The 53,314-nt window shown below is 72.6% G+C and carries 58 protein-coding genes and 1 pseudogene (1 of these 59 only partly in view); 33 read left to right on the top strand and 26 right to left on the bottom strand.

Features of this window, described 5'->3' with window-relative positions:
• Window positions 1–87 precede the first annotated feature (87 nt).
• Window positions 88–585, bottom strand: coding sequence for an FBP domain-containing protein (locus ABZ459_RS27880; RefSeq protein WP_357976045.1), 498 nt, complete (start codon window positions 583–585; stop codon window positions 88–90).
• A gap of 69 nt (window positions 586–654) precedes the next feature.
• Between ABZ459_RS27880 and ABZ459_RS27875 the strand changes: the two genes are divergently transcribed.
• Window positions 655–1,224 carry a WHG domain-containing protein gene (locus tag ABZ459_RS27875; RefSeq protein ID WP_357976043.1) on the top strand — a complete coding sequence of 190 codons (570 nt, stop codon included), beginning with the start codon at window positions 655–657 and terminating at the stop codon, window positions 1,222–1,224.
• An 8-nt stretch (window positions 1,225–1,232) separates the two neighbouring features.
• On the opposite strand, the gene ABZ459_RS27870 is transcribed toward ABZ459_RS27875, so the two are convergent.
• Window positions 1,233–1,739 carry a ricin-type beta-trefoil lectin domain protein gene (locus tag ABZ459_RS27870; protein WP_357976040.1) on the bottom strand — a complete coding sequence of 169 codons (507 nt, stop codon included), beginning with the start codon at window positions 1,737–1,739 and terminating at the stop codon, window positions 1,233–1,235.
• 107 nt (window positions 1,740–1,846) lie between these two features.
• Between ABZ459_RS27870 and ABZ459_RS27865 the strand changes: the two genes are divergently transcribed.
• Complete coding sequence (locus ABZ459_RS27865; RefSeq protein ID WP_357976037.1) at window positions 1,847–3,319, top strand: pyridoxal-dependent decarboxylase; 1,473 nt, start codon at window positions 1,847–1,849, stop codon at window positions 3,317–3,319.
• 18 nt (window positions 3,320–3,337) lie between these two features.
• Here the strand turns inward: ABZ459_RS27865 and ABZ459_RS27860 are convergent, their stop codons facing one another.
• Complete coding sequence (locus ABZ459_RS27860; RefSeq protein ID WP_357976034.1) at window positions 3,338–4,486, bottom strand: SWIM zinc finger family protein; 1,149 nt, start codon at window positions 4,484–4,486, stop codon at window positions 3,338–3,340.
• Complete coding sequence (locus ABZ459_RS27855; RefSeq protein ID WP_357976031.1) at window positions 4,483–7,206, bottom strand: DEAD/DEAH box helicase; 2,724 nt, start codon at window positions 7,204–7,206, stop codon at window positions 4,483–4,485. Before ABZ459_RS27855 ends, ABZ459_RS27860 begins: the two co-directional genes overlap by 4 nt.
• A gap of 100 nt (window positions 7,207–7,306) precedes the next feature.
• Here ABZ459_RS27855 and ABZ459_RS27850 point away from each other — a divergent pair, with 100 nt between their 5' ends.
• From ABZ459_RS27850 to ABZ459_RS27840, 3 genes are read left to right on the top strand one after another with little or no spacing between them, the layout of a single operon-like run.
• Window positions 7,307–7,924: a DedA family protein gene (locus ABZ459_RS27850; RefSeq protein ID WP_357976028.1), complete on the top strand. Its 618-nt coding sequence runs from the start codon at window positions 7,307–7,309 to the stop codon at window positions 7,922–7,924.
• Complete coding sequence (locus tag ABZ459_RS27845) at window positions 7,908–9,008, top strand: histidine kinase (RefSeq protein WP_357976026.1); 1,101 nt, start codon at window positions 7,908–7,910, stop codon at window positions 9,006–9,008. The genes ABZ459_RS27850 and ABZ459_RS27845 overlap by 17 nt, the downstream gene beginning before the upstream one ends.
• Entirely contained in the window at window positions 8,999–9,643 is a 645-nt protein-coding gene (locus ABZ459_RS27840; RefSeq protein ID WP_357976023.1) for a response regulator transcription factor, read from the top strand. Before ABZ459_RS27845 ends, ABZ459_RS27840 begins: the two co-directional genes overlap by 10 nt.
• Window positions 9,644–9,696: 53 nt before the next feature.
• Here ABZ459_RS27840 and ABZ459_RS27835 read toward each other — a convergent pair whose 3' ends face one another.
• On the bottom strand, window positions 9,697–10,653 hold the full coding sequence (locus tag ABZ459_RS27835; RefSeq protein ID WP_357976020.1) for a chlorophyllase: 957 nt from the start codon (window positions 10,651–10,653) through the stop codon (window positions 9,697–9,699).
• Between the two features lie 161 nt (window positions 10,654–10,814).
• Between ABZ459_RS27835 and ABZ459_RS27830 the strand changes: the two genes are divergently transcribed.
• A complete protein-coding gene (locus ABZ459_RS27830; protein WP_357976017.1) occupies window positions 10,815–11,375 on the top strand; it encodes a helix-turn-helix domain-containing protein in 561 nt (186 codons plus the stop codon).
• Window positions 11,376–11,457: 82 nt separating this feature from the next.
• Complete coding sequence (locus ABZ459_RS27825) at window positions 11,458–12,066, top strand: dihydrofolate reductase family protein (protein WP_357976014.1); 609 nt, start codon at window positions 11,458–11,460, stop codon at window positions 12,064–12,066.
• A 76-nt stretch (window positions 12,067–12,142) separates the two neighbouring features.
• On the opposite strand, the gene ABZ459_RS27820 is transcribed toward ABZ459_RS27825, so the two are convergent.
• Window positions 12,143–12,862 (bottom strand): TetR/AcrR family transcriptional regulator, encoded by a 720-nt coding sequence (locus ABZ459_RS27820; RefSeq protein WP_357976011.1) that lies wholly within the window; start codon window positions 12,860–12,862, stop codon window positions 12,143–12,145.
• A gap of 147 nt (window positions 12,863–13,009) precedes the next feature.
• Between ABZ459_RS27820 and ABZ459_RS27815 the strand changes: the two genes are divergently transcribed.
• From ABZ459_RS27815 to ABZ459_RS27795, 5 genes are all read left to right on the top strand, one after another.
• Entirely contained in the window at window positions 13,010–13,357 is a 348-nt protein-coding gene (locus tag ABZ459_RS27815; protein WP_357976008.1) for a hypothetical protein, read from the top strand.
• A gap of 51 nt (window positions 13,358–13,408) precedes the next feature.
• On the top strand, window positions 13,409–14,008 hold the full coding sequence (locus tag ABZ459_RS27810; protein ID WP_357976005.1) for an SRPBCC family protein: 600 nt from the start codon (window positions 13,409–13,411) through the stop codon (window positions 14,006–14,008).
• Window positions 14,009–14,118: 110 nt separating this feature from the next.
• Window positions 14,119–15,024 carry an RNA polymerase sigma-70 factor gene (locus ABZ459_RS27805; protein ID WP_357976056.1) on the top strand — a complete coding sequence of 302 codons (906 nt, stop codon included), beginning with the start codon at window positions 14,119–14,121 and terminating at the stop codon, window positions 15,022–15,024.
• A gap of 58 nt (window positions 15,025–15,082) precedes the next feature.
• On the top strand, window positions 15,083–15,502 hold the full coding sequence (locus tag ABZ459_RS27800) for an HIT family protein (RefSeq protein WP_357976002.1): 420 nt from the start codon (window positions 15,083–15,085) through the stop codon (window positions 15,500–15,502).
• A 69-nt stretch (window positions 15,503–15,571) separates the two neighbouring features.
• Window positions 15,572–16,009 carry a GNAT family N-acetyltransferase gene (locus ABZ459_RS27795; RefSeq protein ID WP_357975999.1) on the top strand — a complete coding sequence of 146 codons (438 nt, stop codon included), beginning with the start codon at window positions 15,572–15,574 and terminating at the stop codon, window positions 16,007–16,009.
• Between the two features lie 31 nt (window positions 16,010–16,040).
• Here ABZ459_RS27795 and ABZ459_RS27790 read toward each other — a convergent pair whose 3' ends face one another.
• Window positions 16,041–16,865 carry an alpha/beta fold hydrolase gene (locus ABZ459_RS27790; protein WP_357975996.1) on the bottom strand — a complete coding sequence of 275 codons (825 nt, stop codon included), beginning with the start codon at window positions 16,863–16,865 and terminating at the stop codon, window positions 16,041–16,043.
• An 81-nt stretch (window positions 16,866–16,946) separates the two neighbouring features.
• Between ABZ459_RS27790 and ABZ459_RS27785 the strand changes: the two genes are divergently transcribed.
• From ABZ459_RS27785 to ABZ459_RS27775, 3 genes are all read left to right on the top strand, one after another.
• The gene (locus ABZ459_RS27785; RefSeq protein ID WP_357975993.1) at window positions 16,947–17,567 is read left to right on the top strand and encodes a TetR/AcrR family transcriptional regulator; all 621 of its coding nucleotides are present in this window, start codon (window positions 16,947–16,949) and stop codon (window positions 17,565–17,567) included.
• Window positions 17,568–17,966: 399 nt separating this feature from the next.
• Window positions 17,967–18,503 carry a dihydrofolate reductase family protein gene (locus ABZ459_RS27780; protein WP_357975990.1) on the top strand — a complete coding sequence of 179 codons (537 nt, stop codon included), beginning with the start codon at window positions 17,967–17,969 and terminating at the stop codon, window positions 18,501–18,503.
• Window position 18,504: 1 nt separating this feature from the next.
• Entirely contained in the window at window positions 18,505–18,906 is a 402-nt protein-coding gene (locus ABZ459_RS27775) for a hypothetical protein (protein ID WP_357975987.1), read from the top strand.
• A 45-nt stretch (window positions 18,907–18,951) separates the two neighbouring features.
• On the opposite strand, the gene ABZ459_RS27770 is transcribed toward ABZ459_RS27775, so the two are convergent.
• Window positions 18,952–19,419 carry a GNAT family protein gene (locus ABZ459_RS27770; protein WP_357975984.1) on the bottom strand — a complete coding sequence of 156 codons (468 nt, stop codon included), beginning with the start codon at window positions 19,417–19,419 and terminating at the stop codon, window positions 18,952–18,954.
• A 197-nt stretch (window positions 19,420–19,616) separates the two neighbouring features.
• Between ABZ459_RS27770 and ABZ459_RS27765 the strand changes: the two genes are divergently transcribed.
• Window positions 19,617–19,901, top strand: a complete 285-nt coding sequence (locus ABZ459_RS27765) for a hypothetical protein (protein WP_357975982.1) — start codon at window positions 19,617–19,619, stop codon at window positions 19,899–19,901.
• A gap of 149 nt (window positions 19,902–20,050) precedes the next feature.
• Window positions 20,051–20,482: an SRPBCC family protein gene (locus tag ABZ459_RS27760; RefSeq protein WP_357975978.1), complete on the top strand. Its 432-nt coding sequence runs from the start codon at window positions 20,051–20,053 to the stop codon at window positions 20,480–20,482.
• On the opposite strand, the gene ABZ459_RS27755 is transcribed toward ABZ459_RS27760, so the two are convergent.
• Window positions 20,479–21,150: a response regulator transcription factor gene (locus ABZ459_RS27755; RefSeq protein ID WP_357975975.1), complete on the bottom strand. Its 672-nt coding sequence runs from the start codon at window positions 21,148–21,150 to the stop codon at window positions 20,479–20,481. The genes ABZ459_RS27760 and ABZ459_RS27755 overlap by 4 nt on opposite strands.
• Window positions 21,131–22,423: a histidine kinase gene (locus tag ABZ459_RS27750; RefSeq protein WP_357975972.1), complete on the bottom strand. Its 1,293-nt coding sequence runs from the start codon at window positions 22,421–22,423 to the stop codon at window positions 21,131–21,133. Before ABZ459_RS27750 ends, ABZ459_RS27755 begins: the two co-directional genes overlap by 20 nt.
• Window positions 22,424–22,573: 150 nt before the next feature.
• Here ABZ459_RS27750 and ABZ459_RS27745 point away from each other — a divergent pair, with 150 nt between their 5' ends.
• Window positions 22,574–23,593: a hypothetical protein gene (locus ABZ459_RS27745; RefSeq protein ID WP_357975969.1), complete on the top strand. Its 1,020-nt coding sequence runs from the start codon at window positions 22,574–22,576 to the stop codon at window positions 23,591–23,593.
• Window positions 23,594–23,627: 34 nt separating this feature from the next.
• On the opposite strand, the gene ABZ459_RS27740 is transcribed toward ABZ459_RS27745, so the two are convergent.
• On the bottom strand, window positions 23,628–24,326 hold the full coding sequence (locus tag ABZ459_RS27740) for a gamma-glutamyl-gamma-aminobutyrate hydrolase family protein (RefSeq protein ID WP_357975966.1): 699 nt from the start codon (window positions 24,324–24,326) through the stop codon (window positions 23,628–23,630).
• Window positions 24,327–24,397: 71 nt separating this feature from the next.
• On the opposite strand from ABZ459_RS27740, the gene ABZ459_RS27735 reads away from it, so the two are divergent.
• Window positions 24,398–25,261 (top strand): LysR family transcriptional regulator, encoded by an 864-nt coding sequence (locus ABZ459_RS27735; RefSeq protein WP_357975963.1) that lies wholly within the window; start codon window positions 24,398–24,400, stop codon window positions 25,259–25,261.
• A 43-nt stretch (window positions 25,262–25,304) separates the two neighbouring features.
• Here the strand turns inward: ABZ459_RS27735 and ABZ459_RS27730 are convergent, their stop codons facing one another.
• From ABZ459_RS27730 to ABZ459_RS27720, 3 genes are all read right to left on the bottom strand, one after another.
• A complete protein-coding gene (locus ABZ459_RS27730; RefSeq protein ID WP_357975960.1) occupies window positions 25,305–26,636 on the bottom strand; it encodes a serine hydrolase domain-containing protein in 1,332 nt (443 codons plus the stop codon).
• An 80-nt stretch (window positions 26,637–26,716) separates the two neighbouring features.
• The gene (locus ABZ459_RS27725) at window positions 26,717–27,382 is read right to left on the bottom strand and encodes a response regulator transcription factor (protein WP_357975957.1); all 666 of its coding nucleotides are present in this window, start codon (window positions 27,380–27,382) and stop codon (window positions 26,717–26,719) included.
• Window positions 27,379–28,635, bottom strand: coding sequence for a sensor histidine kinase (locus tag ABZ459_RS27720; protein ID WP_357975954.1), 1,257 nt, complete (start codon window positions 28,633–28,635; stop codon window positions 27,379–27,381). The genes ABZ459_RS27725 and ABZ459_RS27720 overlap by 4 nt, the downstream gene beginning before the upstream one ends.
• A gap of 134 nt (window positions 28,636–28,769) precedes the next feature.
• Here ABZ459_RS27720 and ABZ459_RS27715 point away from each other — a divergent pair, with 134 nt between their 5' ends.
• The 3 genes from ABZ459_RS27715 to ABZ459_RS27705 are packed head-to-tail and all read left to right on the top strand — an operon-like array spanning window position 28,770 to window position 31,755.
• Entirely contained in the window at window positions 28,770–29,702 is a 933-nt protein-coding gene (locus ABZ459_RS27715) for an ATP-binding cassette domain-containing protein (protein WP_357975951.1), read from the top strand.
• Window positions 29,699–30,496, top strand: coding sequence for a hypothetical protein (locus ABZ459_RS27710; RefSeq protein WP_357975948.1), 798 nt, complete (start codon window positions 29,699–29,701; stop codon window positions 30,494–30,496). The genes ABZ459_RS27715 and ABZ459_RS27710 overlap by 4 nt, the downstream gene beginning before the upstream one ends.
• A gap of 20 nt (window positions 30,497–30,516) precedes the next feature.
• Window positions 30,517–31,755 carry an alpha/beta hydrolase gene (locus tag ABZ459_RS27705; RefSeq protein WP_357975946.1) on the top strand — a complete coding sequence of 413 codons (1,239 nt, stop codon included), beginning with the start codon at window positions 30,517–30,519 and terminating at the stop codon, window positions 31,753–31,755.
• Window positions 31,756–31,839: 84 nt separating this feature from the next.
• Here ABZ459_RS27705 and ABZ459_RS27700 read toward each other — a convergent pair whose 3' ends face one another.
• From ABZ459_RS27700 to ABZ459_RS27680, 5 genes are all read right to left on the bottom strand, one after another.
• On the bottom strand, window positions 31,840–33,009 hold the full coding sequence (locus ABZ459_RS27700; protein ID WP_357975943.1) for a PHB depolymerase family esterase: 1,170 nt from the start codon (window positions 33,007–33,009) through the stop codon (window positions 31,840–31,842).
• 118 nt (window positions 33,010–33,127) lie between these two features.
• Complete coding sequence (locus ABZ459_RS27695; protein ID WP_357975940.1) at window positions 33,128–33,436, bottom strand: MiAMP1 family antimicrobial peptide; 309 nt, start codon at window positions 33,434–33,436, stop codon at window positions 33,128–33,130.
• A gap of 224 nt (window positions 33,437–33,660) precedes the next feature.
• On the bottom strand, window positions 33,661–34,854 hold the full coding sequence (locus ABZ459_RS27690) for an Ig-like domain-containing protein (RefSeq protein ID WP_357975937.1): 1,194 nt from the start codon (window positions 34,852–34,854) through the stop codon (window positions 33,661–33,663).
• 169 nt (window positions 34,855–35,023) lie between these two features.
• Entirely contained in the window at window positions 35,024–37,237 is a 2,214-nt protein-coding gene (locus ABZ459_RS27685; protein ID WP_357975934.1) for an ATP-dependent RecD-like DNA helicase, read from the bottom strand.
• A gap of 81 nt (window positions 37,238–37,318) precedes the next feature.
• Entirely contained in the window at window positions 37,319–38,317 is a 999-nt protein-coding gene (locus ABZ459_RS27680) for a WYL domain-containing protein (RefSeq protein ID WP_357975931.1), read from the bottom strand.
• Between the two features lie 65 nt (window positions 38,318–38,382).
• On the opposite strand from ABZ459_RS27680, the gene ABZ459_RS27675 reads away from it, so the two are divergent.
• A complete protein-coding gene (locus tag ABZ459_RS27675) occupies window positions 38,383–39,849 on the top strand; it encodes an MFS transporter (protein WP_357975928.1) in 1,467 nt (488 codons plus the stop codon).
• 96 nt (window positions 39,850–39,945) lie between these two features.
• Window positions 39,946–40,443: a GNAT family N-acetyltransferase gene (locus ABZ459_RS27670; protein WP_357975925.1), complete on the top strand. Its 498-nt coding sequence runs from the start codon at window positions 39,946–39,948 to the stop codon at window positions 40,441–40,443.
• 25 nt (window positions 40,444–40,468) lie between these two features.
• On the opposite strand, the gene ABZ459_RS27665 is transcribed toward ABZ459_RS27670, so the two are convergent.
• The gene (locus ABZ459_RS27665; RefSeq protein ID WP_357975922.1) at window positions 40,469–41,422 is read right to left on the bottom strand and encodes a radical SAM protein; all 954 of its coding nucleotides are present in this window, start codon (window positions 41,420–41,422) and stop codon (window positions 40,469–40,471) included.
• A 73-nt stretch (window positions 41,423–41,495) separates the two neighbouring features.
• Between ABZ459_RS27665 and ABZ459_RS27660 the strand changes: the two genes are divergently transcribed.
• The 3 genes from ABZ459_RS27660 to ABZ459_RS27650 are packed head-to-tail and all read left to right on the top strand — an operon-like array spanning window position 41,496 to window position 42,723.
• A complete protein-coding gene (locus tag ABZ459_RS27660) occupies window positions 41,496–41,819 on the top strand; it encodes a multidrug efflux SMR transporter (protein WP_357975919.1) in 324 nt (107 codons plus the stop codon).
• A 53-nt stretch (window positions 41,820–41,872) separates the two neighbouring features.
• The gene (locus ABZ459_RS27655) at window positions 41,873–42,427 is read left to right on the top strand and encodes a GNAT family N-acetyltransferase (RefSeq protein ID WP_357975916.1); all 555 of its coding nucleotides are present in this window, start codon (window positions 41,873–41,875) and stop codon (window positions 42,425–42,427) included.
• Window positions 42,415–42,723, top strand: a complete 309-nt coding sequence (locus ABZ459_RS27650) for a DUF952 domain-containing protein (RefSeq protein ID WP_357975913.1) — start codon at window positions 42,415–42,417, stop codon at window positions 42,721–42,723. The genes ABZ459_RS27655 and ABZ459_RS27650 overlap by 13 nt, the downstream gene beginning before the upstream one ends.
• On the opposite strand, the gene ABZ459_RS27645 is transcribed toward ABZ459_RS27650, so the two are convergent.
• A complete protein-coding gene (locus tag ABZ459_RS27645; protein WP_357975910.1) occupies window positions 42,711–43,028 on the bottom strand; it encodes an STAS domain-containing protein in 318 nt (105 codons plus the stop codon). The genes ABZ459_RS27650 and ABZ459_RS27645 overlap by 13 nt on opposite strands.
• Window positions 43,029–43,358: 330 nt before the next feature.
• A complete protein-coding gene (locus ABZ459_RS27640) occupies window positions 43,359–43,652 on the bottom strand; it encodes a hypothetical protein (protein WP_357975907.1) in 294 nt (97 codons plus the stop codon).
• 617 nt (window positions 43,653–44,269) lie between these two features.
• On the opposite strand from ABZ459_RS27640, the gene ABZ459_RS27635 reads away from it, so the two are divergent.
• The gene (locus tag ABZ459_RS27635) at window positions 44,270–44,842 is read left to right on the top strand and encodes an SGNH/GDSL hydrolase family protein (RefSeq protein ID WP_357975904.1); all 573 of its coding nucleotides are present in this window, start codon (window positions 44,270–44,272) and stop codon (window positions 44,840–44,842) included.
• A gap of 18 nt (window positions 44,843–44,860) precedes the next feature.
• On the opposite strand, the gene ABZ459_RS27630 is transcribed toward ABZ459_RS27635, so the two are convergent.
• On the bottom strand, window positions 44,861–45,376 hold the full coding sequence (locus tag ABZ459_RS27630) for an SET domain-containing protein-lysine N-methyltransferase (protein WP_357975901.1): 516 nt from the start codon (window positions 45,374–45,376) through the stop codon (window positions 44,861–44,863).
• 535 nt (window positions 45,377–45,911) lie between these two features.
• On the bottom strand, window positions 45,912–46,286 hold the full coding sequence (locus ABZ459_RS27625; protein ID WP_357975899.1) for a nuclear transport factor 2 family protein: 375 nt from the start codon (window positions 46,284–46,286) through the stop codon (window positions 45,912–45,914).
• A gap of 285 nt (window positions 46,287–46,571) precedes the next feature.
• Between ABZ459_RS27625 and ABZ459_RS27620 the strand changes: the two genes are divergently transcribed.
• The 5 genes and pseudogenes from ABZ459_RS27620 (at window position 46,572) to ABZ459_RS27600 (ending at window position 52,169) form a co-directional block, all read left to right on the top strand.
• The gene (locus ABZ459_RS27620; protein WP_357975896.1) at window positions 46,572–48,320 is read left to right on the top strand and encodes an enoyl-CoA hydratase-related protein; all 1,749 of its coding nucleotides are present in this window, start codon (window positions 46,572–46,574) and stop codon (window positions 48,318–48,320) included.
• Window positions 48,321–48,336: 16 nt separating this feature from the next.
• Complete coding sequence (locus tag ABZ459_RS27615; protein WP_352326032.1) at window positions 48,337–49,866, top strand: UDP-N-acetylglucosamine 1-carboxyvinyltransferase; 1,530 nt, start codon at window positions 48,337–48,339, stop codon at window positions 49,864–49,866.
• 112 nt (window positions 49,867–49,978) lie between these two features.
• Window positions 49,979–51,007 carry a tyrosine-type recombinase/integrase gene (locus ABZ459_RS27610; protein WP_357975892.1) on the top strand — a complete coding sequence of 343 codons (1,029 nt, stop codon included), beginning with the start codon at window positions 49,979–49,981 and terminating at the stop codon, window positions 51,005–51,007.
• A gap of 156 nt (window positions 51,008–51,163) precedes the next feature.
• Window positions 51,164–51,313: pseudogene (locus ABZ459_RS27605) on the top strand (dienelactone hydrolase family protein); the annotation flags it as partial.
• A 298-nt stretch (window positions 51,314–51,611) separates the two neighbouring features.
• Window positions 51,612–52,169, top strand: coding sequence for a dienelactone hydrolase family protein (locus ABZ459_RS27600; RefSeq protein ID WP_357975889.1), 558 nt, complete (start codon window positions 51,612–51,614; stop codon window positions 52,167–52,169).
• 16 nt (window positions 52,170–52,185) lie between these two features.
• On the opposite strand, the gene ABZ459_RS27595 is transcribed toward ABZ459_RS27600, so the two are convergent.
• Window positions 52,186–52,437, bottom strand: coding sequence for a helix-turn-helix transcriptional regulator (locus ABZ459_RS27595; RefSeq protein WP_357975886.1), 252 nt, complete (start codon window positions 52,435–52,437; stop codon window positions 52,186–52,188).
• Between the two features lie 78 nt (window positions 52,438–52,515).
• On the bottom strand, window positions 52,516–53,314 hold the 3' portion of the coding sequence (locus ABZ459_RS27590; RefSeq protein ID WP_357975884.1) for a lipase. The gene runs 434 nt beyond the window's last position; only the last 799 of its 1,233 coding nucleotides appear in the window; the start codon falls outside the window, past its right edge; the stop codon is at window positions 52,516–52,518.

The raw sequence follows: 53,314 nt of genomic DNA, 5'->3' as shown, positions 1-53,314 counted from the left end.
GATTCAAGATCCAGGCGGCGAGAGTGCTCACTCACCAGCGGCTACCAGGCACCGAGTCTGCCCGATCAGCAGCCACGGTAGCTCCCATTAGGCGGCCACCTTGTCCAGGAAGGCGCGCACGTTGGCGTGCGTGCGGGCGACCTTCTCGGCCGGCGTCAGCGACTCCTCCACGACGCCGGCGCCCGCGGCCTGCTTCCTGCCGCGCAGGTAGAGGGGGCAGGCCAGGTCGGCGCACAGGTACTGCCCGACGGTGTTGCCCTGGCGGCCGGGCTCGCCGGTGCGGCGGGCGGTCATCAGGGCGACGCCGCCGGCGGTGTGCGTGGTCAGGCAGAAGGAGCACATGCTGCGCGAGGTGAAGGACCGCGAGGCGCCGGAGGTGACCCGCAGGGCGACGCCCACCAGGGAGCCGTCGGCCTCGGCCACCAGGTAGGCGCGCTCGGGGGCGCCGGGATCTCGCCAGCTGAGGAAGTCGAGGTCGTCCCAGGGCAGGTCGGCCAGGTCCCTGGGCAGGCCGGCGCGTTTGGCCTCGCCTTTGGAGCAGTTGATGAACGACGTGCGGATGTCGTGTTCGGTCAGGGGTCTCATGGGTGTGGAGGCTAGCTTTTCTTAACGGTAGTATGCAAATACTTAAAGCCTGTAAGAAAGGGTGCTGCCGTGGCCCGCGCGGGAGTGACCGTCGACCGCCTGACCAGGGCGGCCGCGGACCTGGCCGACGAGGTCGGCTTCCAGAACGTGACCGTCTCCGCGCTCGCCCGCGGCTTCGGCGTCAAGCCCGCGGCCCTGTACGCGCACGTCAAGGACATCCAGGAGCTGCGGGTCAGGGTGGCCGAGCTGGCCCTGGGCGAGATGGCCGACCGGGCCGCCGCCGCGCTGGCCGGCCGGTCGGGCAAGGAGGCGCTGGTGCCCTTCGCCGCGGCCTACCGCGGCTACGCCAAGGAGCATCCCGGCCGGTACGCCGCCACCCAGCTGGAGCTGGACTCCGAGTCGCTGGACGTCAGCGCGGGCCGCCGGCACGCGGAGCTGACGCGGGCCGTCCTGCGCGGCTACGACCTGTCCGAGCCCGACCAGACCGACGCGCTGCGCATGCTGAGCAGCACGCTGCACGGCTACGTGACCCTGGAGATGGCCGGCGGGTTCCGCCGCCATCCCCGCGAGGTGGACGCCTCCTGGTCCAGGGCCCTCGACGCCCTGGACGCGGTGCTCAGGAACTGGCCGCCGGCCTGAGCGCGGGGTCAGACCGCCGCCCAGAGCTGGGCCTTGTTGGTCAGCCCCGGCGAGCAGGGGAAGATCTTGACGAAGGTGTCCAGGGTGTCCAGGCAGCTTCCCGGCGCCAGGGCCGAGCGGATCTGGTTGAACCCCGCCCCCTTGACGAACGGCACCCCGCCCAGCGTGAACCAGCGGACGGCGGGGTCGGTGTCGCCGCAGGCCCGTTCCACCACCTGCGCGCCGAACCCGGCCGAGTCGGCCGCCACGCAGAGCCGGGTCAGCGGGTTGCGCAGCACGAACGAGTCGCTCGCCAGCGGGACGATCTCCCACTGCTGTTCGTTGACGTTGTGGCAGGTGAAGCGCTGCAGCCGGGCGCCGGGAACGAAGATGTCGTCCTCTGTCCGGATGTCGAGGCATTTGCTCTGCTCGGCCTCCTTGACGTGGACGGGGGTGGCGGCGTGCGCGGTGGCGGGGACGAGGCCGAGGGCCAGCGCCGCGCCCAGGGCGTACACGATCCGGCGCAGGTGTCGCATGGGGGTCTCCTTGTGGTCGATGGGGTGCCTGTCTTGGAGGGCGTTCCATGACGTTCCACCGGGAGTGCCTGTTGGCCGCGCCGCCGCCGGTGCCGCACAGTGGCCGGGTGAGCGATGTGACGAAGGACCTGGCCCTGTCCGGTGGTGTGGGCGGGGCGGCCGCGCTGGAGCCGCTGCTGCGCGACGTGCTGGCCGCCCTGGCCGAGGGCGCGCGGCGGCGCGGCGGCCCGCTGCCCGCCCGCACGCCCCAGGAGCTGGCCGCCGAGGTGGCGCGGGCGTTCGCGCCGGAGGGCGAGCGGCTGGGGGCGCTGACCGAGCTGCTGGCCTACGGGAGCGCTGATCCGGCCGATCCGTTCTGCGCGGCGCACCTGCACTGCCCGCCGCTGGCCGTGGCGGTGGCGGCCGATCTGGCGGTCTCGGCGCTCAACCCGTCGTTGGACTCCTGGGACCAGGCGCCGGCCGCGACCGCGCTGGAGACGTCGCTGCTGGCGGAGCTGGCCCGGATGGTGGGGTTCGGGGCGGCCGCGGCCGGCGTGCTGACCTCGGGCGGCACCGAGTCCAACCTGATGGGCCTGATGCTGGCCAGGGACCTGGCGGTGGGCCGGTCGGCGGGCGTCCGGGCCGAGTTGTCGGGCCTGCCGGGCGGGGGCCCGCGGCTGCGGATCTTCGCCTCCGAGGCCGCGCACTTCTCCACCCGGCGGGCCGCGGCGCTGCTCGGGCTGGGTGAGGACGCGGTCGTCGCCGTCCCGGTCGACCGGGAGCTGCGGATGGACGCCGGAGCGCTGGCCGGGGCGCTGCGGGCGAGCGCCGGGCGCGGTGAGCTGCCGGTGGCGGTGGTGGCCACGGCGGGCACCACGGACACCGGGGCGATCGACCCGTTGCGCGCGTGCGCGTCGCTGGCCGCCGAGCACGGCGCCTGGCTGCACGTCGATGCCGCCTACGGCGGTGGCGCGCTGCTGTCGGAGCGCCTGGCCCCGCTCCTGGACGGTCTGGCGCTGGCCGACTCGCTGTCGCTGGACTGGCACAAGCTCGGCTGGCAGCCGGCCGCGGCCGGGGTGTTCCTGGTGCGCCGGGCCGAGACGTACGCCTCGCTGGCCCGGCGGGCGGCCTACCTCAACCCGGCCGACGACGAGGAGGCCGGTTACCCGAGCCTGCTGGGGTACTCGCTGCGCACCACGCGCCGGGCCGACGCGTTCAAGATCCTGGTGACGCTGCGCACGCTGGGCCGGGCGGGGCTGGGCCGCCTGGTGGAGGCCTGCCACGACCTGGCCCGGCACGGCGCGGCGGCGGTGCGCGCCCATCGGCGGCTGGAGCTGCACGCCGATCCGGTGCTGACCTCGTTCCTGTTCCGGTACGTGCCGGCGGATCCGGCGCGCTCGGACGAGGTGAACGCGGGGCTGCGGCGCCGGCTGCTGCGCGAGGGCAGGGCGGTGGTGGGCCGGACCGAGCTGCCGGGGGCGGGCCCGGGGCGGGTCCGGCTCAAGCTCACCCTGCTCAACCCGCACGCCACGCCGGGCGACCTGGACCGCCTGCTGGCCGTGGTCGCCGCGGCGGGCGAGGCCGAGGAGTCCGCCCCCTGACCCCCGTGCCCGCCGGGGTCAGGTGAGAAGGCTGGACGGGTCGCGTTCCGGCGGACCGGCCGGCCACCAGTGGCCGTCGTGCTGGGTGAAGGGGTACCAGCGGCCGTCGCGGCCGTAGCGCACCTGGCGGGGGCCGAACGTCCAGCGGTTGCGCCAGGTCTCCAGCTGGGGCGGCGGGTCGCCGTCCCAGCCGGACTCCAGCAGCGCCTGGGCCCTGGCCAGGTCTTGGCGGGCCGGGGTCCAGGGGGTTTCGAGCACGTCGAGCCCGGGGGCGCCGCCGTACCGCCAGGCCTGGACGGCGGCTTCCAGGCCGAGGTCGAGGTCGTGCTCGGCGGCCAGGCGGACGCGGTCCTGGTATTCGGTCAGCGGTTCCAGGCCGCCGTGCAGCAGGATCTGGCGGGCGCGGCCGGCGGCGGAGGCGGCCAGCACGGCCAGGGCGGCCACGTCCACGCCGGGCGCGGGGTCGAGCGCGAGGGGGGTGTAGGCGGCCTCCCGCGGCGGCGGTTCGGGCAGCGGCGGCTCGCCGGCCGCGAACGCCTGCGCGGCGGGCACCCCGCCGGAGGCGTCCTCCTCGGCGGTCCCGCCGCCGGGCGCGCGGGTGGGGGCCGGGACGGGCAGGTCGCGGTTCTGCAGGGCCTCGATCAGTTCCTGTTCGCCGCGTCCGCGCAGCAGCAGCAGGACGAACGGGTCGCCGTCCAGCAGCCAGGACGCCTGGTAGCACAGGGCGGCGGCGTGCTTGCAGGGGTGTCCCCAGTCGGGGCAGGAGCATTCGGGCTCCAGGTCGCCGACGGTGGGCAGCAGCGGCACGGCGGCGTCCTCGGCGGCCTCGACCAGGTCGTGCGGGACGTCGCGGTCGAGCAGCGCGGCGATGTGCCCGGCCTTGGCGGCGACCTGGTCGAGGAAACGTTCCCAGGCGGCGTCGGTGAGCTGTTCGACGCGGACGACGGTGTCGTACTCGTGCTCGGTGACGGCGGCGAGCCGGCCGGGGCTGACGGTGATCGGCCCGACCTGGCCGGTCTTGGCGTAGGCGCGGCCCTTGCGCAGCAGGGTCTGGTCGAGCGAGGTGTCCTCCAGGGCCTTGATCCACGCCTGGCCCCACCAGGTGGTGGCGAAGCGGGCGCCGGCGCGTTGCGGGGGGAAGGCGGCGAATCCGCGTACGGCGGTCATCTGAGCTCCACGAGTGCGGCGAGTTCGGCGTCGGTCAGCTCGGTGAAGGCGGCCTCGCCGGAGGCCAGCACGGCGTCGGCGAGCGAGCGCTTGGCGCCGAGCATGGCGGCGATGCGGTCCTCGATCGTGCCTTCGGCGATGAGACGGTGCACCTGGACGGGCCTGGTCTGGCCGATGCGGTAGGCGCGGTCGGTGGCCTGGTCCTCCACGGCGGGGTTCCACCAGCGGTCGTAGTGGATGACGTGGTCGGCGCGGGTGAGGTTCAGGCCGGTGCCGGCGGCCTTGAGCGAGAGCAGGAAGACGGGGGCGTGGCCGTCCTGGAAGCGGGCGACCATCTCCTCGCGGCGGGCGACCGGGGTGCCGCCGTGCAGGAGCTGGGTGTCGACGCCGCGGCCGAACAGGTGGCGTTCCAGGAGCCTGGCCATGGCGACGTACTGGGTGAACACCAGCACGGCGCCGTCCTCGGCGAGGATCGTGTCGACGAGCTCGTCGAGCAGTTCCAGCTTGCCCGAGCGGCCGGTCAGGCGGGGGGACGACTCGTGCAGGTAGTGGGCGGGGTGGTTGCAGATCTGCTTGAGCCCGGTCAGCAGTTTGACGATCAGGCCGCGCCGGGCCATGCCCTTGGCGTTCTCGATCTGGGTCATGCTCTCGCGGACGACGGCCTCGTACAGGGCGGCCTGTTCGGTGGTGAGGGGGACGGGCCGGTCGGTCTCGGTCTTGGGCGGCAGTTCGGGGGCGATGCCGGGGTCGCTCTTGCGGCGGCGCAGCAGGAACGGCCCGACGAGGCGGGCCAGCCGGGCGGCGGTGTCGGCGTCGCCGGACTCGACCGGTTTGGCCCAGCGGGCCCTGAAGCGGGTCAGGGGGCCGAGCAGGCCGGGGGTGGTCCAGTCGAGGATGGCCCACAGTTCGGACAGGTTGTTCTCCACGGGGGTGCCGGTGAGGGCGACGCGGGCGCCGGCGGGGATCTCGCGCAGCGCCTTGGCCGTGCTGGAGGCGGGGTTCTTGACGTGCTGGGCCTCGTCGGCGACCAGCAGGCCCCAGGGGTGGGCGCCCAACGTGGCGGCGTCCAGGCGCATGGTGCCGTACGTGGTGAGCACGAACCCGTCGTCGGCCAGGGTGCGGGCGGCGCCGTGGTAGCGGCGGACCGGGACGCCGGGCGCGAACTTGGTGATCTCGCGTTCCCAGTTGCCCAGCAGCGAGGCGGGGCAGACCACGAGGGTGGGGCCGGTGCCGGCGCGGTGCAGGTGCAGCGCGATCAGGGTGATGGTCTTGCCCAGGCCCATGTCGTCGGCCAGGCAGCCGCCGAGGCCGAGCGAGGTCATCCTGGCCAGCCAGCGCAGCCCTTGGAGCTGGTAGTCGCGCAGGGTGGCGGCCAGGCCGGGCGGCGGGGGCACGGGTTCAGGGTCGGTGAGCCGGTCGCGCAGGTCGGCGAGCCAGGCGGTGGGTTCGACGGCGACTTGTTCGGGTTCGTCCCCGCCGTCGATCTCGACCGTGCCGGTGAGGGCCGCGCCGAGCGCCTGCAGGCCGGTCAGCGGCTTGAGGTCGCGCTGGCGGGCCTTGCGGGCCAGCGCGGGGTCGATGAGCACCCATTGGTCGCGCAGCCGGACGACGGGCCGGTGGGACTCGGCCAGCAGGTCCATCTCGGCGGCGGTCAGCGGGGCGCCGCCGAGCGCGAGCCGCCAGTTGAAGCTGGTCAGGTGGTGGCCGCCGAGGAAGGAGGGCAGGTCGGAGGGCGCGCTGTCGCGTTCGCCGACGACGGCCTGGGCGCTGAGGCCGCGTACCAGGGAGCGCGGCCAGTGGACCTCGACGCCGGCGGCGGCCAGCCGATCGGCCGCGCCGGCCAGCAGGTCCTCCACGTCGCCGTCGGTGAGGGCGAGCTCGTCGGGGACGGCGTGCTCCAGCAGCCGTTCCAGGCGTGGCCAGGCGCGGGCGGCGCGGCGCACGGCGAGGGTGACCTCGATCCTGGCGCGGGCGCCGAACCCGGGGTCGCGGCCCTGCCACAGGTCGGTGGCGTCCACGACGAGCGAGGGGTCGGCCAGGCCGTGCACCTGGACGACGGCCCGGAATTCGGCCTGGGCCAGGTCGTCGGCCTCCAGCCGGAGCGAGAGCCGCACGCCGGAGTCGAGCCCGGCCGAGACCTCCTCGGCCCAGGGCCGCAGGTGGGGCACCTTGACGGGCTTGACGGCGGCGAAGGCGGTGGTGCCGGTGGCGCGTACGGCTCCGGGCGAGCGCGGCATGGCGTCGGCCACGGCGTCGAGGAAGGCGCGCACGAGGGGCTCGGCGTCGGGCAGCAGCAGGTCGCCCACGGGGATGGCGCGGGCGGCGGCGGGCATCGCAGCGGCCAGCTCGCGCACCCGGCGGGCGTCGGCGGCGTCGAGGGGGCCGGCCCGCCAGGAGTCGTGGCCGTCGGGCGAGACGGCGGGCAGGATGCGGCCGCGGGTGACGAGCTGGAGGGCGACCAGCGCGACGGCGCCCCAGAACCGGGTGGCCGGGTGGGCGGCGGCGTCGGCGCGCGCCCTGGCCAGCACGGCGACGGCGTCGGCGACGGGGATCTCGGTGACGGCCCGCTCGCGCGCGCGAGGGTGTCCGTCGTCGTCCTGTTCGATCACCGTGGCCGAGCCGTCGCCCTGGTCGTCGAGGAAGACCAGGTGGCCGGACCTGGGGGGATCGCCGGGACGGAAGATCGCTGGGTGTTGCGCCAGATCCGGGAGAGCACTCATAGGCCGTACAGTGTACGGTACATCGGGGTGTGGTTTACCACAGAGCACATCGGCCGTCCGCCTCATTACCGCCATAACGGATCATTCGTAGCCTGGGGGCATGACGGATTATTTGATTGCATTGATGGAGAACCTCGGCGCCTTCGGGGCCGGGCTGGCGATCATGCTGGAGAACCTGTTCCCACCGCTGCCCAGCGAGGTCATCCTGCCCCTGTCCGGCTTCACCGCCAGCAGGGGCGAGCTGGACCTGCTGGACGTGCTGGTGTGCACGACGCTCGGCTCGGTCGTCGGGGCGCTGGCCCTGTACGGGGTGGGCGCGCTGCTCGGCCGCGAGCGCACGCTGGCCATCGCCGCCAAGCTGCCGCTGGTCAAGGTGACCGACATCGAGAAGACCGAGGCGTGGTTCCTGCGGCACGGCCGCAAGACCGTGTTCTTCGGCCGGATGATCCCCATCTTCCGCAGCCTGATCTCGGTGCCGGCGGGGGTGGAACGGATGCCGCTGGTGACGTTCACCCTGCTCACGACGGCCGGCAGCGCCATCTGGAACACCATCTTCGTGCTTGCGGGATACTTCCTCGGCGAGAACTGGTCGCTGGTGGAGGCGTACGTGGGGATCGGCACCTACGTGGTGATCGGCCTGGTGGTGCTGGCGATCGCGGTCTTCGTCGCGGTGCGGCTGACGGAACGACGTAAGGGAAGGCATGCGAACCGCCGCTGAGGGGTTGAGGGTGCTGGGCGCGGTGGTCCTGGGCGGTTTCACCGCCGTGGCGGGCGCGGTGTTCCTGCTGCTCACGCTGCCCTTCCTGGGGCGGCCGCGGGTGCGGGCGCGCGCGGCGGGGCTGGCCGCGTTCGAGGCGCGCCGCCTGCGCCTGGACACCGCCGCGCTGGACGCGCTGTCCGGCTGGGACACCCGGCCGGCGCGCTACCTGGCCGCCAGGATCCCGGCCGGGGTGCTGGGCGGGCTGGTGGTGACGCTGCTGGTCCTCGGCGCGCGCACCGCGATCCTGCTGCTGGGGGCGTGGGCCCGTGGCGAGCCGTACGACGGGATGACGCCGACGCCGCCGCTGGTGCTGTACTTCGTGGTGGGCGGCTGCGTGTTGCTGTTCATCGCCGTGTCGGGGCTGGTGGGGGTGCACGCGCTGGAGCGGCGGCTGGCCGGGCGGTTGCTGGGGCCCGACCGTACCGAGGCGCTGGAGCGCCGGATCGCCGAGCTGGCCGAGAGCCGGGCCGGGATCGTGGCCGCGGTCGACTCCGAGCGCCGCCGGATCGAGCGTGACCTGCACGACGGGCTGCAGCAGCGCCTGGTGGCGCTGTCGATGCTCATCGGGCGCTCCCGGCGGGGGCGTCCGGAGCTGCTGGAGCAGGCGCACGAGCAGGCCCAGCAGGCGCTGGCCGAGCTGCGCGAGGTGGCCTGGCGGGTCTACCCGAGCGGGCTGGACTCCCTCGGGCTGGGCGAGGCGCTGGCCGGGGTGGCCGAACGCGCGGGCGTGCCGGTCAAGGTGGTGTGCGACCTGCCGCGCCGGCCGCCGATGGCGGTGGAGACGGCGGCGTACTTCGTGGTGAGCGAGGCGGTGACCAACGCCGCCAAGCACGCGGCCGCCACCATGGTGACGGTCGAGGTCAGACAGGAGGACGACAGGGTGCTCGTACGGGTGAGCGACGACGGCACGGGCGGCGCGCGCCCCTCGGGAGGCGGCCTTTCGGGGCTGGCCCGGCGGGTGGCGGCGCTCGACGGCGCCTTCGAGGTGGTCAGCCCGCCCGGCGGCCCGACGACGGTGACGGCGGGGCTGCCGTGCGGGTGATCCTGGCCGAGGACTCCACGCTGCTGCGTGAGGGTCTGGTACGCCTGCTGGGCGAGGAGGGCCACGAGGTGCCGGCCGCCGTGAGCGACGGCGAGGCCCTGGTGGCGGCGGTGGCCGAGCACGCCCCCGACGTCGTGGTGGTGGACGTGCGCATGCCGCCGACCCACACCGACGAGGGGCTGCGGGCGGCGCTGGAGATCCGGCGGCGCTGGCCGCGGGTCAAGGTGCTGGTGTTGTCACAGTACGTGGAGAAGCGTTACGCCACCGAGCTGATGAGCGCCGACGTCGAGGGCGTGGGCTATCTGCTGAAGGACCGCGTGGCGCAGGTCGGCGACTTCCTGGACGCGCTGGAGCGGGTGGCGGCGGGCGGGGCGGCCTTCGACCCGGAGGTGGTGCGGCAGTTGCTGGCCCGAACCACACAGGTCGATCCGCTGGCCCGGCTGACCGCGCGCGAGCGGGAGGTGCTGGAGCGCATGGCCCAGGGCATGACCAACGCCTCGATCGCCGGGCAGCTGCACGTGTCGCAGAGCGCGGTGGAGAAGCACGTCAACTCGCTGTTCGACAAGCTGGGCCTGTCGCACGCCAGCGGGTACAGCCGCCGGGTGCTGGCCGTCCTGCACTTCCTGAAGTCCTGAGGAGCGGCCGTGCGTCCGCGCGTCTTCCGTCACCAGGACCTGCCGCACCGCGTCTATGACAACCTGCGCGACCGCCGTCCGGCCGGCTGATCGGCCTGCTTGCTGTCGATCCGGGCCAGGGGGCTGGGGGCCGCTTCCAGGGCGGCGCGGGCGGTGGGCCAGGCGGGGTCGCCGGGGTGCAGGGCGGTGCGGAGGTAGGCGGTGGTGAGCTGCTGCAGCAGGGCCAGGCGTTCGGGGCTCTCGTCGGTGGTCTCGGCGACGTGGTGTCCGGCGACGCCGCCGAGGGTGTGCTCGGCGCCGAACATCGTCAGCAGGGTCTTGTCGCCGGGGCTGAGGTGGTAGCCGTCGGTGAACCAGTCGGGTCCCCGTGTCGACAGCGGGGAGTCGTCCTTGTCGCCGGCGACCAGCAGGGCCGGGGTGGTCATGCCGTCGAAGGAGGGGTTCATGAAGGGGAGGTGCTCGGCGGCGAACGGTGACAGGTCCTGGCCGCCGGTGCCGGGCAGGGCGAGCAGCACGCCGGCCGTGACGCGCGGGTCGGACAGGTCCTGTCCTGGCTGGCCGTCGGCGTCCAGGATCCGGGCGCCGAGCAGCATGCTGGCGCTGTGGGCTCCCCAGGAGTGCCCGGCGACGGCGATGCGGCCCTTGTCCAGGCGTCCGGCCAGGCCCGGCAGGGCTGCTTCCAGGACGTCGAGGCCGTCGATGGCGCGCTGGAGGTCCTCGACCCTGATGCGCCAGATGTGCGGGGCGCGGGGGTCGCCGGCGGGCAGGGCGAGGGTGCGGGAGTCGAGGTGGGTGGGCTGCACGACGGCGAAGCCGCGGGCGGCCCAGTGGTCGGCCAGGGGGGCGTAGCCGTCCATGGACCAGCCGTGGCCGTGGGACAGGACGACGACGGGCAGGTGGTCGCCGGTAACGGGGGCCGAGACGCGGACCTGGAGGTCCTGGCCCCGTCCTGGGGCGGGCAGGACGACCGGCCGGACCGACACGACGGGGACGGTGGGCGATGCGGGCATGGTGATGCCTTCCGGGTGGAGTTGCCGCAGGTGGGCGCGGGAGAGGGCAGGGCTTGGCCGCCGGGCCTCGGCTCTGACATGATGTGCAAGCGGGACCGTGTCCCGTTTTCGACGATACGGGACCGTGTCCCGTTTAGCAATCCGACCCCTGGAGGAACGGCGTGGAGGAGTCGCGTCCCAAACGGGCCGACGCGCGGCGCAACGAGGAGAACCTGCTGCGCGCGGCCGCCGCGGTGTTCGTCGCCTCGGGCGTGGAGGCGCCGATCCGCGACATCGCGGCCGAGGCAGGCGTCGGCACCGCCACGATCTACCGCCATTTCCCCACGCGGGCCGACCTCGTCATCGCCGTCTACCGGCACCAGGTGGAGTCCTGCGCCGAGGCCGGTCCGGCCCTGCTGGCCGCCGGCCCGAGCCCGTACGCGGCGCTGCGGCAGTGGATCGGCCAGTTCGTCGACTTCCTGGTCACCAAGCACGGGCTGGCCGCGGTGCTGCAGCCGGACAACACCGGCTTCCAGGCGCTGCACGCCTACTTCCTCGACCGCCTGGTGCCGGTGTGCGCCCACCTGCTGGAGGCCGCGGCGGCCGCCGGCGAGATCCGCGGCGATCTGGACGCCTTCGAGCTCATGCGCGGCGTGGGCAACCTGTGCATCGGGGCCGAGGCCGACCCCCGCTACGACGCCCGCCGCCTGGTCGGGCTGCTCGTCGCCGGGCTGGCCCGGTGAGCGCGGGAGGAAGACCTTAAGAGATCCGTAAGCCGGTCCGGCGAGACTTCAACCACATCCCGAGACGCATGGAGAAATCATCATGAGGAAGATCAGCGCGAACCTGTTCATCTCGCTCGACGGTGTCGTCCAGGACCCGGCGGACTGGCACTTCCCGTACTTCAACGACGAGATGGGCGCGGCGGTGACGGCGCAGATGGCCGACACGCTGCTGCTGGGGCGCGAGACGTACGACAGCTTCGCCGGGGCGTGGCCGGAGCGCGAGGCGGCGGGCGGCGAGGACGCCGACTTCGCCAGGACGATCGGCGACGCGCGCAAGATCGTGGTCTCCCGTCAGCCGCTGGAGTTCACCTGGCGCAACTCCGAGCTGCTGCAGGGCGACCTGGTCAAGGGCGTGACGGCGCTGAAGGCCGAGCCGGGCGGCCCGATCGCGATGAGCGGCTCGGTCTCGGTGGTCCGGCAGCTCCTGGCCGCCGGGCTGCTGGACGAGCTGCACCTGCTGGTGCACCCGATCGCGGTGCGCAAGGGCGAGCGGCTGTTCGACGAGGGCGACAGCTCGATCCCGCTGGAGCTGGTCAGCTCGCAGACGTTCACCACGGGCGTGCTGTACCTGGTCTACCGGCCGGCCGGGGCAGCCGGTGAGGGCTCCTACGACGACGCCAAGACCCACCTGCCCCAGGACGCCCGATAGCGCGCCTTCGACCGGCCCGTTGCGACAGGCCCGGCATCGCCTCCTCCGGCGGGCCGGGCCTGTCGTGCGCGCGGGGTCAGCGGGCCAGCAGGTCGTCCAGCTCGGCGGCGAAGAGCAGGGCGGGGTCGAAGCCCATGCCGGCGAAGTGGCCGGCCAGCTCCAGGGACAGCACGCCGTGGATCCGGGTCCAGAAGCTGAGCGCCTGGTGCAGGACGGCGGGCGGGGCGGGGTGATCGCCGGCCCAGTCGCGGTGGCCGGCCAGGTGGTGGTCGAGCGGGGTTTCGGGGCGCCGGGGCGGGGCGGCGGAGCCGGCGTCGAGCAGGAGGGTCATGATCTGGGCGGAGATGGCGGTGATGTCGTCGGGGGCGTGGTAGCCGGGGACGGGGGTGCCGTAGATGAGCAGGTAGCGCTGGGGGTCGCGCAGGGCCCAGGCGCGTACGGCGTGGGCCAGCCCGGCCAGCCCGGCGCCTTGGTCGTCGCCCCGGTCGTCGCCGCTGCCGGCGCCTCCTTCAGCGGCTTTTCCGCCGCTTTCTTCGCCGCCCTTTTCGGCGGTTGAGCGGAGGGTGTCGGCCAGGCTGCGGTAGGCGTCGCGGATGAGTTCGGTGATCAGCTCGTCGCGGTTGGCGTAGTAGCGGTAGAGCGCGGGGCCGCTCATGCCCATCTGTTTGGCGATCGCGTTGAGGGACAGCGCGGAGGCTCCCGTCGTGGCGATCTGCTGCCAGGCGTGTTCCTTGATCTCGGCGCGGATCTGGGCGCGGTAGCGCTCACGGGGGGTCGCCGTGCCGGTGTCCGCCATGCCTTGCCGCCTTCCGCCGCTACACCCAGGAGATTTAGTTAGAGGCTATCACGAACGTTGTTGACACTCCTTTCCCTGTGCAGTTATAACTTCTAACGAACGCACGAGCTTCTAGCCGTCCGGACCTGTCCAGGTGAAGGGAACGTCATGACCACCACGTACCAACCGTCCACCCGCCCCGGTCGTAGCGCGCCGGTGGCGGTGAGCGTCGCCGCCTGGGCGGTGCCTGTCATGATCGTCGGCCAGTTCGCGTTGCTGGCGATCGTTCCGGTCGCGGTCGTGCTGGTCGGCGCGTTGCGTCACGCCCGTGACCGGCTGGTCCGGTGGGCGGCCGTGCTGGTCGCCCTCGCCTACGCGGTCCCGTTCGCCGTGTGGGTGGCCCGGCCGGACGGCGCGCCGAGCCTGTCGAAGGACATGCACCCCGCCTTCGCCGTGCTGATCGTCGCCGCCTGCGCCGCGCTCGTCGTGGCCGTCGTGCGGGCCGGACGGCGCTGACGGCGTCCCCGGCCGCCCCCCTTTCTTCGATCCCTCAACGAGAGGAACACCATGTTCAGCAACGTCCGCGTCGCCTCGATCCTGATCCCGCTCGCCGTGGCCGGCGTCCTGGCGGGCAACGTCCCGGCCGCCCACGCCACCGCCGGCGCCGCCCAGTGCCGGGGGGAGGGGGTGGACGCCTCCGCCCGCATCCGCTACCGGGCCGACATCGTGATCAAGGCTCCGCTGAGCAGGATCTTCGCTCTGCAGACGCGGGTGGAGCGGTGGCCCGACTGGCAGCAGCCGGTCCTGTCCAGCAAGCGCCTGGACCGCGGCCCGCTGCGCGCCGGCTCGTCGTGGCGGTGGACCACGCCGGCTCCGGCCACCGCCACGACCCCGGCCACCACCATGCACATCACCTCCACCCTCCGGCGCGTCAAGCGTGACGCCTGCCTGCTGTGGAGCGGGCCGGCGGTCGGCACGGGCGTCCGCATCGACCGGGGCGTGCACCTGTGGACGTTCACCGAGGCCAAGGGCGGTGTGCGCGTGCACACCGAGGAGACCTGGACCGGCGCCCAGGTCGAGGCCGACGTGGCCACCTCCACCCAGCTCCTCGGCGCGGGGCTGGAGGCATGGCTGCGCGACCTGAAGGCCGCCGCGGAGTCCCGCTGACCGCGCCGGCCAGATGTGACGGGCGCCACTGTTCCCCGATGTCACGCGACGATGGCGACCGGCGTCTGGTGCGTGTGGCAAGGTCGAGAACCGACAGGCGGGAGCAGATGATGGACACCAGCGCCGAACCGGCGGACCAGGCCGACCAGGCCGACAGCGCGACCCGGACGTTCGTCGAGCATCGCAACCTGCTGTTCACCGTCGCCTACGAGATGCTGGGCTCGGCCGCCGACGCCGAGGACATCCTGCAGGAGACCTGGCTGCGGTGGGCGTCGGTCGAGCTGGAGTCCGTGCGCGACCGGCGCGCCTTCCTGGTCCGCATGGTCACCAGGAAGGCGCTGACGCGGCTGCGCACGATGCGCCGGCGCAAGGAGTCCTACGTGGGCCCGTGGCTGCCCGAGCCGCTGCTGACCTCTCCGGACGTGGCCGAGGACGTCGAGCTGGCCGAGAGCGTCTCGATGGCCATGCTGCTGGTGCTGGAGACGCTCCATCCCACCGAGCGCGCGGTGTTCGTGCTGCGGGAGGTGTTCGGCCTGGAGTACGACGAGATCGGCGAGGCCGTCGGCAAGACCCCGGCCACGGTGCGGCAGATCGCCCACCGCGCCCGGGGGCATGTGGCCGCACGCCGTCCCCGGGCGAGCGTCTCGGCCGAGCAGGCGCGCCAGGCGCTGGCGGCCTTCCAGAGCGCGATCGAGACCGGCGACCTGCAGCGTCTGCTCGACCTGCTGGCCCCCGACGTCGTCCTGCTCACCGACGGCGGCGGCGTGGTGCGGGCGGCGCTCGCGCCGATCGAGGGCGCGGCCACGGTGGCCGGGGTGCTGTCCAGGATCGCCGGCACGGCCCGTCTGCGCCCGGCCCACGTCAACGGCCATCCGGCGCTGCTCGTCGACATCGACGGCGAGATCGACAGCGTCGTGGCGATCCGCCTGGACGGCGGCCTCATCAGCAGCCTGTACGCCGTGCGCAACCCCGGCAAGCTGTCCCGGATGGGACACGAGACCGTCGTGAGCCGCTGACGAGGCCGCGGCGAAATCCGGGTGCGGCAGCCGCCCGTCCTCGCCGATCATGACCGGCATGGAATCGTGTGTCTTCTGCGAGATCGTCGCCGGGCGGGCCGCGGCCAGCGTGGTCCACGGCGACGACGACGTCCTGGCGATCCTCGACCTTCACCCGGCCACGCCCGGTCACGTCCTGGTGATCCCGCGCACGCACGTCGCCGGCCTGGCCGAGGCCGGTGACGCGGTCGGCGGGCCGATCTGGCGGGCGGCGCGGCGGGTGGCGGCCGCGCTGCGGGCCTCGGGGCTGCGTTGCGAGGGGGTGCAGCTGTCGCTGGCCGACGGCGAGGCCGCCGGCCAGGAGGTCTTCCACCTCCACCTGCACGTGATGCCGCGCTTCGCGGGGGACGGCGTGGTGGTCGCCGCCGAGTGGCGGAGCCCCTCGCGCGCCCGGCTCGACCAGGACGCGGCGCTGATCCGCGCCGCGCTGCCCCGCTGACACGGGGGCCGGCCGCGTGGGCGGGCGACAGGCGCCGAGGCGGCCGCGGCATGTTGTTATGCTCCCCGCATGATCCGCGAGGCCCGGCTCGACGACTTCGAGCACATCGTCCGCCTCTACCGGCAGTTGCAGCCCGATGACCCGGATGTCGTGGACGGGTCCGACGCGGCGGCCTTCCGGCAGATCCTCGCATCGCCCGCGCTACGTCTCTTCGTGCTCGAACTGGACGGGGCCGTCGTCGCGACGACCTACCTCAACGTGATCCCCAACCTCACCCGGTCGGCCTCGCCGTACGCCGTGATCGAGAACGTCGTCGTCGAGGCGTCACGGCGGGGCACCGGGCTGGGCAAGCAGATCATGGCCGCCACCCTCCAGGCCGCATGGGACGCCGGCTGTTACAAGGCGATGCTGATGACGGGCTCTCGCCGGCCCGCGACCCACGCCTTCTACCGCGCCTGCGGCTTCTCCGGCGACGCCAAGCACGCGTACGTGGCCCGTCCCTCCTGACGGGCCGCTGCCCGGGGGCGGGGCCCGGCCGTCACAGGGAGCGTTCGAGGAAGCCGAGGACCGTGCGGGCCAGGGTGACGCGGTGGTCCGACAGGGCATGGTCGGTGGGGAAGAGGTGGTCTTCGAGGCGTTCGACGGGGTGTGCCCGGTAGGCGGCGGCCAGGGGCTCGTGGTGCACCTCGTGCGGCGTGACGACGTCGTGGCCGGTGCCGACGAGGAGCACGGGGCGGCCGGCCAGCCGGGGCGCGAGCCGGGCCAGCCGCCAGGCGTCGCCGCCCGCCTCCATCTCGCCGACCAGCGCCTGCCCGCTGGTGCCGCGCAGGGGGGCCAGCTCGCCGTCGAACGCCTTGACGTACCCGGCCCGTACCTCGGCGTCGGCGCGGCACAGCGCGGCGGCCACGCCCAGGTCGAACGCGGCGACGGAGGCGACGGCGGTCACCGACGGGTCCGCCGCGGCCGTCATCAGCGCCGCGAACCCGCCCATGCTGTGGCCGACCAGCGCCAGGCGCCGCGGGTCGAGCCGGTGGGCGGCGGCCAGGCCGGGCAGCGCGGCGACGACGGCGGCGGCGTCCTCCAGCACGTGCCCCCAGGACCAGGTGCCGCCCACGCCCCATGATCCGCGGTAGTGGAACACCAGGCAGGCGTAGCCGGCGCGGCGCAGCGTCTGGGCGAGGTCGAAGTTGCGCTCGTTGCCGGGGAATCCGTGCAGCAGCACGACGACGGGGTGCGGGCCGCGTCCGGCGGGCAGGTGCAGCACGCCGAGCAGGCGCTCGCCGCCGCTGTCGAATGTCACCTGCGGCGTGGTGGCCGGGAAGTCGGGGTCGCGCGGCGGGTCGGCGGCAAGCGGGTCAGACATGGGCGAACTCCCCGAGATCGAACCGATCGGTACGACCCGAGACGTTAGCATCCGATCGAACCGACCGGTACTATCTGGGCCATGCCCGTGGCCAAAGGCTCCACGATCGACCCCGCCCGCACCCGCGCCGCCATCCTGAGCGCCGCCACCGACCTGCTGTACGAGCGCGGGCTCGACGGCATCGGCGTCGCCGGGCTGTGCGCCGGGATCGGGATCTCCAAGGAGACCCTCTATCGCCACTTCGGCACGAAGGAGGGCCTGGTCGAGGCCGTGCTCCGGGAACGCAGTGATCGGGTCGCGCGCTGGCTGGCCGGTTGCGCCGAGGCCGCGGGCGACGATCCGGGCGCCCAGCTGGCCGCGGTGTTCGACGCCCTGCGGCAGTGGTACGACGACCCGGCCTTCCGCGGCTGCGCCCTGCTGAACGCCGCCGCCCAGCACCACGCCGACCCCGTACGGGCCATCACCGCCCGCCACCTGGACCGCTATCTCGAGCTGCTGACCGGCATCGCCGAACGCGCCGGGGCGGCCGATCCCGGGCTGCTGGGGCGGCAGTTGCTGATGCTGGTCGAGGGCGCGACCGTCGTCGCGGCCCACCACGACAGCGCGGCCGCCGCCGACCACGCCCGCCAGGCCGCCCTGACCCTCCTGTCCGCCACCACCTCCCACAAGCCCTCAGCCGCGCAGACCGCGCCGCGCCCGTAGCAGCCCTTCGCCCCCAGGCCGGAATCGGTTCCGCGCGGCCGACCCCAGGGCCGTTCCTCGCGGCCCGGGACACCTGTTCGCCGCCCGAAGAGCCGTCATCACAGGCTCCACGGGCACCCCATCCATGGCGGTGGCGGCATGGCGAGGCGGCTCTCAGGGGCCATCCGTGGGAGGTGGCCACGGCTGACAGGCATCTTCCGCGACCGAACCGCCGTCCGTTGCCGGAGCGGGATGCGCTGCCAAGGTCGCCTCTTTCGAGCAACCGGCCCAAAGGCCCGCGCACCCATCACCGAGCCGTGAGGCGCAGGAACGCGCACCTTGGACAATCAAAGTCGTCTTGACAACTTCATTTGTCGGTGGGACGCTTGAGGCACCTCAGGAACTCAAGGAGCGACAACCATGAGAAAGATCACCGCGGGCCTGTTCATCTCCCTCGACGGCGTCGTCGAGGCCCCCGACACCTGGCACTTCCCGTACTTCAACGACGAGATGGGCCAGTCGGTCGGCGCGCAGATGCAGGCCGCCGACGCCATGCTGCTGGGCCGGCACACCTACGAGGAGTTCGCCGGATACTGGCCGCACCAGGACCCCGAGAAGGAGCCGCTGGCCGAGGCGATGAACTCCTCGGCCAAGTACGTCGTCTCCACCACGCTGACCTCGCCGTCCTGGCAGAACACCGAGGTCGTGAGCCTGGCCGAGCTGGCCGCGTTGCGCGAGCGCCCCGGCGGGAACATCTCCGTCGTCGGCAGCGGCACCCTGGTCGTCTCGCTGCTGCGCGAGGGCCTGCTCGACGAGCTCAACCTGCTGGTCCACCCGATCGTCGTCGGCTCGGGCAAGCGGCTGTTCGACGACGTGCGGGAGCAGATCCCGCTCACCCTGACCACCTCCACCACCTTCAGCACCGGCGTGCTGAACCTGATCTACACGAGGGCATGACATGGCCACCAAGACCGTCGCCGACAAGCTGCTCATCAAGCCGACGACCACCGTGTGGGTCTCCGACCCCGCCCGTCGGCCGCTCCTGGGGCCGCTGCCCGAGGGCGCGCGCGAGGCCGGATCCGTCAAGGAGGCGGACGTCGCGCTGATCTTCGCCTCCGACGCCGCCGCGGCCCGCCGGATCCTGGACGAGCACCGCGACGAGGTCACCGCGCCGCCCGTGGTCTGGGTGGCCTACCCCAAGGGCAACAAGTCCGACATCAACCGTGACACGCTGTGGCCCATCGTCGGCGAGTACGGGCTGCGTCCCAACGGCCAGGTCGCGGTGGACGAGATGTGGTCGGCGCTGCGCTTCCGCGCACTGAAGGACGGCGAGCCCCCCTTCACGGGCGGCCGCGGCTGACCCCGGCACCGCCGAACGGCCCGGTGCTCCCCGCCGCCTGACCGGTCAGGCGGACAGGTCGTCGCCCAGCACCAGCAGCAGATGCTCGTCCTCGCCGTGCCGGACCGTGCCGGCGTGCCGGAACCCGTGGCGTTCCAGCAGCCGCACCGAGCCGGCGTTGCCCGCGAACGGGTCGGCGTACAGGGGCCTGGTCTTCTCCTCCGCCAGGAACAGCCCCAGCGCCGCGGTGCCGACACCACGCCCCCAGAAGGGGCGGCCCAGCCAGTAGCCGACGAAACGCCGCTCGCCCTCCCACCAGGACACGACGTTCCCGGCCACCGCACCCCCGACCGTGACCGCCCGCACCAGAACGGTGGGATCGCCGAGCACCCGGGTGGCCCAGTGGGTCATGAAGGCTCCCCGCTCGCGAGGGGCGAACCTGGACCGCCGGACGGCTTCCTCGTCGTGCTCCTGCTCCAGGAACACCTCCAGATCGGACTCCAGGACGGGCCGCAGCCGCACGTCGTCGCTCATGCCCGCCGAGTGTGCCACCAGGCACCGACAGTTCCGGCGGACGCACCTTCCGCACCGCCGTTTCCCTCACCCACCGTGATCGCAGCCCTACCGTTGGGCTGCTGACCGGGGATTTTACCCGGCCATCGAGCTTCACGGAGAGTGACATGGGGTAGTCACGGTGCAGAGTCGCCCGCTCGGGCAGGGAGGAGGAGCGCATGACAGGCACAGCCGTCAGCGAGCCGGGGGCCGTCGTCGAGGTGCCGACGGCCACGCTCGCCGGCGGCGGCGTCGCGGCTCGGGCCGCGACGGGCACGGGCACGTCCCCGGTCAGGGCCGCGGGCCGCTGCGGTCATCACGGTCACCCCGACGGTCACCCCCATGACGCGGGGCCGGCCGTGATCCGCAGCGCAACCGCGTACCGCCCGGCCGGCCGGGTAAGGCCGTACCTCACCGCGTACGGCCCGGCCGGCCACGGCGGGAGCTCCTCGCCGGGGTCGTGATCCCGATGCCGGTCCCGCCGCCGGGTCTGACTTCCCCAGTCCTCAGCCCGGCGGCGGGACCTTTTCATGCCCGCCGCCAGCCCGTGCCGGGTTCGTCCGGCCGGATCATGAGCACGTATCTCATGTCCTGAAAAAGGAGGAGGCCAGGGATGAGAGCGGTGTACGCGGGTGCGGCGGTGGAGGTGGCCGCGCGGCCGGAAGAGGTGTTCGCGCTGATCACCGACTGGCCGCGGCACCGCGAATGGATGTTCATGACGTCGGCGCGGCAGGTGGGCGAGCGCCGGGTGGAGGCCTACACCGGGGTGCGGCCGGTGGGGTTCCTGGACACGATGACGATCGTGGCCTTCGAGCCGCCGTCGTACGTGCTGATGGAGCACACCGGGCGGCTGGTGCGCGGGCGGGGCGCGATCCGGGTGCGGCCGTGGCGGGGCGGCAGCCGGGTGATCTGGGCCGAGGAGCTGCTGCTGCCGCTGGGCGCGGCGGGCCGGGCGTTGTGGCCGGCGGCGCGCCCGGTCGTGACGGCCCTGGCCCGGCATTCGCTGCGCAGGCTGGCGCGGCTGCTGGAGTCGCCGGCCCGCTAGGTGGCGTCGTGGACGGCCAGGGCCAGCTGCACCCGGTTGTCCAGGCCGGCCTTGGTCAGGATGCGGGAGATGTAGCCCTTGACGGTGCCCACGCTCATGTGCAGCTCACCGGCGATGACCGCGTTGGGCTTGCCCTGCCCGACAGCGAGCGCCACCTCGCGCTCCCGCTCGCTGAGGGCCGACAACACGCGGCGGGCCTCGGCGCGCCGCCGGTCGTCCTCCTCGGGCATCAGGTGGGCGATCAGGCGGCGGGTGACGCTGGGCGACAGGCTGGGCTCGCCGGCCGCCACCCGCCTGACGGCCTCGACGATGCCCTCGGGCGGGGTGTCCTTGAGCAGGAACCCGCCGGCTCCGGCACGCAGCGCCCGGAAGACGTGCTCGTCGGCGTCGAAGGTGGTCAGGATGATGACCTGCGGGGCGCCGGTGCGGGCGCGCAGCCGCCGGGTGGCCTCGATGCCGTCGAGGCCGGCCATGCGGATGTCCATCAGCACCACGTCGGGGGAGTGCTCGCCGACCGCGGCCTGGACCTGCCCGCCGTCGGCCACGGCCCCGACCACGCGCAGGTCGGGTGCGCCTTTGAGCATCAGGGTCAGCCCGGTGCGGACGAGCGCGTCGTCGTCGACGATCAGCACCCGGATCGGGCCGGGCTCACTCCGCGACTCCTCCACGGGGCCATGGTAGCCGTGCGGCCAGCCGGAACCCGCCGTCGCCGGCCGGTCCGCGGTCCAGCCGGCCGCCCGCCAGGGTGACGCGTTCCTCCAGGCCGGCCAGCCCCGCTCCGGCGCCGGTGGCGGCCAGCTCCGCCCGCGGCCCGGCGGGCGGCGGGTTGTGCACCTCGACGGTCAGCTCCTGGCCGGCCGTGCCGCGCACCTCGACGGTGACGGGCCGGCCGGGGGCGTGCTTGCGGGCGTTGGTCAGGCCCTCCTGGACGACGCGGTAGGCGGTGCGCCGGGTCGGCTCGGGCAGGTCGGCGAAGCGTATGCCGTGTTCGCGCAGGTCGACGCTCATCCCGGCTCGCCGCGACTCCGCCACCAGCGGTTCCAGCCCGGCCGGCGGCTGCTCGGCGGACGGCGGCAGGGCGCAGGCGGGCTGGTCGCCGGGGTGCCGGCGCAGCACGCCGATGACGCCGCGCAGCTCCTGCAGGGCCTGGTGGGCGCTGGCGCGGATGACCTCGGCCGCCTCGGCGACCTCGGCCGGCGTGGCGGCGGCGTTGAAGCGGAGCGCGCCGGCGTGCACGGCCAGCAGCGACAGCCGGTGGGCCAGCACGTCGTGCATCTCGCGGGCGATGTCCAGGCGTTCGGCGCGGCGTGCCTCCTGGGCGCGTTGCCGCTGGTCGGCCTCGGCGCGGCGGGCGCGTTCGGCCAGCGAGGCGAGCAGTTGCCGGCGGGTCCTGGCCAGGATGCCCCAGCCGGTGACCGCCCCGCCGAACAGCACCGCGACCAGCGCCCACACCGGGTACGGCGCCAGCCCCGGCGGCCGCAGGGCGAACCTGGTCAGCGAGGCGGCCACCCACGCCGCGCCGACGGCGACGGCCGCGGGCGGACGCCGGTGGAGCGCGACGAGAAGCGTGGCGATCCCGGCCGCGACCGACGCGGCGGCGGCCGGGATCGCCAGCGCGACGGCGACCAGCCCGGCGGCCACCGGACGGCGGCGACACCACCACAGCGCCGCGCACGCCGCCGCGCCGCCGATCACGTCGGCCCACAGGTACCAGCCAGGCGTGCCGGGGACGAGGTCTCCCCACACCACCGAGACGCCGCCGGCCAGGGCGAGCACGACCCCGCCCGCGACCGCGGCCCTCTCCCGCCGCGACCGCCCGCCGGCTCGCCCGTCGTCCTGATCGTCGCCAGGGGTGCCGGCCCACCAGGTCCACCGGGTCCGCCCGGCATGGGCGGCCTGACTCTCCTCGCCCGTCTGCGGGCCGCTCGCCCCGAACACCATGGCCGATCGTAGCCCGCGGCCGCCGCGCCGGGCGGCAACCATGGTCACCGGCCGTGGCAACCAAAGTCGTCACCGGTGCACGACCGCGGTGGCCACGGACCGGCCGCAAGGCAGCAGCGCCGCCCTCGCGCGGGACGGGAGCGTGGGGTCATGGTCTCCCTTCAGGCACGCGGCCGGTGGGCCGCGCTCGTACTGGCCGGGCTCACCCCGGTCGTCGCCGAGCTCACGCTGGGCAATCCGCCGCTGCGCCAGGCGTGGCTGCTGCTGGTGTGGACGCCGATCTACGGCGCGGGCACCGTCCTGATCCGCGAGCTGGTACGTCGTGCCGGTCGCGGGTGGGGGTCGGTGCTGCTGCTGGGGGCGGCGTACGGGATCGTGGAGGAGGGGCTGGCGCTGCAGGCGCTGACCAGCCCCACCCTGTACGGCGCGGCGGGATGGGCGCCGCGCGTCCTGGGCCTCAACAGCGCCTACACCGAGCTGAACATCCCCTACCACGCGGTGTTCAGCGTGGCGCTGCCGATCCTGCTGGCCGACCTGCTGTTCCCGGCGCTGCGCCACCGCCCCTACCTGGGGCGGGCCGGGCTGGTGGCGGCGGGTGTGGTGTTCGTGCTGGGCGCTCTGCTGCTGCGCTGGACGGCCACCTTCATGGACCCCGGCTACCTGGCGCCGTGGCCGGTGCAGGCGGGGTTGCTGCTGGCGGTGGCGGCGCTGGCCGTCCTGGCGTTGCGCGTCGTCCCGCCGTCGTCGGCCGAGGCCCCGCGGGCGGCCGGGGGATCAGCGGGCGTGCCCGCTCCGGCGCTGGTGGCGGTGAGGGCCGGGGTCGTCGCGTTCGGGTATCTGGCGCTGCTGTTCCCCTTCGGCGGGGCCCGGCATCCGGCCTTCACCCAGGGCGGCTGGGTGGCGGCGCCGATGGCGGCCGCGGCGCTGCTGGCTGTGGTGGCCGCGCTGCTGGTACGGCGCTGGGCGGCGCACGAGGGCTGGCGTGACCGGCACAGCCTGGCGCTGGCGGGCGGTGCGCTGATCGGGCACACCGCCTTCGGAGTGCTGGCCAACGGCGAGACGGCCGCCGACCGGGTCTCGCTCACCGTGCTCGGCCTGGTGACGGCCGCCCTCCTGGCGCTGCTGGCCCGCCGCATGCGCCGGCTTTCAGCGCCGGCCCGGACACGCTGACCTTCAGCACCGGCCCGCCGTACGGGCTGACGTTTCAGCGGGCCGCGGCGGCGGGCTGGGCGTGGCGCTGCACGGCGGCGGCGAACGCGGCGATCAGCGGGTGCGGACGCCGTCCGTCGCCGGCCAGCTCCGGCTGGAACAGCGTGCCGACGAAGAACGGGTGGCCGGGCAGCTCGGCCACCCGCACCATGCCGTCCTCGGCATGGCCGGAGAAGACGAGCCCGTGCTCGGCCAGCGTCCCGCGGTAGGCGTCGTTGAGGCCGTAGGAGCAGCTGTAGGCCTCGACGATGGACGTGGTTCCCATGATCTGCTCGATCCGCGAGCCGGGGGCCAGCCGCACCAGCCCCTCGTGCCCGGCCAGCGAGCACGACAGCGGCTCCAGCAGGAACGCCTGGGCGCCGGGGGTGTTCTCGGCGTGGTCGACGTCCAGCCCGCACACGTTGCGGCCGTACTCCAGCAGCATGTGCTGGAAGCCGCCGCAGGTGCCCAGGAACGGGATGCGCCGCTCGCGGGCGGTGCGGGCGGCGTTGACCGCGCCGGCCTCGCTGGCGTACGGGCTGCCGGGCATGATCCAGATGCCGTCGAAGCCGTCGAGGTCGTCGGCCTCGGTGGTGGGGATCCAGTAGGGGTCCAGGGCGATGCCGTCACGTTCGCGCAGCGCCTCGATCAGGCGAGGGACGCGAGCGTGGGACCGGACGCCGGGTGAACGGTCTGCGACCAGGGCGATTCTCATGCCTCCCATCGTGACCTCCACCCGCGCTTAAGCGCCAACGATGATGTCTGCACCTGCTATAAGCATTACTGATGGACCCGAATCTGTTGCGCACGTTCGTGACGGTGGCCCGCCTGCGCTCCTTCTCGGCCGCCGCCCACGAGCTCGGCTACACCCAGTCGGCGATCTCCCAGCAGGTCGCGGCGCTTGAGGCCGATCTGGGGCTGCCGCTGCTCGGCCGCCGCCCGGTGGAGCCGACCCCGGCCGGTGAGCGGCTGCTGGAACACGCGGGGCCGCTGCTGCTGCGCCTGCGGTCGGCGCGCGCCGACGTGTTGCGCGCGGCGGCCCAGCCGGCCCACCGGCTGCGGCTGGCCGCCACCCCGCTGGCGGTCAACGCCGTGCTGGCCGGACGGCTGGCCGGGGCGCGCGCCGCCCAGCCGCGGCTGCGGGTGGAGGTGCGCACCTGTGACCGGGAGCGGCTGGCCGAGCTGCTGGCCGAGGGTGAGGCCGATCTGGGCCTGGCCGACGGCATCGCCGCGCCCAGCGACCCGCTGCGCCTGCCGGAGTCGGGCCCGATGACCACGGTGGGCGTCAGCGAGGAGGACCTGGTGGTGGCGTTGCCGCCGGGGCATCCGCTGGCGGGGCGCCGGGCGTTGCGGCTGGCCGACCTCGTCGACGCCCGCTGGTTGCAGACGCCGCTGTGCCCGTTGCCGCGCCTGCGTGACCTGGCCGGCGACGGGTTCGCCGCGGCGCTGGTCTACCAGGGCGACGACGTGCACACCGTGCTCAACCTGGTGGCCGCCGGGCACGGGCTGACGCTGCTGCCGGCCTCGGCCGGCCGGGGGGTGCCGCTGGTGGCGCCGCGCCTGGTGCACCGGGTGGAGCTGGTGCACGGCGCGCTGCCGCCCGGCCCGGCCGCCACCCTGGCCAAGGCCCTGGCCGGCCCGCCGGGCTGACGCTTCAGGGTGCGGGCCGGTCCGCGTGCGGCGGGCGGACGGGTCAGGCGTGCCAGCCGCTCACCCCGCCCGGCACCGGCGCGGCCGGGTCGTAGGGCTCGCGGGTGAAGACGAACGTGTTGAGGTCGAGGTGGTCGGCGGCCACGCGCAGCGTCTCGCCGGCGTAGTAGCCGTCCAGCCCGAGCCAAGTGCCGTCGTCCTGGGCCACGAACCGGGAGGCGCGCCCGCTGCCGTCGACGGGCGCCAGCGACAGCCCGCGGTCGGGCAGCAGCCGCAGCGCGTACGGCTTGGGCCCCCAGTGCCACAGCCCGGTCAGCGCCAGCAGGTCGGGGTCGGCGGGGGCGGGCTGCCATTCCTCGGGCAGGCGCGGCTCGTGCTCGTCGAGGATGTCGAGCAGATCGGTGAGCAGGCTGCCGGTCATGCCGCTGGTGGTGTTGGCCATGAACAGCACGCCCACGCGTTCGGCCGGGTCGGCCCACACGGTGGCAAGAAAGCCGGGCATGGACCCGGTGTGCCCGGCCAGCCGGCGCCCGCCGACGCGGGCCAGTTGCAGGCCGAGCCCGTAGCCGGCGGTCCAGGAGTCGCCGTCGACGACGCCGGCCGGCTCCCGCATCTCGGCCAGGGTGTCGGCCGACAACACGCCGCCGGTGTCGCCGCCGACGAAGGCGGCCCAGCGGGCCAGGTCGTGCGGGGTGGACCACAGCTGCCCGGCCGGCCCCATGGCCACGGCGTCGTGCTCGGGCTCGGTGAGCACCATGTCGGCCCACGGGTGGACGGCGTAGCCGGTGGCGTGCGGGGCGCGGGGACGGGCGGTGGTGGCGTTCATCTCCAGCGGCGCCAGCACCTCCTGCCGCACGGCCTGCTGCCAGCCGGTGCCGCGCAGCCGGGCCACCAGCTCGCCCAGCAGCGCGAACCCGACGTTGGAGTAGTGGAAGAGCCGGCCGGGCCGGTGTCTGACCTGGTCGGGGCCCACCCGCTTGAGCAGGTCGGGCAGCTCGAGGCCGGGGGTGCGCTCCCACCAGTCGGTCGGCGGTTCGGCGGTCAGGCCGGAGGTGTGGGCCAGCAGCTGGGCGATGGTGGCCTGCCCGGCGGCGGTGCCGGGCAGGTGGCGCTCCAGCGGGTCGGTCAGCGCGATCCGGCCCTCGTCGCGCAGCCGCATGACGGCCACGGCGACGATCGACTTGGTGATCGATCCCAGCCGGTACTGGGTGGCCGGGGTCGGCGGGCCGTCGCCGACGCGGCCGCGGCCGCCGAACCACACCGTCCGCCCGTCGCGGACGATCGCCGCCGTCAGCGACGGCACCCTGCACTCGGCCTGCTCGACGGCCAGCCTGCGCAGCAGCGCGCGGGCCGTCACCTGTCCCACCTGACTCATGGGCGACAAGACTAGCGGCGTCGGGCGGGCGCCAGGTGCGTACCTGCCGGCTCGCCGCGGCTGTCCGGGTGGCCGGGCCGTCATCGATCGTGGTGGTGCGGGGAGACCAGGCCGGCGTCGTAGGCGGCGATGACGAGCTGGACCCGGTCGCGGGCGCCGAGTTTGGTGAGCAGGCTGGCGATGTGGGCCTTGGCGGTGCCGGGGCTGATGTGCAGCCGGGCGGCGATCTCGGCGTTGGACAGGCCGCGCCCGGCCAGGGTCAGCACCTCGCGTTCCCGCGCGGTGACGCCCAGCGGCTCGCGCGGCAGCGGGCGGGGTTCGGGGCGGCCGGCGAACTCGGCGATGAGGCGGCGGGTGACGCTGGGGGCGATCAGCGCATCGCCGGCCGCGACCACGTGGACGGCGGACAGGATGTCCTCCAGCGCCATGTCCTTGACCAGGAAGCCGCTGGCTCCGGCCCGCAGCGCGGCGTGGACGTTGCCGTCGTCGTCGAACGTGGTGAGCATGATCACGCGGGTGTCGGGGGATTCGGCGGTGATGGTCTGGGTGGCCTCGATGCCGTCCATGCCGGGCATGCGGATGTCCATCACGACGACGTCGGGGCGGAGCTGCCGGGTGAGCTGGACGGCTTGGGCTCCCGTCCCGGCCTCCCCGGCGACGACGACGCCGGCGGTGCCGTCGATGACCATGCGCAGACCGGCGCGGATCAGCGGCTGGTCGTCGGCGAGCAGGACGCGGATGGTCACCGTGCCTCCACGTGTGTGCTCCGGCCGCGCTCCCGCGCCGGGGCGGGAGGTGGCAGCGGGAGGGCGGCGGTGACGCGGAAGCCGCCCTGCGGGCGCGGCCCGGCGCTGAGGCGGCCGTCGAGCAGGGCGGCCCTCTCCCGCATGCCGGCGATCCCGTACCCGCTGCCGGGCGAAGGGACGGCGGCGGCGGTGGTGGCGGTGCCGGGTCCGTCGTCGGTGATGTCGATGCGCAGTTGACCGGGCGCGTAGTCGAGGACGACCCGGCAGTGGCGGGCCCCTGAGTGGCGGACGACGTTGGTCAGCGACTCCTGGACGATGCGGAAGGCGCACCGGTCGACGGCCGCGGGCAGCTCGCGTGGCCTGCCCCGGCGGCGCACGTCCACGTGGAGGCCGGCGGCCGTGGTCGTCTCGGCGAGCCGGTCGAGGTCTGCCAGCTCCGCGGGCGGCCCCGCGTCCGGCTCTGCGTCCGGCTCTGCGGCGGCGGGGGGCTCGCGGAGTGCGCCGAGCATGTGCCGCAGTCCTTGCAGGGTCTGCCGGCTGGCGGTCTCGATCGCGCCGAGCGCCTGGCGCGCCTGCTCGGGCCGGCTGTCGATCACCCGGGCGCCCGCGCCGGCCTGGATGGCGATGACGCCGATGCTGTGGGCGACCATGTCGTGCAGCTCGCGCGCGATGCGCAGCCGGTCGGCCGTGACAGCCTGGAGCTCGGCCTGGGCACGCAGCGCCTGGCCGTACTCGCGTCGTTGCCGTAGCGTCGTGCCGGCCGTCCAGGCGACCACGACGCCCAGGCCGAGCAGGAGCGACAGCGCGAGGAAGCCCGGCGCGACGACGCGCAACCCCTGGGTCAGCAGGGCCCCGTGCCAGACCGCCTGCTGAACGATCAGCGTGCCGGCCGCCGCGGCCAGGCCGGTCCGGCGCGTACGGGTGGCCGTGAGGAGACAGACCAGCAGATCGGCCGCCGGCAGCAGCGGCCAGAGCCGCTCGGCGGGCTGCGCCCACGCCACCGCCACCACCAGTTCGGCCAGCAGCACCGCCAGCACCGCGCACGGCCGCCGCCGGGCCCACACCACAGGGACCGCCATCGCGGCGGCGAACCCGATGTGCGCCGCCTCCACCGGCAGCGGGCTCTCGCCGTCGGCCAGCGTCACGACGTACAGCAGCGGCAGACAGGCCACCACGGCGCACCACGACAGCGCCGTCCGCACGCCGTGCGGCAGCCGCTGCGTCAAGGGTGGCCTGGGCGTTGGTTCGCGCACCCGGTCGATCGTAGTCACCGGTCCGCGCCGCGGGCATCGGCCTGCCGGCCTATGCCCGCGGGCCACCCCGCCGGCACGGAAACCGGCCCGCGGCCAGATGTCACGCCTGCCCGGCCTGCGACAACGTTGGCCGGGTGATCGAAGTCGACCAACTGACCAAGCGTTACGGCGGGGTGACGGCCGTCAACGCGCTGACCTTCACCGTGCGGCCGGGCTGCGTCACCGGGTTCCTCGGCCCGAACGGCGCCGGCAAGAGCACCACGATGCGGATGATCCTCGGGCTGAACAGGCCCACCAGCGGCACCGCCACCATCGGCGGCCGCCCGTTCGCCCGTCACCGCACCGGCCTGCGGCACGCCGGCGCGCTGCTGGACGCCGGCGACGTGCACGGCGGGCGCACCGCGGCGGCGCACCTGTCGGCGCTGGCCCGCGCCAACGGCCTGCCACGCCGCCGGGTGGGCGAGGTGCTGCGGGAGGTGGGGCTGGAGGGCGTGGCCCGTCGCCGGGTGGGCGGATTCTCCCTGGGGATGCGTCAGCGGCTCGGCATCGCCACCGCCCTGCTGGGCGACCCGCCGGTGCTGCTGTTCGACGAGCCGGTCAACGGCCTGGACCCCGAGGGCGTGCGCTGGGTGCGCGGCCTGTTCCGCCGTCTGGCCGCCGAAGGGCGCACCGTGCTGGTCTCCAGCCACCTGATGAGCGAGATGGAGCACACCGCCGACCGGCTCGTCGTCATCGGCCGGGGCGAGTTGATCGCCGACGAGAGCGTGGCCGAGTTCGCCGCCCGCGGCACGGGCGCCTCGGTGACCGTGCGCTGCTGCGACCCCGCCGAACTGGCCGCCGTGCTGGCCCAGGCAGGCGCCCGCGTACGTCAGGACGACGACGGCGCCCTGACCGTCACCGGCCTGAGCGCCGCCCGCATCGGCGAGCTCGCCTTCCGGCGGCGCATCGAGCTGCGGGAACTCGCCCCGCGCGCGGCCTCGCTGGAGCAGGCGTTCATGGAGCTGACCGCCGATCGCGCCGACTACCGCGCCGACCACCCTGCCGCCCTGGCAGGTGAGCGGCGATGACGCCCGCCCGCTTCCGTGACCTGCTGGCCGCCGAGTGGATCAAACTCTGGTCGCTGCGCTCCACCTGCTGGCTGCTCGGCCTCGGCACGCTGGCCGTCGTCGCCTTCGCCGCCCAGAGCAGCCTGAAGGCCTTCCACGACTGGCCGAGCTTCCCGCCGATGCAGAAGGCCACGTTCAGCCCGTTGAACGAGGCGTTCAGCGGCCTGTCGGCCACCATGCTCATGATCGGGGCGGGTGGCCTGGGCGCGCTGACGATCGTCGGCGAGTACGCCACCGGCCTCATCCGCACCACCCTGACCGCCGTCCCGGCCCGGCACCGCGTCGTGGCCGCCAAGCTCACCGTCGTCGGCGGCGTCATGCTCGCCACCGGCGTGCTCGTCTCGGCCGCCACCTTCGGCGTCAGCCAGGCGGTCCTGGCGGGCCGCGGCGTCGCCGTCCGGCCCGGCGATCCCGGCGTGCTGCGCGTGCTGGCCGCCAACGCGCTCCTGGCTCCGGTGTCAGGGCTGGTCGGCATGGGAGTCGGCGCGCTGCTGCGGCACACCGCGGCGGCCGTGGTGTCGGTCTGCGCGGTGCTGGTCATCGTGCCGACCTTCTTCCGGCCGTCCGTCCACCAGTGGCTCAACGACCTCTACGCCCTGGTGCCCTTCTACGTCTGGCGCACCTGCCTGGGGCTGCCCCAGCTCCGTGACGATCCGGCTCTGCCCACGGTGGCCGGCTCCTGGGCCGTGTTCGCGGCCTGGCCGCTGGCCGCCGCCGTCCTGGCCGTGCTCGTCGTGCACCGCCGCGACGTCTGACCGCTCCCGAAAGGAATCCGATGAACTCCCTGCTGCTGAACTCCCTGTTGCTGCGGCGCCTGCCGGCCGTCCCGCTGACGGCCTGCCTAGCCCTCGCCGTCACGGCCTGCGCCACGCCGACCGCCTCGGCCACGCCCTCCGGCCTTGCCGCCGCCTCCACCGACCCTGCCGTCGCGGCCGCCGCGGTCACCGTGTCCCCGGACGTTCCCCGGCTGGAGCTGCCGCGCCCCACCGGCCCCGATCCGGTCGGCCGCGACGTGTTGTACCTGGTCGACAGGAGCCGTAAGGACCCTTGGGTCCCGCGATCGGGCCCGCGCCGGCTGATGGTCTCGATGTACTATCCCGCTCGTTCGGCCACCGGCGCCCCGGCCCCCTTCATGGCCCTGGAGGAGGCCGCGTCCCTGCTGCGGCGCAAGGCCCCCGGCACCGACCTGCCCGCTGAGATCGTCAGCGACATCCGCACCCACGCCCACGCCGGCCCGCCCGCCAAGAAGGGCCGCCATCCGCTGGTGGTGCTCTCACCCGGCCTCGGCCTGCCGCGGGCCAGCCTCACCTCCCTGGCCGAGGACCTGGCCAGCCGCGGTTACGTCGTCGCCTCGCTCGACCACGCCTACGAATCGTCGGGAACCGTCTTCCCCGGCGTCGGCCTGCTCACCTGCGCCCCCCTGTGCGACCAGCCCAAACCCCCCGAGGGTGGCAAGGCCGCCATCGCCAGGAACCGCGCCAAGGACGTCTCCTTCGTCCTGGACCGGCTGACCGGCCGCCACCCGGCCTGGAAACGCGCCGGCCTGATCAACTCCAGGCGCGTCGGCATGGCCGGCCACTCCATCGGCGGCGAGGCCGCCTCCGCCACCATGGCCGCCGACACACGGATCAGGGCCGGGGTCAACCTCGACGGCACCATCAGCGCGACCCTGCCCGCCGCCGGCCTGGGCGATCGCCCCTTCCTGCTGATGGGCAGCCAAAGTGACCACAGCCCCGGCAAGGACGACACCTGGGACAGCGCCTGGCCGACGCTGCGCGGCTGGAAGCGCTGGCTCACCGTCGCCCAGGCCCGGCACAACAGCTTCACCGACCTGGCCGTCCCGCAGAGCAAGCTCGGCCCGCCGGCTCCCGGCACCATCGCCCCCGAACGCGCCCTGGCGCTCACCCGCGCCTACGTCGGCGCCTTCTTCGACCAGCACCTCAAGAACCGCAGACAAGCCCTGCTCGACGGCCCCACCCCGGGCAACCCCGAAGTCGGCTTCCACAACCCGTGACCCCGCACCGGGCCACCGCCCTTCCCGTCCGTCGCCCTTCCCGGATCGCGCGCCCGGCCCCGTCCCTACGGCTGCCGGGGCCGGTCAGCGGGTGGGGGCGCGGTCGAAGGTGTCGAGGATGAGCCGGCTGGCGTCCAGGTCGCGGGCGGTGTCGCCGAGCCCGGGCAGCTCGATGGGGCCGGGCCAGGTGTGGCCGCCGCCGTCCACCGTGTACAGGCCCAGCGTGGCTCCCCGCGGGCAGGACGTCCACAGGCGGAGGCGGACGCGGCGCAGGGGATGGCTGGTGGCGGGGGAGGAGCAGCGCTGGGCGGCGGCCCAGGCGTTCATGGTCTGCTCGACCGGCGGCAGCACGATGAGCGCGGCCAGGTGTTGCAGTTCGCCGCCGGGCTCGGGGTGGCCGCCGTCGTAGGGGACCAGGCGGTCGGCGGTGCCGTGGAAGGCGATGATCGTGGTGGGGGCGGGGTGGGCGCAGGGCTGGGCGATGGGGATGCCGGCCACGGCGGCCACGCCGCTCAGGCGTCCGTCCAGGGCGCAGACGAGCGAGGCGGCCAGGCCGGCGCCATAGGACAGGCCGGCGGCGAACTCGCGTCCGGGGTGGGCGCACTGGTGGCGTTCGACCTCGTCGAGCAGGGCGGCCAGGTAGGCGGTGTCGTCGGGGCCGGCGGTGTGCGGCAGGGTCCAGGCCAGCCGTCCGGGCGCCGATTGGGGGGTGATGACGATGTAGCCGCGGCGGGCGCCGATCTGGGGCAGGCGGCTGTAGGCGGCCTGTTCGGCGGCGTTGGAGCCGAGGCCGTGCAGGTTGAGCAGCACGGGGTGGGGGCCGGGGCCGTCGGGGACGGCCAGCAGGTAGCGGCGGGTCAGGCCGGCGGTGGTGAGCTGGTGGGGCCCGGAGGCGAGCCGGCGGGCCGTGGCGGCACACCCGCTGCTCGCCCCGCCCCTGACCTGATCCCGTATCCTCCCCGGTGGGAGTGCCGCTGCGGCGGGCGGCGAGGACGCCTGACCGCTGGAGGAAGGCGACCGCTCGCCTTCGCCGGGTGTGGAGGGCCGCGCGCAGCCTGACAACACCGCCACCACCAGCAGCGTCACCAGCGCCGTGACCGTGGTGCTGGTCGCCGTGGCGCTCGCGGCGCTGATGTTGCTGCTGATCGGCTTGGCGCCTGCGGTGCTGTCGTTGGTGGTGCTCTCGCTGGTGGCCGCGGTGCTGGTCGCCGTGGTGCTCGCCGGGCGCGCGCTGGTGTTCGCGTTCTTGCCCATCTCGCCCCCCGCGCGCTGCTGGTCGTACTGGCAAGTGTGCCTCTCGCCGCCGCCCGTACGCGTGCATGCCGAAACCGGCCGCCCCCTGTGCCCGGGGACGGCCGGCCAGGGCGGCGGGTCAGCACACGATGAAGATGCTCTTCCAGCCGACGGGGGTGCGCTGCTCGGCGTTGCGGTTGGAGGCCAGTTCGAAGTGCATCACGCCGGAGGCGTTGGGCTGGTTGTACATGCGGCCGCTCTGGCCGTCGCCGTACCACTTGTAGGAGCCGTGGTAGGGGATGTTGGACACGCCGCAGGCGTCCAGGACGACCGAGCGGCCGGTGAAGCCGCGGCCTTCGTAGGCGACGTACTGGGAGGCGTACGCGGCGCCGGCCGAGGCGAGGACGAGCCCGGCGGTGATCGCGGGGACGAGAAGGATCTTCTTCAACGTGTTCTCCTTCGAGGGTTCCTGACGAATGCCCACGGTGGGTAATCGTATGGCAACCCTTCGTACACGTCGAGGTGTTTTCGCTGATGGCGAGGGTGGAAGGCCGTCCGGGACGGTTCACGGCGGCGGGCCGGGACGCCGAAAAGCCGCTCACCGCCGCGCCTGTCGGCGGCGGTGAACGGCTGGAAGCGGCTCCGTCAGAGCAAGGGGGAGCGGGGGAGCGGTCAGGACTTGGCGTGCAGGGCGCTGCCCTTCTTCCACTGCGAGAAGGGCAGCTGCCAGTAGCCCCAGCCGTTGTTCCACTCCAGCTCCCGGTTGGTGCCGGTGATCTCCACGACGTCGCCGCGCTGGAAGTTGTCGTAGAACCACTTGGCCTGGTCGGGGCGGGAGTTGATGCAGCCGTGGCTGACGTTGCGCACGCCCTGGGCCCAGACGTTGTCCTTGGCGTGGACGTACTCGCCGGAGTTGGAGATGCGCACGGCGTGGTCGATCATCACGTCGTAGTAGCCGGGGTCGCCCTTCTTGCGGCCGGGGGAGATCATGCGCACCGGGTTGCCGCGTTCCATCGTCAGGTGCACGCCGGAGGTCGTGGTGTACTCGCGGGTGGTGGCCATGCCGGCGCTGATGCGCATGGTCTGCACGCGCTTGTTGTCCTTGTAGACGTACATCATGTGGGTCTTGGTGTTGACCTTGCTGATGACCTTGGCGCCGATCTTGAGGCTGGCGGAGTAGTCCTTCACGCCGTACAGGCCCTTGCCGGCCTTGACGCCGGTGATGCGGGCGTTGAAGGTGACCTTCTGGTGGGCGGGCCAGTACTTGGCGGTGCGGTAGATGACGGTGGTGTCGTTGATCCACCGCCAGGCGCCGGTGACGGGCTTCTCGGCCTCCACCTCCAGGGCGCGCTCGATCGCCGCCTTGCCGGTGACGGGCTGGTTGAAGGTGACGATGATCGGGGCGCCGACGCCGAGGGTCTCGCCCTTGGCGTTGGGGGTGACGTCGGCGACCTGCAGCTCCCGCTCGGGCTTGACCGTGGTGAAGGTGCTGGTGGCGGCGGTGGCGCCGGCCTTGGCCGAGACGTTGTAGTTGGTGGAGGGCTTCAGCGGCGTCCGGGAGACCCATTTGGTCTTGTCGGCGTTGAACCTGCCCTCGACCGTGTGGCCGCCGCCGTCGACGGTCACCTCCTCCAGCGCGCCGCCGGCGGAGGTCACCACGACCTTCTTGTCGGGGCTGACTTTGGCGCTGCCTTCGGCGGGGCTGATGGTGACGGTGGGCGCCTGCGGGGTGGCCACCGTGGTGGCCTCGGGCGCTTCCGGCCCGCGCGAGGCGGCGTTCCCGCTCGAGCAGGATGCCGTCAGGGCCGCCACCGCCAGCAGCGCGAGGCCGGCGGCAGACTTCGTCCATGCGGGCGCAACGTTCAAGACTGTCCTCTCCCCCAGGGCGGCAAACCCACCCCAAAGACTTTAATGCTCCTGCATGTATGACGCAGAAGCATTTAGGAGAGTTCGGTCACATTTGCATCACTAATTGCTGTCAACCCCAGGTCAACCTGCGTCAACGCGACGATCAACACCCCTTGCCAGGAGTTGCTCAGTGCCGCTCCAGGCGGTGGGTCAGGCTCGTGTGCCGCCGTCCGGCGCCCTTGGTCCGTACGGCCTGGGCCAGCGCCCGCCGCGACCCCACGATCACCACCAGCCTCTTGGCCCGGGTGATCGCGGTGTAGAGCAGGTTGCGCTGCAACATCATCCACGCGCTGGTGGCCAGCGGGATCACCACCGCCGGATACTCGCTGCCCTGACTGCGGTGGATGGAGACGGCATAGGCGTGGGCCAGCTCGTCCAGCTCGTCGAAGGCGTAATCGACCTCCTCGTCCTCGTCGGTGCGCACGGTCAGGCTGTGATCGTCGGGACGGATGCCGGTGACGATCCCCACCGTGCCGTTGAACACCCCCGCCGCACCCTTGTCGTAGTTGTTGCGCAACTGGGTCACCTTGTCGCCCACCCGGAACACCCGCCCGCCGTAACGGCGTTCGGGCATGCCCTCGCGGGCCGGGGTCAGCGCCTCCTGCAGCGCGATGTTGAGCGCCCCGGCCCCGGCCGCGCCGCGGTGCATCGGCGCCAGCACCTGCACCTCGCGCCGGGCGTCCAGCCCGAACCTGGCCGGGATGCGCCGCGCGACGACGTCCACCGTCATCGCCGCGATCTCCTCCGGCTCCTCGCACGGGAACAGGAAGAAGTCCGACATGCCGGCCAGCACCGGATGGTGCCCGGTGTTGACCCGATGGGCGTTGGTCACCACCCCCGACTCCTGCGCCTGGCGGAAGATCTGCGTCAACCGCACCCGCGGCACGTCCACGGCGGCCAGCAGATCCTTCAGCACCTCCCCGGCCCCCACCGAGGGAAGCTGGTCCACGTCGCCCACCAGCAGCAGATGCGTGCCCGGCGCCACCGCCTTCAGCAGCTTGTTGGCCAGCAGCAGATCCAGCATCGAGGCCTCGTCCACCACCACCAGGTCGGCGTCCAGCGGGTTGTCGCGGTCGAAGGTGGCCTCACCGCCCGGCCTCAGCTGCAACAACCGGTGGACGGTGGTGGCCTCGTGCCCGGTCAGCTCCGACAACCTCTTGGCCGCCCGCCCGGTCGGCGCGGCCAGGATCACCCTGGCCCGCTTGGCCCTGGCCAGCGTCACGATCGACCGCACGGTGAAACTCTTGCCGCAACCCGGCCCGCCCGTCAGCACCGCCACCTTGCACGTCAGCGCCAGCCGTACCGCCTGACGCTGCTCGGGCGCCAGCTCGGCGCCCGTCTGGGCCGCCAGCCACGCCTCGGCCCGCTCCCAGTCGACGTCGGCGAAGGACCGCAGCCGGTCATGACCGCTGTTCAGCAACGCCAACAACCCGCCGGCCAGCGACAGCTCGGCCCGATGGAAGGGCGGCAGATACACCGCCGGCACGCTGTTGTCCCCGGCGGGCACCTGCTCACGCACCACCCCCTCCTCGGCCGCCAGCTCCTCCATGCACCGCGTGGCCAGCTCGGCCGGCACGTCGAGGATCTTGACCGCGTCGGCCACCAGGTTCGGCGCCGGCAGATAGCAGTGGCCGTCGTCGGCCGCCTGCGACAACGTGTACCGCAACCCCGCCTTGACCCGCTCGGGACTGTCATGGGGGATCCCGACGGCCTGAGCGATGGTGTCGGCCGTCTTGAACCCGATGCCCCACACCTCATCGGCCAGCCGGTACGGCTGCCCGCGCACCACCGAGATCGACGAGTCCCCGTACTGCTTGAAGATCCGCACCGCGATCGAGGTGGACACCCCGACCCCCTGCAAGAAGATCATCACCTCTTTGATGATCTTCTGCTCCTCCCACGCCGCCGCGATCATCTTCGTCCGCTTGGGACCCAGCCCCGGAACCTCCACCAGCCGCTGCGGCTCCTGCTCGATCACCTCCAGCGTCCCCGTACCGAAATGATCGACGATCCGCTCGGCCATCTTCGGCCCGATCCCCTTGATCAGCCCCGACCCCAGATAACGCCGGATGCCCTGAACCGTGGCCGGCAACACCGTGGTGTAGGACCACACCTCGAACTGCTTGCCGTAACGCGGATGCGACGTCCACCGCCCCCGCAACCGCAACGACTCCCCGACCTGCGCCCCCAGCAACGGCCCCACCACCGTCAGCAGCTCCGCCCCCGACCGCTCGGTGGCCACCCGCGCGATCGTGTACCCCGTCTCCTCACTGGCGAAGGTGATGCGCTCAAGAACCGCATCGAGGGACACACCGAGCGAACCGTTGGCGTCAGGCTTCACGCAAACCCCTCTATTGCCTGTTGTGAAGGCAAGGTTAGAACAGCAGCCCCCCACACCGACCACCCCATCTCCGGGTGGCCGTCACCCGGCTCCACCGCCCGGCCGCGGCGCCGCGGGGGATTCGAGCCCCCTGCCGATCCGGGCACCCAGACAGCGCAGGGCCTGCCGGAGTTCGGCCGGTTCGACCTCCGCCAGGTCGGCGTCGAACGTCAGCAGCAGCCCCGCCAGCCCAGGCCATGACCAGGCGCCGAGCGTGAGCCGGCACGTGCCTTCGGTGTCGTACTCCACCGTTGACCCGCCCGGGGCGAACCGGGCGACCGTGGCGGCGGGCAGAGCCAGGACGGCCGAGCCGCGGCACGGCCATTCGGCCGCGGCGTCTCCACGGTCGTGCGCGGTCATCACGAAGACGACAGGATCACCGTGCGGGATGTCACGCCGGTCGAAGGGGACGTGCGTGGGCGGGTGCGGCGTGCAGCGGTCCACGCGCATCGCGCGCCACCGGCCGGCGCCCGGGTCGAAGGCCACCAGATACCAGCGCGCGGCCCACACCACGAGTTCGTGCGGTTCCAGCGTGAGCGTGACCGGCTCGCCGTCGCCGGTGTAGTCCACCCGCACGAGATGCCGCCGGCTGATCGCACCACCGACGGCCGCGACGATCCCGGCCTCGATCGGCGGCGCGGGGAACTCCCAGTAGTTACGGGCCGAGGAAACGGTGAACGCCTCGGCGTGCAGGCGACTGCGCACCGGCATCGCCTGGTGCAGCGTGGCCAGCGCACGGGCCGCGTTCTCCCGGATCCCGGACAGGACCGCCGGCACCGTCTGCAGCGCGACGGCCGTGGCCACCGCCTGATCCTCGTCGAAGACCACCGGCGGCAAACGGGTGCCACGACCCAGCCGATACCCTCCACCCGCTCCGCGGACGGCCTCGATCTCGTACCCCAGGTCCCGCAACGTCTCGATGTCGCGACGCACGGTTCTCACCGACGCCCCGACCCGGCCGGCGAGCTCACCGGCCGTCAGGGTCGCACCGATCCCGAAGATCGACAGCAGCTTGAGCGCCCGCGCGGAAGTGGCAGCCATGATGGCCCGATCCTCCCACCCATAGCGGCCACTCGATGGCAACCATGCCGACGAAGGTGGCCGACATGACCGATGCACCGAGCCCCCACACCACCCAAGCGCCACCCGCACGCGACACCGGCACCCGCGCGACCGCGGCACTGCTGGTGGTGCTCCTCGGATCCTTCATGGACCTTCTCGACGCGACCATCGTCACCGTCGCGGCCCCCGCCATCGCCCAGGACCTGGCCGCCGACCACACCCAGATCCAATGGACGATCGCCGCCTACACCCTCGCCCTGGGCACGGGCCTGATCACCGGCGGACGACTCGGAGACCAGCACGGTCGCAAACGCCTGTTCACCATCGGACTGACCGGCTTCATGACCACCTCGGCACTGTGCGCCCTGGCCACCGACCCCGGCACGCTCATCGGCATGCGAGCCGGGCAGGGACTGACCGCAGGAATCATGGTCCCGCAGGTGTTCGGCATCATCCGGGCCACCTTCCCCCCGGGCGAGCGTGCCAAGGCCTTCGGCGCCTACGGAGCAACCCAGGGCCTCGCCTCGGTCGCCGGACCGCTGCTGGGCGGCCTGCTCGTCGACGCCGACCTGTTCGGACTGGGCTGGCGCACGATCTTCTGGATCAACGTGCCCGTCTCCATCCTCGCCCTCGCCATCGGCGCCAAGACCCTGCCGGAGTCCCGCTCCGCCTCCACCACCCGACTGGACCTCCCCGGCGCACTCCTCGCCGCCACCGGCATCTTTCTCCTGCTCCTGCCGATCATCCAGACCCAGACCTGGGGATGGAACTGGACCGGCTACGCCCTCCTCGCAGCCGGAACCCTCCTGCTCACGATCTTCCTCGCCCACGAACGCCGCCTCACCCGACGCGGCGACGAACCCGTCCTCGACCCGGCCCTGCTGAGAATCCGCGCCTTCACAGTCGGCCTGAGCGCCTCCATGCTCTTCTTCGGCGGCATCGGACCGTCCTTCCTCACCCTGTCGCTCTACCTCCAGAACGGAACCGGCCGAACCGCATGGCAGACCGGCCTGGTGATCCTCCCGTACGCACTCGGCTCCATCATCACCTCCGGCCTCGGCGTCGCCCTCGCCACCAAAGCAGGCAGAACGCTCCTGATCACCGGCTCCCTCACCATCGCGGCATCCCAGCTCGCCCTGTGGTACATCGTCAAAGACGGCAACGAGCCCGGCTACTGGCCCCTGGCCCTCGCACTGCTCGCCGGCGGCCTCGGACTCGGCCTCGCCGCGCCCATCCTCGTCAACGTCGTCCTGGCAGGCGTCCCCGGACGCAACGCAGGCGCCGCGGGCGGGGTCCTGTCCACCGTCAACCAGATCGGCGGCGCGGCCGGCATCGCCGTCCTCGGCACCGTCTTCTTCACCTCCGCCACCGACCCCGCCACCACAGCACCGGCGCTGCCCGCCTACAGTCACGCGCTCGGCATCGTCCTGATCGCCTCCACCGCGCTCTACCTCATCACCGCACTCGTGATGCTCGCACTCCCGAAAACCGCAACCACGAACGCCGAGTAGAGACACCTTCACAGAGCCGACGAACGACGGGGGAGAGGGACCACACCGCGAACCCGTCAGCACCCAACCCCTCCACCACCCCTTACAGTGTCACCGGTGAAGATCAGACCAGGCCGCCCCGGCGACGACGCCGTCCTCCTGACCATGTTCGACAGCGCCATCACCTGGCTCGTCAGCCAGAACCGCACCGGCCAATGGGGCACCCAGCCCTTCACCGGCGACCCCCGCCGCACCCAGCAAGCCGCCGACTGGCTCGCCGGCGGCGGCATGCGCATCGCCGAGATCGACGGCCAACCAGCCGGCTGCATCGTCGTCGGCGACGCCCTGCCCTACGTCACCCCCGCCACCGAACCCGAGCTCTACGTCCAGGTCCTCGTCATCGACCAACGCCACGCCGGCCGAGCCATCGGACGACACCTCCTGCAATGGGCCCTGCAAGAAGCCCGCGACCGCGGCCTCGGACTCGTCCGCGTCGACTGCTACGCCGGCGACGACGAACGCCTCATCGCCTACTACGAAAGCTGCGGATTCACCCGCGACCAGCCCTTCACCGTAGGGGAGTGGCCCGGCATGATCCTCCGCCAACGCCCCTGAACCCGGCCCGACCCCGCCCCGCCCCTCACACCAGCGCCAACTGGGCCGCCGACGGCCCCCGACCCACCGGCTCCGGCGCACCGCACCGCATCCCATAAACCCGGCACAACTGCGCAATCTGCCCCGTGATGCGCTGCTCGTACCCGGGGGAGGGGAACCCCGCCCGATCGTAGAGCTCCTCATAACGCTCCACCAGATGCGGATGCGCCCCAGCCAACCACCGCATGTACCACTGCCGCGTCCCCGGCGGCAACCGCAACACCACCGGCTCCACCGCCACCGCCCCCGCACCCGCGATCCGCCGCACCGTCGCCGTCAACTGATCAGCCGCATCACTCAGCAACGGCAACACCGGCGCCATCAGCACCCGGCACTCCACCCCAGCCTCCACCAGCGCCGACACCAGCTCCAACCGCGCCTGCGCCCCCACCGCACCCGGCTCGACCGCCCGCCTGATCCGCTCGTCCACGAACGCGATCGACACCGCCACCCGCGCACCCGCCCGCGCCAGCACCTCCGCATCCCGCAACACCAGCGCACTACGCGTATACACCGTGAACGGCACCCCCGCCGCCCCCAGCGCCGCCACCACCCCCGGCATCAACCGATACCTCTCCTCAGCAGGCTGATAACCATCGCCCGCCACCCCCACCGCCAGCGGCTCGCCCTCCCACCGCCCCAACTCCGACCGCAACCGCTCCACCACATTCGCCCGGACCACGACCCGCGAATCGAAATCAACCCCCGCGTCCAACCCCAGCTTGCGATGACCCGCCCGCGCCCCACACCCCAGACACGCATGCACACAACCCCGATAAGGCGAAACCGCCCACCGCTCGACGATCCCCGCACTCCCCGGCACCCGCTCGATCACCGTACGGGCCTGCGTCTCATAAAAACCGTCACGCACCACCGCGCGCCGCTCGATCAGCGGCCGCTCATCGACCGCCTCGACAAGCGCCAGCGCATCCCAACCCACCCAACCAGTGGAACACGCATTCGACTACCTTTTCAAGCGGAACACCGCAACGCCCACACCCCGAAGGAACCCCATGGCCTGGATCCTGCTCGCCCTCGCCATCGCCACCGAAGTCCTCGCCACCACCGCACTCAAACTCAGCAACGGCCTCACCCACATCGGCTGGACCATCGCCGTCGCCACCGGCTACATCACCTCATTCGCCCTGCTCGCCCGCGCCCTCAAACTCCAACTCGACATGGGCACCGCCTACGCCATCTGGTCCGGCGCCGGCACCGCCGCCATCGCCCTCATCGGCGCCACCCTCATGGGCGAAACCCTCACCCCCCTCAAGATCAGCGGCATCCTCCTCATCATCGGCGGCGTCATCGTCCTCAACCTCGCCGGCACCCACTGAACCCCACCACAAAACGCGTTGAACACCCCCCAACCCCTCCCTACACTGCCCCCGTGCTCACACCCGAATACCCCCTCACCACCCCCCGCCTCCACCTGCGCCCCTTCACCCCCGACGACCTCGATGTCCTCCACGCCTACGAATCACGCCCCGACGTCGCCCGCTACCTCTACTGGGAACCCCGCGACCGCCAAACCACCAGCACCTTCCTCGACAAAAAGATCACCCGCCACACACTCCACGACGAAGGCGACGCCATCGACCTCGCCATCACCCTGCGCACCACCGGCCAACTCATCGGCAACGCCCTGCTCATCTGGACCAGCAGACAACACCGCCAAGGCGAGATCGGCTACGTCCTCCACCCCGACCACCACGGCCACGGCTACGCCCCCGAAGCCACCCGCCCCCTGATCCACCTCGGCTTCACCCAACTCGGCCTCCACCGCATCACCGGCCGCCTCGACGCCCGCAACAAAGCCTCAGCCCGCGTCCTGGAAAAACTCGGCATGCGCCACGAAGCCACCCTCGTCGACAATGAGATCGTCAAGGGCGAATGGACCAGCGAAACCATCTACGCCATGCTCGAAACCGAATGGACCCCATGACCGTCGTCCACCACCTCGCCCTGCAGACCGACTGGCAACACGCCCAGCAAGCGGGGGAGTACCGCATCTCCACCCTCGGCCACACCCTCGACGACATCGGCTTCATCCACCTCAGCCACGACCACACCCAACTCCGCACCGTCCACGACACCTACTACACCACCGTCACCGAGCCCCTCCTCGTCCTCGACATCGACCCCACCGGCCTCGACATCCGCACCGAGAACGGCTACCCCCACCTCTACGGACCCCTCCCGCTCACCGCCGTCACCGCCACCCACCCCTACGCCCCCTGACCACCCGTCCACCCCATCGCCCGCAACAACCGCAACACATGCGGCGGCGTCCCCACCAACTGCGTACGCCCCGCCCGGCACGACACCACCAGCAACCGCGCCCCCTCCACCCCCAGGAAATCCAGCCCGCTCACATCCACCACCAGCGATTCGTCGATCCGCCGCGCCCGGCCCAACGCCTCGGCCAGCGCCACCTGGTTCGTCGCATCCACCTCACCCACCAACCGGATGATCGACGGACCCGGCATCGGGCAGCACGTGATGCGCAACTGGTGATCGACATAGAGCAGCTGGGGGAGGGACACACGCCCGAGGGGGTCCGGGGTATTCACGACAAAGCCGCCATTCCCGGGCTCTCACACGCCCGGTATCGGAAGAGGGGAGTGGACCGTGGACCGTGCGGCCGGTGACACGCGCCGGGACCGCCGACCCCCCTGGACCAAGGCGGCCCCGCCGAGGCCGGAGGGGTTTCACGCCCCCAATTCACACACCCGCACCCCGACAGCATAGAGCAGCCGTCCGACCGCCGTGCGTAATCACGGGGATCTCCAGAGCCGCCCGACAAGGCCTTTTGCGGACCAATTACCCAAACCACACAGAATCCACGTTCTGTACGGTATGAGTAGTTTGTCCGGCTAGAGGCGGTTCACGAAGCGGGAGGCGGCACGCTGGCTCATGCCGGTCTCGCCGCGCACCAGGAAGACGGCTTCCTGGATCTGGCCGAGCGCCTTCAGCTCCCGAGCCTGGTCCACCAGGTCGACACTGGGGTTGGGGCGGTTGCGGGGGCTCTTGGTGAGCCGGACGGCCAAAATGATCAGCCAGATGACGGCGGCGACGATGACGGCCGTGAGTGCGACGAGGCCGGCCGTCGAGGCGGCCAGAGCCGGCGGGGCGGCGAGGAGCTGGCTGGACGTCAGCAGGCTGGGCATGGTGGAGATCTGCCCGGCGGGTGACCGTTCATGCGGGATGTTTTTGCCGTGTCGTGGCGGGTGGCTGGTTGCTCGATAATGAACATTATGTCAAGTAGACCGGATCGAGGGACTCCTCCGCGCTCCGGTCGCGGTCGGTGCGCCGTCGTGGGTGGCCTGACGTGTTCGGCAGTTCGCTTGGTCGCAACCGAGGGCGGGGACCCTGTTGTGCTCCCCGCCGCTGGTCTTTGCGTGGGGTCCGGATGAGCCACCCACTTCTGGCACCTACGTCCAGGCGGTGCGGTTCGGTCATCTGGACGCGCTTGTGTCGACGGCAGGCGCCGGCCCTGCTTCTTGACGGTTACCCAACGATGCGGTACTCCCCCATGCGAATAGTGGCAAGAGGGGTGCCTGGTGGGGGCGGGCGGAGCAAGGGGTCGCGTTGCGCGCCGAACGGCTCCCGGGGGGCTTGTCGAGGCCCGCTCGTCCCGGGGTACTCCCCTGTGGCTGTCCCGTGACGTCGTGGCCTCGGGTGTCGGCGCACTGTGAGGATGGCGTGATGTCGTACCGGTCGGGGGGCGGTGTCGGTGATCGTCTACCCTCTTCGCCATGGGCGTGGTGATCGGGGTGGTCGGCGGATGAGTACGGTGTGGCTGTTCACGGGTGACAGCGTGACTCAGGGGGCGTTGCACACGTTCGGGTGGCGTGACTATACGCAGTTGTTCGCCGAGCGGGTGCGCTTCGAGTTGAACCGGCCGTCCGATGTGGTGATCAACACCGGGGTGAGTGGTCAGAAGGTCTCTCAGCTCGATGTGGAGAACGCGGTGTTGCGTCATCGGCCCGATGTGGTGGTGCTGATGTTCGGGCTCAACGACTGTGTTGCGGGGCCGGCGGGTCTGCCGGCTTTTGGCCGTGACTATGCCGCGGTGGTCTCTCGTGTGCGGGAGGCGGGTGCGAAGGTGGTGCTGCAGACGCCCAATCGGGCGCCGGAGTCCGGTTGGGCGGATCTTTCGGCTTATGCCGAGGTGGTGCGTTCGCTGGATGCGGATGTGTTGGTGGATCATCATGCGGCTTGGGATGGTGGCGAGCATTGGATGGGGTCTGGGTGCCATCCCAATGAGTACGGGCATCGGGCGTTGGCGAGGAATCTGCTGCGGGCGCTCGATCTGTGGGAGCCGGTGGGGGTGAGTGGGTCGTTGTTCATTCCGTGAGGTGTGCCGGGGGTGGGGTTAGGGCGGCGTCTGTTCCTGGTTGATGCGGGTGAGCAGTGGCGGGGTCCAGTGGGTGCCGTAGGCGAGTTGGAGGTGTGGCAGTCGCCAGTCGTCGCCGGTGACGGCGCCGCGGCAGGTGGGTGTGGCGCAGTGGCAGGTCATGGACCAGGTTGCGACGCCGCTGTGGGTGGCGTAGTCGATGGTGAGCTCTTCGCCGGGGGCGATCTGTCTGCGGGCGGCCAGGGTGGTGGCGTCGGTGTGCCAGAGGGTGGGTTCGCAGGAGTGGTTGCCGTAGCGCGCCGGGTGGTCCGGGTCGAGGAGCAGGTGGAGGTCTTCCTCGACGGTGAGGCTGCTGTAGGGCGGGGTGAGGGAGGCCAGGGTGTCGTTGTCGATGAGGTGGCCGCCCAGGCGCATGACGATGTCGTCCTTGCCGATGTGTTGGCGGGCGAACAGGCCGGTGCCGTGGATCGGTGAGCGGGTGGCGCGGGCGTGTGGTGTCAGCCAGGACCGGTGCGGATAGGCCGGGCTGGTCATCGGTGGCCCCCTTTTTCGGGACGCGGGCGTGGGGATGGGACGGGCGGCTGGGGGTTGGGTGGGCGTTGTTCGTGGGGTTGGTGGGAATTTTTTTCGGGGGTCTGCGCCTTCTTTGTGATCTTGGCGGGTGGATTGGGGATGTGGGGTTGATCTGGGGTTTTGGGGGGTTGGGCGGGGTGCGTCGGGGCTTCTCCGGGTGCTGACGGGGGCTTTGACGGCGTGTTGATTCACTGTCTTTGTCATGTTCGGTGGTTTTAGGGTAGAGCTCCTGCTATTCGCTCAGCGAGAGGAGCAGCACGTGGGGAACCAGTCGGTTTTATGTCCGGTGTGTCAGGGGGTTCTGCCTGCTTCCGACAGGGAGGCGTACACCCCGCTGCGGGGCCGGTTGATCCTGACGAACGGGTATTGCGGGGGTGGGCACGCCGAGCGGCGTGCCGAGGTGTCGGAGGTTGAGGAGACGCGGCAGGTGGCGCGTCCGTTGCCGGTCCCTGGGGTGGTGGCGCCGGTGCCGATGGGGCGGCGCTGATTTCTCTGCTTATCGGTGGCCTGGGGTGGTGTGCCAGTAGTCGCGGGTCTGTACGGCCAGGCCGTCGGGGTTGAAGCGGGCGAAGACGCAGCCCGCGAGGGTGATGGGGTGGCCGTTGTCGAGGGCGTGGACCCGGAATTCGATGGCGGCCTGGTCGCCGTCGACGATGGGGGTGGTGAAGGTGACGTGGGGGTCGCTTTCGCCGGTGAAGGATTGCCGGATGTAGTCGGCGATGGCGTCTTTTCCGTGGTGTGGTGGGCGGAAGGGCATGCTGGTGTGGGTGGCGTCGTCGCTGTAGAGGGCGATGATGGCGGTGGTGTCGTGGTGGGTCCAGCCGTGTTGCCAGGTGTCGGCGAAGTGCTGGGCGGCGGCGCGGGTGTCCATGTGATCCATTGTGTGCGGTGGGTTTCGGGTGGGGTTCCTGGTCGGGGTTGAGGTGTCTCCCCCGCCAGGATTTTTTTCGGGCATATCAGGGCAATTTGGCTGCTCAGCTCGGCTGTCTGCGGTGATTTGTCAGCATCGGTGGAAGATTCGTGTCAACATCTAGAGATGCCTGGGCCTTATGGGACTGCCGTTAATGCCGGTACTGGTGGTGTTCGTCCGCTCGCGATCGGTTGACGCCTCTCCCCTGCCCGCTGCCCTTGACGTCTCCGCGAAGGAAGATCCGCGTTGCGCATCCTGCTCCTGTGTTCCTCGTTCAACGGCCTGACCCAGCGTGCCTGGCTGGAGCTGCGGCGGGCCGGCCATGACGTGAGCGTCGAGCTGGCGATCTCCGAGCGGGTCATGGTGGAGGCGGCCGAGCTGGTCAAGCCGGACCTGGTCATCTGCCCGTTCCTGAAGGAGCGGGTGCCGGAGGCGTTGTGGCGCGGGCACCGTACGGTGATCATTCACCCGGGGCCGCCCGGGGACCGGGGGCCTTCCTCGCTGGACTGGGCGATCGCCGAGGGCGAGCGCGAGTGGGGGGTCACGGCGCTGCAGGCGGTGGAGGAGATGGACGCCGGCCCCATCTGGGGGTGGCGGACGTTCCCGATGCCGTCGGAGCCGCCGCGCAAGTCGGCGCTGTACAACGGGCCGGTGTCCGACGCGGCGGTGGAGCTGGTGGCGGAGGTCGCGGTCAAGGCGGCCGACCCGTTGTTCGCGCCGGCGCCGCTGGACTACCGCTCCCCCGGCGTGACGGGACGGCTGCGGCGGCCGATGCGGCACGCCGACCGGGAGTTCTCCTGGGAGCAGCCGGCCGAGGAGATCGTTCGGGTGGTGCGGGCGGCCGACGGCGCGCCGGGCGGCCGGGCCCGGTTGTGCGAGTTGCCGGTGCGGGTGTTCGACGTGCACCGGGGCCCCGATCTGGCGGGCGCGCCGGGGGCGGTGGCGGCCCGGCGTGAGGGGGCGGTGCTGGTGCACACCGGTCAGGGGACCGTGTGGGTGGGCCATCTGCGCCTGGAGGCGGCCCCGGAGGCGGGCTCTCCGGTGGGTTCTCCGGTGGGTTCTCCGGTGGGCGGGGTGAAGCTGCCGGCGACGATGGTGCTGGGTGAGCGGCTGGCGGGTGTGGGTGAGCGGGCCGGCTACAGCGAGATCACCTATGAGCGCGGCGACGAGGTCGGGGTGGTGAGCTTCGACTTCTACAACGGCGCGATGTCCACCGACCAGTGCCGGCGGCTGGCGGCGGCGTTGCGGTACGCGGCGGCGCAGGACACGCGGGTGCTGGTGGTGCGCGGTGGCGAGGTGTTCTCCAACGGCATCCACCTGAACGTGATCGAGGCGGCACGTCATCCGGAGCTGGAGGCGTGGATGAACATCAACGCGATCAACGCGGTGTGCCGGGAGATCGTGGAGTGCACGTCGCAGCTGGTGGTGACGTCGATCGCGGGGAACGCGGGGGCGGGCGGGGTGATGATGGGGCTGGGCGCCGACCGGGTGATCGTGCGGGAGCCGGTGGTGCTCAATCCGCATTACCGGACGATGGGGTTGTTCGGCAGCGAGTTCTGGACGTACGTGCTGCCGCGGCGGGTGGGGGCGCAGGCCGCGGCAGAGCTGACCGGGCGGGCGTTGCCGGTGGGGGCCGCCGAGGCGGTGGAGGTGGGGCTGGCCGATCGGGTGGCGGGCGGGTCACGGCAGGAGTTCGAGCGGCGGGTGGTGGACTTCGCGCACCGGCTGGCCCAGGACTCCTCCTACGACGCGTTGCTGGCGGCGCGGCGTCAGGCGCGTGAGACCGACGACCGGCGCAAGCCGCTGGACGCCTACCGGGCCGAGGAGCTGGCCGAGATGAGCCGGGACATGTTCGACGACCGCAACGGGTTCCGGGCGGCGCGCCGGGCGTTCGTGGGCAAGGCGAGGGCGCAGGCCACTCCCCCGCATCTGGCGGGTCATCGGGAGTTGTCCGGCGCGTCGGGCCCCGCGGTCGCGGCCGCATCTCATATGTGAGATATGGTCCTGTGTTGTGGCAGATGATTATCTTGTGCGGATCGGCCGGCTCATCCGGGATGCGCGTCAGCATCGCGGTTGGACGCAGCTTCAGCTGGCCGATGCGCTGGCGACGAGTCAGAGCGCGGTCAACCGGATCGAGCGCGGCAACCAGAACATCAGTCTTGAGATGATCGCCCGGATCGGGGAGGCGCTCGACAGCGAGATCGTGTCCCTGGGGTATGCCGGCCCGATGCATCTGCGGGTGGTGGGCGGGCGCCGGCTGTCGGGCAGCATCGACGTCAAGACGTCCAAGAACGCGTGTGTGGCGCTGTTGTGCGCGTCGCTGCTGAACAACGGCCGCACGATTCTGCGCAAGGTGGCGCGGATCGAGGAGGTCTACCGGATCCTGGAGGTGCTGGCCTCGATCGGGGTGCGGGCCCGGTGGATCAACGAGGGCAGCGACCTGGAGATCGTGCCACCGGCCCGGCTGGAGCTGGAGGCGATGGACACCGAGGCGGCCCGCCGGACCCGCAGCGTGATCATGTTCCTGGGGCCGTTGATGCACCGTACCGGGGAGTTCCAGATCCCGTACGCGGGCGGCTGCGACCTGGGCACGCGTACCGTCCAGCCACACATGTCGGCGCTGAAGCACTTCGGGCTGGACATCACCGCGACGGGCGGTTTCTACCACGCCAAGGTGGACGGCGGCGCCGCCCCGGCGCGGCCGATCGTGCTGACCGAGCGCGGCGACACCGTGACGGAGAACGCGCTGCTGGCCGCGGCCCGCCACCCGGGGGTGACGGTGATCCGCAACGCCTCCTCCAACTACATGGTGCAGGACCTGTGCTTCTTCCTGGAGCAGCTCGGCGTGCGGGTGGAGGGCATCGGCACCACGACGCTGACGGTGCACGGGCTGGCCTCCATCGAGCGGGACGTCGACTACTCCCCCTCCGAGGACCCGGTCGAGGCGATGAGCCTGCTGGCGGCCGCGGTGGTGACCAGTTCGGAGCTGACGATCTGCCGGGTGCCGGTGGAGTTCCTGGAGATCGAGCTGGCGGTCCTGGAGGAGATGGGGCTCGACTGCGACCGCACGGGCGAGTACTGGGCGGCCAACGGGCGTACCCGGCTGGTCGACCTGACGGTGCGGCCCTCCAAGCTGGTCTCCCCCATCGACAAGATCCACCCGATGCCGTTCCCGGGGCTGAACATCGACAACGTGCCGTTCTTCGCCGCGATCGCGGCCGCGGCGCAGGGTTCGACGCTGATCCACGACTGGGTCTACGACAACCGGGCGATCTACCTGACCGAGCTGACCCGGCTGGGCGCCTCGGTCAAGCTGCTGGACCCGCACCGGGTGCTGGTGGAGGGGCCCACGCGGTGGCGCAGCGCCGAGATGATGTGCCCGCCGGCGCTGCGCCCGGCGGTGGTGGTGCTGCTGGCCATGATGGCCGCCGAGGGCACGTCCGTGCTGCGCAACGTGTACGTGATCAACCGCGGCTACGAGGACCTGGCCGAGCGGCTGAACGCGCTGGGCGCGCGCATCGAGACCTTCCGCGACATCTGATTTTCGTCGGTGGCGGCCGCTACCGTCTCCTCTGCAAGCAACATCACCCGCAGGCGGCCTGCCGGCGGGTGGGCGCGTTCGGTGCGTCGCCGAGATGTGAGGAGGGGAGCCGGTGCGGCCCGCGGAGCTCGACAGGTTGACGGTGGGACAGGCGGCTGACCGCTACGTGGAGCTGGTGGTGGCCAAGACGTCGACGGGCGCCCTGTCCCCGGCCACGGCCGAGGTCTACGCGCGTGACGTGGCCACGCTGGTGGCGCTGGCCGGCGCCGACGTGGTGCTCGACGACCTGACCGGCGAGGACGTCGACGCGATCTTGCTGGCGTTCGCGCGCAAGCCCGACGCGCGGCAGGCGGGCGGGTCGGGGCCGGGGCAGTCGCCGTCCTCGCAAGCCCGGTTCCGGCGGTCGATCTCGGCGTTGTTCAAGCACGCGACGCTGGCCGGGTGGGTGCAGATCAACCCGATGACGGCGGCGACGGTGACGGCCAAGCAGCGGGGCGGGCTGCGTCCGGAGCGGCGGGCGCTGACGCGGGAGCAGGCCCAGGGGCTGATCGGCGCGGCGCGGCAGTTGCGGGAGGCGCCCGAGCAGGAGGGCAAGCGGCGCGACCAGCGCATGCAGTTGCGCGACGCGGTGATCGTGCTGCTGCTGTCGACGGTGGGGCCGCGGGTGTCGGAGCTGGTGCGCGCCAACGTGGAGGACTTCTTCACCAACGACGGGGTGCGCTACTGGCGGATCTTCGGCAAGGGCGGCCGTACGCGTGACGTGCCGCTGCCCGACGACGTGGCCGAGGTGTTGCAGGCGTACCTGGCGCGGGGGCGGGGCCAGGTGGCCGGCGCCGACGACGGCAAGGCGCTGCTGCTGTCGTGGCGGGGGCGGCGGCTGGCGCGGGGCGACGTGCAGGCGGTGATCGACCGGGTGCAGCGGCACGTCGATCCCGATCAGCGGCGCTCGGTGACACCGCACGGGTTGCGGCACACCACGGCCACGCATCTGCTGGCCGACGCGGTCGACATGGACGCGGTGCGGCGGGTGCTGGGGCACAGCGACCTGTCGACGCTGGGGCGTTACCGTGACGAGCTGCCCGGGGAGCTGGAGGTGGCGATGCGGTCGCACCCGCTGCTGCGTGACAAGCCGTCCCGATAGACCGGTTGCCCGGCGGTGATCCGGTTGGTGATCCGGTCGGTGATCGGGGTCGTGATGGCGGCCATCGGAGTCGTGATTGGCCGGGGGCGGGCGGGGGCTGGTTAGCTCGGCGGCGTGAACGGACAGATCACCACCGGATGGGTGGACATCGCGGGCATGGCGGCCTACACGGCCCTGCCCGTGGGGGTGCGGCGGCCTGTGGGGGTACTGGTCGCCGGTGAGATCTTCGGGGTGAGCGGGTACGTGCGGCGGATGGCCGATCGGCTGGCGGGGCTGGGGCATGCGGTCGTCGTCCCCGACTTCAACCACCGGCACGAGCTGTGGCCCTCCCCTGGGCTTTCGACGGCTCCTTCAGCGGCTCCTCCAGCGGCTCTGACGACTTCAGCGGCTCCGGCGACGGAAGACCCGGCGGCCCCTTCAACAGGTCCGTCAACAGGTCCGTCAACGGGGCCATCGGCGGGTTCCTCGGCTAGCCCGCCCGCGGGGCCGTCTGCGGGGCCGTCAGGGGATCCGGCGGCGGGATCTTCGGCGGGCTTTGTGCGGGAGGGGGCTGAGGCGGGGGGGGCCGGTTGCCGTGGACCCGGTTGCCGTGGACCCGGTTGCCGTGGACCCGGTTGCCGTGGACCCGGTGACGGGTGGCCCGCTGGGGCGGGTGGTGGAGTTGCCGGCCGATGCGGACGGCCGGGAACGGGGGCTGGAGCTGGCCTGGCTGCTGCGCCGGGAGCAGGTGCTGGCTGACGCGCGCGCCGCGTCGGAGCATCTGCGGAGCGTGGGCGCCTGGCCGGCCGCGGCGGTCGGGTTCAGCCTGGGCGGGCACGTGGTGTGCTCGGTGGCCGGTGAGCTGGGGCTGGCGGCGGCGGTGGCGCTGTATCCGGGCTGGCTGACGGGCACCGAGCTGCCGCTGAGCCGGCCGGAGCCGACGCTGGAGCGGGCCGCGCGGGCGCCGGGTCGGCTGGTGGTGCTGCTCGGCGCCGACGACCCGATCATCGACGGCGATCAACAGCGGGCGATCGGGGAGCGGATGGAGACGGTGGTGTACCCGGGGGCGAGCCACGGGTTCGCCGCCGACGAGCGTGACAGCTTCCATCCGGCCTCGGCGCGGGACGCCTGGCGGCGGATCGAGGAGGTGCTGGACGAGGTGCGCCGCTCCCGTACGGACTGACCCTGGCCCGGGTGGGTCAGGTGCGGGCGGGGGTGGCGCGGCTCGCCAGGCGTTCGAGGGAGATGCCCAGGACGTCGGCCAGTGAGGCGATGGTGAAGAACGCCGGCGTGGCGATGCGCCCCGTCTCGATCTTGCGGAGGGTCTCGGCGGACATGCCGGCCGCGGCGGCGACCTCGACGATGCTGCGCTCGCCTCGGGCCTGGCGCAGCATGTGGCCGAGCTGCTCGCCGCGCAGCCGCTCCTCGGGGGTCAGCGGGGATCGCACCATGCCCCCAGCCTACACCTGTGGGATACTTATACCGGTATTGTTATCGTCCCCGGGGTAGGCCCAGAGCCGACCTCTGGGTCAGGGGATGCGGGACACCTCGGGGAAACGGCTGTCGGGCTCCTGGAACAGGCGGGTGGGCTTGCCCAGCAGGTGCAGGTCGAAGAACGCCCCGATGTAGGCGCGCTGGGCCGCCACCGACCGTTGCGGATCGATCGTGCCGACGAAGTCGGCGACCGGCACCCCGCCCTGCTTCCCGTCCGCCGCCTTGGGCAGCGCTGCGGCGATCTGCGGCAGCAGCGCCTGCAGGTCGGTGAACGAGCCGTGCGCGGCGCCCTTGAACCGCAGCTCCCGCTTCCACCCCTTCGAAGCCCGCCAGAACGACTTCCAGCTCGGCTCGTTTTCCCGCGTGTGCGCCTGGGCCGCCAGCTGCAGGAACGGCCTGGTCACCCCGGTGGCGGCGACCGGGCCGACGTAGCCGCCGTCGAGGTTGACCCCGGCGTCCACCCGCGGGTCGTCGTGGACGAGCTGGGCCGCCACCGACCCGCCCAGAGACTGCCCCAGAGCCCCCACCCGCGACAGGTCGGGCGCGCCGCGCAACCCGTCGGGCAGCCGGCCGCCGCCGATGGCCCGTCCCCGCCCCAGGGCCGTGACCTGGTCCAGCACGAACCGCATGTCGGCCAACCGCGCCCGCGAGTGCCGCTCCAGCAGCGCCGCTATGACGCGCGGGGTGAGCTTGGCCGGCAGGGGCAGCGCGCGCACGACCCGCCCGCCGGGGAACTCCACCTGGTCGGCCTCATAGGTGTGGTCCACGGTGACGACCAGGTAGCCGCGCGAGGCCAGGTCCTGCACGAGCGTGGTGCCCAGCGTGCGCGGCCCG

Source organism: Nonomuraea sp. NPDC005692, from assembly GCF_040631115.1.
In the GTDB taxonomy this organism is placed as follows: Bacteria; Actinomycetota; Actinomycetes; order Streptosporangiales; family Streptosporangiaceae; genus Nonomuraea.
The sequence above is the reverse complement of the archived record's forward strand: the minus strand, read 5'-3'. Positions and strand labels throughout refer to the sequence as shown.

Coding starts and splice junctions, on each gene's coding strand:
- ABZ459_RS27780 (WP_357975990.1), top strand. CDS start 17,967: ATGAGAAAGATCACCGCGGGCCTGTTCATCTCCCTCGACGGCGTCGTC.
- ABZ459_RS27675 (WP_357975928.1), top strand. CDS start 38,383: ATGACCGATGCACCGAGCCCCCACACCACCCAAGCGCCACCCGCACGC.
- ABZ459_RS27740 (WP_357975966.1), bottom strand. CDS start 24,326: ATGAGAATCGCCCTGGTCGCAGACCGTTCACCCGGCGTCCGGTCCCAC.
- ABZ459_RS27625 (WP_357975899.1), bottom strand. CDS start 46,286: ATGGACACCCGCGCCGCCGCCCAGCACTTCGCCGACACCTGGCAACAC.
- ABZ459_RS27705 (WP_357975946.1), top strand. CDS start 30,517: ATGAACTCCCTGCTGCTGAACTCCCTGTTGCTGCGGCGCCTGCCGGCC.
- ABZ459_RS27820 (WP_357976011.1), bottom strand. CDS start 12,862: ATGGCGGACACCGGCACGGCGACCCCCCGTGAGCGCTACCGCGCCCAG.
- ABZ459_RS27680 (WP_357975931.1), bottom strand. CDS start 38,317: ATGGCTGCCACTTCCGCGCGGGCGCTCAAGCTGCTGTCGATCTTCGGG.
- ABZ459_RS27700 (WP_357975943.1), bottom strand. CDS start 33,009: ATGGGCAAGAACGCGAACACCAGCGCGCGCCCGGCGAGCACCACGGCG.
- ABZ459_RS27855 (WP_357976031.1), bottom strand. CDS start 7,206: ATGAGTGCTCTCCCGGATCTGGCGCAACACCCAGCGATCTTCCGTCCC.
- ABZ459_RS27835 (WP_357976020.1), bottom strand. CDS start 10,653: ATGCCCGCATCGCCCACCGTCCCCGTCGTGTCGGTCCGGCCGGTCGTC.
- ABZ459_RS27785 (WP_357975993.1), top strand. CDS start 16,947: ATGCCCGTGGCCAAAGGCTCCACGATCGACCCCGCCCGCACCCGCGCC.
- ABZ459_RS27630 (WP_357975901.1), bottom strand. CDS start 45,376: ATGACCAGCCCGGCCTATCCGCACCGGTCCTGGCTGACACCACACGCC.
- ABZ459_RS27750 (WP_357975972.1), bottom strand. CDS start 22,423: ATGGTGTTCGGGGCGAGCGGCCCGCAGACGGGCGAGGAGAGTCAGGCC.
- ABZ459_RS27760 (WP_357975978.1), top strand. CDS start 20,051: ATGAGAGCGGTGTACGCGGGTGCGGCGGTGGAGGTGGCCGCGCGGCCG.
- ABZ459_RS27880 (WP_357976045.1), bottom strand. CDS start 585: ATGAGACCCCTGACCGAACACGACATCCGCACGTCGTTCATCAACTGC.
- ABZ459_RS27790 (WP_357975996.1), bottom strand. CDS start 16,865: ATGTCTGACCCGCTTGCCGCCGACCCGCCGCGCGACCCCGACTTCCCG.
- ABZ459_RS27845 (WP_357976026.1), top strand. CDS start 7,908: ATGCGAACCGCCGCTGAGGGGTTGAGGGTGCTGGGCGCGGTGGTCCTG.
- ABZ459_RS27735 (WP_357975963.1), top strand. CDS start 24,398: ATGGACCCGAATCTGTTGCGCACGTTCGTGACGGTGGCCCGCCTGCGC.
- ABZ459_RS27710 (WP_357975948.1), top strand. CDS start 29,699: ATGACGCCCGCCCGCTTCCGTGACCTGCTGGCCGCCGAGTGGATCAAA.
- ABZ459_RS27795 (WP_357975999.1), top strand. CDS start 15,572: ATGATCCGCGAGGCCCGGCTCGACGACTTCGAGCACATCGTCCGCCTC.
- ABZ459_RS27815 (WP_357976008.1), top strand. CDS start 13,010: ATGACCACCACGTACCAACCGTCCACCCGCCCCGGTCGTAGCGCGCCG.
- ABZ459_RS27770 (WP_357975984.1), bottom strand. CDS start 19,419: ATGAGCGACGACGTGCGGCTGCGGCCCGTCCTGGAGTCCGATCTGGAG.
- ABZ459_RS27660 (WP_357975919.1), top strand. CDS start 41,496: ATGGCCTGGATCCTGCTCGCCCTCGCCATCGCCACCGAAGTCCTCGCC.
- ABZ459_RS27775 (WP_357975987.1), top strand. CDS start 18,505: ATGGCCACCAAGACCGTCGCCGACAAGCTGCTCATCAAGCCGACGACC.
- ABZ459_RS27800 (WP_357976002.1), top strand. CDS start 15,083: ATGGAATCGTGTGTCTTCTGCGAGATCGTCGCCGGGCGGGCCGCGGCC.
- ABZ459_RS27860 (WP_357976034.1), bottom strand. CDS start 4,486: ATGACCGCCGTACGCGGATTCGCCGCCTTCCCCCCGCAACGCGCCGGC.
- ABZ459_RS27745 (WP_357975969.1), top strand. CDS start 22,574: ATGGTCTCCCTTCAGGCACGCGGCCGGTGGGCCGCGCTCGTACTGGCC.
- ABZ459_RS27810 (WP_357976005.1), top strand. CDS start 13,409: ATGTTCAGCAACGTCCGCGTCGCCTCGATCCTGATCCCGCTCGCCGTG.
- ABZ459_RS27640 (WP_357975907.1), bottom strand. CDS start 43,652: ATGCCCAGCCTGCTGACGTCCAGCCAGCTCCTCGCCGCCCCGCCGGCT.
- ABZ459_RS27635 (WP_357975904.1), top strand. CDS start 44,270: ATGAGTACGGTGTGGCTGTTCACGGGTGACAGCGTGACTCAGGGGGCG.
- ABZ459_RS27825 (WP_357976014.1), top strand. CDS start 11,458: ATGAGGAAGATCAGCGCGAACCTGTTCATCTCGCTCGACGGTGTCGTC.
- ABZ459_RS27650 (WP_357975913.1), top strand. CDS start 42,415: ATGGACCCCATGACCGTCGTCCACCACCTCGCCCTGCAGACCGACTGG.
- ABZ459_RS27765 (WP_357975982.1), top strand. CDS start 19,617: ATGACAGGCACAGCCGTCAGCGAGCCGGGGGCCGTCGTCGAGGTGCCG.
- ABZ459_RS27850 (WP_357976028.1), top strand. CDS start 7,307: ATGACGGATTATTTGATTGCATTGATGGAGAACCTCGGCGCCTTCGGG.
- ABZ459_RS27730 (WP_357975960.1), bottom strand. CDS start 26,636: ATGAGTCAGGTGGGACAGGTGACGGCCCGCGCGCTGCTGCGCAGGCTG.
- ABZ459_RS27595 (WP_357975886.1), bottom strand. CDS start 52,437: ATGGTGCGATCCCCGCTGACCCCCGAGGAGCGGCTGCGCGGCGAGCAG.
- ABZ459_RS27805 (WP_357976056.1), top strand. CDS start 14,119: ATGGACACCAGCGCCGAACCGGCGGACCAGGCCGACCAGGCCGACAGC.
- ABZ459_RS27870 (WP_357976040.1), bottom strand. CDS start 1,739: ATGCGACACCTGCGCCGGATCGTGTACGCCCTGGGCGCGGCGCTGGCC.